This is a genomic window from Secundilactobacillus yichangensis (assembly GCF_016861565.1).
GTDB classification, from domain to species: domain Bacteria; phylum Bacillota; class Bacilli; order Lactobacillales; family Lactobacillaceae; genus Secundilactobacillus; species Secundilactobacillus yichangensis.
This window is the reverse complement of the sequence record NZ_BOLK01000001.1, coordinates 230,686-287,714: the sequence shown is the minus strand read 5'-3', so window position 1 is coordinate 287,714 and position 57,029 is coordinate 230,686. Positions and strand designations below refer to the sequence as shown.

Genomic DNA, 57,029 nt, shown 5'->3' with positions numbered 1-57,029 from the left:
TAGTGGCCGATGATCACGAACAGTTAAGTCATTATTTAAGTGAAAACTTAATTGATTATCTTGGTAAGACCTACCCGTTTTTCTATTATGATGAAGTGAGAAACGGTGAATTTGATATTTACTTTGGTAACTGGTGGGATCGGCGCAAGTTCGGTAAGCTGGACGTTTTAAACGTGGCCTTTGAGTTTGATGATACGGAGTATGCCAAGTTGAAACGTGCTTTTGAGCTGGATGCACTTAACCAGCGTTATAATACTGAAAACATTGCTGAAATCTCCGCTAATAGTGCAGAGTTGCAGAAGCTAATTGATGGTCAAGATGAACGTGATCACCAAAAGGAAGATTTGCGCAAACAGCTTAAAGAAGTGAGTCAAAAGAGCACGTTACCTTGGGATTCCGGTAAGGTTAAAGAAGAACGTCAAGGCATCGTTGATCAACTGTCAAAGCTTGCTGATGATGATGAAGAAGCCATCAATGCTAACAAGAAGATCAAAGAAAATGATGAAAAGATTTTGAGCTTATCAAAAGAAGATACTATTTTGACTTATGAGAAACAAAGCATCCAGCAGAAATTTGAAGACTTTTCACACTTTGAATCGCATAATCAAAGTCTATATACGGATTACCTGACGAATTTAATTGGTAAAGGGCAGGTGAATGCTGATGATTAATGAAAAAGATCCGTCAACGCTAAGTACAAGCGGACGTTTACTGTCTTATAATAACGCGGTTAAAGAGGGATTGAAGACCGGTCAGCACTTCACCGAACTAATGGATCAACTAATTAACACAAAAGTTCCGAAGGAATTAGTTGATGCCGCGCAGGCACTGTCTGTTTTCGTCTTGGATAGCGACTACGTTACTTTCCCGCATCAGTATAATAATGCCGATTACTACCTGATTTTCATGAGCAGACTGCTAGAACTGCATGATCAAGGCGAAGAAATTACACTGGAGTCACACGAAGATAATCAGCATCTCACCCAGCAAATTGCAGCACTGGGAGACTTAGGTGTATTCGCGTTTGTTGCTGCTAACGATTCTACTGGTGGCGTATACTATCGCGATCAGGTGACAGGCGAAACCCTCTTCTATTTGAACCTTAAACGACGGATGATGCGGGTCAACAGCAGTGCCATTACGAAACTGTTTATTGAAACGTATGCTGACAAGCTAGAGAAGGATCATTTATTGTCCGCAACCGACTTGCTAATAGCATTTGGCCAAGCGTTGAAAACCGACTTCGGATTCGATGTTGACTTCAACTTGTTAGATACAAATAATAATGAATTCTACGCTTTTCAGACCAGTAATCTTTCTGGCGAAATTGTGGATAAATTATTTGTGGCTGCGGCAGAAGAAAGTTACATGCTTAAGCATGATAAAGATGGGGCTGTTTTGGAACTCGCTTCTGACCTGAAGCTCAAAATTGCCAGTCATAACGCAACCGGCGGGGCAGCCTGGGGACTTTACATCTCAGATGAAGATCAAAAGGTTTCCTGGTTCAAAGTCTTGCTGGAATTCCCATTCTTACGTAAATGGTATCTTGAAAACATTGACGATCTGCAGATTCGTTCAGACAACTTAGTCTTTTAGTAGGGGTGACATATTGACACTTGATTTAGCAGATTTATTACAGACAGCTATTCAGAGGCGAAATGAGTTTAACTACGAGCACAAAGTTGCAGTGAGTCCAGAAGAGGGCTTAAGAGTTGACTATGTTGCGCTCAACGTTTCCCTAGCTCATTTATCGGATTTAATGGGCTGGTTTAAATTAGGCCAAGAAACGGCGACTGTTTCCAGCGAGGAACTCCTGCAGGCGTACGTTGAAGTACTTAACCACACCTTCCAAGTAGCTGCTCGTCAAACTTGGTCACATTTGATCGTTATGAAACCAGAAGAGTTAGAGAAGTTAAAACAAAAGCGGCCAGCCAAGAGCTTGAGCCAGCAGTATTTGTCAATTTCACATTTCCTGGATCAGTCGTTTATTGAGCGGCAGCAAGTGGCATTTCGCCATGCCTGGCACTTGATCCTGAAGTTGGGACTAGTAGATTTAAATTTCACTGAAGATCAGATTCAAGACGCATTTTTAAAGCTAGATAACTAAAAAAGCCCGTTTATCGAACTGATAAACGGGTTCTTTTTTAGGCTAAAAATGCTTAGCTAATGTGTAGTAATTTGAAAAATAATTGCACGTAAGCGCGCTTCGGTGTTGTAACGAGGTGCTTTGATTGAGCACGCTGACGGCTTGCGCTGAGATACAATTCCCATGCGCCGGCAAATATAAATAAGCCGATAATAAATGAGATGAAAATCATCGCAATCCCCCCATAAAATAAGATTTCAATTACGTTACAACTACATTATGGTTTTGTGACAGTGAATTTGCAAGCTATTTTATTCAAAAAGTTTGGCGATACAGGTAATTAATTGAATGTCGCAGTTAGCTTTAAAAGTAATAGCTGTATATAACAAAAACTGTTATATTAGGAATTAAAGACCAGTATTTTATAAGAGAATAGACGGTTTCAGTATTAAAATTAGTGATAAAAAATAAGTAAAAAAACCAAGTAAACCAAAATAACGTGATTGTTAATCCATTTTTATCACGCTACTTTGATTTACTTGGAAATAAAATTACGATTCAGTTAAAAATGCGGCAAGAGAGATTCGAACCCTCGACCTACGGTTTAGAAGACCGTTGCTCTATCCAGCTGAGCTATTGCCGCATAACAATAAAACAACACGTATAATTATATGTGAATAAAGGGACTAAGTCAATTAGAAATGGCTCTTATTCATTAAAAAAACTAATATTTATTCGACAATAATCGGGGTAAACTTTGGTTGTTTACTTGAAAAATTCAATTACTTTCCCTCTAAACGGGTGAAATCTGGTAAAAATATGCATGGATATTAAAGTTTTTATCCATTTTTCTCACAATTTAATCGAATACAATTGAAATAATGTAGCGCCCCTGATAAAATAAGTTCAAGTCAATCAATTAGAATTAACCGTACCTTTGGAGTGGCATGGTTTAATTTTAATGAGATGTTAACACCGGTTGACTAGGTATATTGTTTGGTTGTAGGTAGGCATTAAAAAATTTTGTGGGGCGACCAATGGAGGGGCGTCGCCTGCACTAAAGGATGGGGAACGCTATGAGTAGAATGATTGAGATGAAAGGCAAGCAATTTGGACGCTTGACGGTGATTCGGCAGAACGGGCAGGATCCTAAAAATGCTGATTTGCTGTGGGAATGCCGTTGCAGCTGTGGCAATATCGTGACGGTGGATGGTTCCAGACTCCGCGGTGGATATGTCAGGTCTTGTGGCTGCTTACGTCGTGAATTAGCCCGTGAACGGTACACTAAAAATAAGGGTTTTACCAAGAATATGGGGAACCCTCAAAACTTACGTAATAGTGACGGCATTATGGTTTCTTCTATTAAAGAGTCGCAACGAAATACATCCGGTGTTGTTGGTGTGTCATACGACAAAGCCACTGAACGCTGGTTAGCGCGTTTAATGTACAAAGGTCGTTATGTATTGCTTAAGAGCTTTGATACTAAGGCGGAAGCAGTTGAGGCCCGTAAACAAGCCGAAAAAATGTACTGGCATAAAACAAAACAGGATCGCCAAACAGTAGGGTAGAATCTTGTAAATAATTGGTTAATTGACAAGTTTTGTCATAAATATTCTATTAAAAGAGTGCTGAACTTTTTTCAGCACTCTTTTATTGTGTCGTTAATTGTTTAGTTAATGAATTTTACAGCTGTTCCATAAGCGGCAACTGATTGCATATCGGTTCCAATGGAACCCGAATCAAAGCGCATCATGACCACGGCATCCGCACCAAGGTCAACGGCGTTCTTTCGCAACCGCTGAATTGCTACGTCCCTTGCTTCAATTAGCATCTTAGTATAATCCTTGATTTCCCCACCAACAATGTTTTTTAAACCTGCACCAATATTGCGTACCACATTTTTGGATTGAGTCGTTAATCCAAAAACCTCGCCAATAATTTCGTACTCTTGACCAGGAATCTTTTCGGTTGTTGTAACGATAATTTCAGACACGTGAATGGCCCCCTTTAGTATGCATTTAGCTTACCATGGCGCCCTGGCAAAAACAATTGCTCAGGAGAAAATTTTGGTGACTTCACCTGCCGGAATCACACGCCGTTCGCTAGTTGCATCATCAAGGATAATTAGCTGACCCAAATCGTTGATATCAACGGCTTTTCCTGTTATTAAGGAACGACCAAGCTGAACTTGAATCCGCCGATTCATTAGAGTGAGACGGCGCTTGTAGTCACTCAGGAATTTTGCATTGGTATATGTCAGGCTAGCATTGTAGAGGTAATCAATCAAAACGATAAAAAAGCGTTGCCGGTCCGCGAGCGAAGGGGCTGATGTCAGCAGATTTCCCGCGATCGTGCTGATTTCTGGGGGAAATGTTTGCTGGAACAGGTTAATCCCCACACCCACGATAATGGAATGATGAGTACCTTGTTCAACCAATATCCCCGCAATTTTACGTTCGTGATGGTAGATGTCGTTGACCCATTTCACATCAACAGTAATATCGAAACAGTCTTTGATTGCTTGAACGATTGCCATAGCAAGGCTGGTTGTAAATAAGCCAACTTGCTGAGACTCGATTTTAAACTGCGGTAAAAGTAAAGTGACATATAAACCTCCACCAGCTGGGGAATAAAAGGCGCGCTCAAATTTACCGACGCCTGCGGTTTGCTGGTCAGCCCAAATTACACATGGATTCTGCAGCACTTGCGTTTGGCTGAGCTGTTTAGCATATTGGTTGGTTGAGCCAATTGCAGCAAAGTGGCTGAAGTTAATTTTAATTCCAATTCGCTGATTTAATTGTTTACTGATATCCGAATTGTTCATGATATACCTCCGCAATGTGATTATTATAGCATACCCAATCGACGCCATAATATAACACGGTAGTTTGATATTCAAAATATTAATAGGTTTAAAAATTCTTAAATAATTGATCTTATATCAGTAGAGAAGTGGTTTATCGGTGGGTTATGCCTTAAAATTACTTGACAGCGGCTCCAATTTTAGAATATGATACGACCATCAAATACTTTGATGTTTGAAATAGTTTTGAAGGAGGTGCTTTGCGACGTATGCAATTAACTTCTCAAGAGATTCAAAAGCTGATTCCTAACCGGTTTCCGATTTTTTACATGGATGGCGTGAAAGAACTTGTTGCTGGTGAATCAATCACGGCTATCAAGAATGTCACTGCCGATGAAAGCTTTGTGAACGGTTTTCGTCCTGGCGAGTATGTCATGCCACCAGCTTTGATTGTTGAATCACTTGCACAGGCAGCTTCGATTCTGATTTTGAAATCACCGGCCTTTGAGCATAAAACAGCTTATCTCGGCGGTATTTCTAAAGCGGAATTTCTGAAAGATGTTCATGCATCTGATCAGCTAGAGCTGAAAGTCAAAATGAAAAAGCAGCGCGACAACATGGGCGTTGTATCATGCGAGGCAGTAGTCGACGAAGAAGTTATTTTGACGGCTGAACTAATGTTTATCGTTGAGCCGGAAGAGACCGTGCGTTGACTGCTGTGATTCTCACTGCTATTATTTTGAGGTTGAAACTATTTGAGAATCAAAATGGGTGGTGAAACACATGGATTTTTCTAAGGCTAAGCGAATCAATCAATTATTAACAACGGTCTATGGCGACATTGTCCGGGTGGAAGAACTAGCACTAAGAAAGAGCCAGTTCAAAGATATTTCCATCAAAGAAGTGCACGCTGTAGATGCCATTTCAATGTATGAGCACAAAACGACTTCAGAGGTTGCTCGAGAGCTGCGCATTACTCCTGGAACCTTAACAACCATGGTGAATCATTTGGTCAGAAAAGATTATGTCCAACGAATCAGAAGTGATGACGATCGGCGGTTTGTCCGTTTGGGATTGACTCGCCGCGGCCGTTTGATCTACCGGGCACATGAATCTTTTCACCGTAAAATGGTTGAAAGCTTCGCTAAGGATATGGATGATGAACAACTTCAAATTATTGAAAAAGCGCTGTTAAATCTGGAAGCGTTTCTTGAATTCGCTTCGCCAACTCCAAATAAGTGAGGGGTTACTTAATGACAGGTATTCAAATTGTCCAAAGCGCTAACACTGTGCCGGAACGGGTCGTTTTAAATGATGAGCTGAATGCCTATATGGAAACTTCAGACGAATGGATCTCAACACGAACTGGTATCAAGCAGCGTCACGTGTCAACTGGACAAACCACCAGTGATTTATGTACTTCAGTTGCACAAAAATTACTGAATCAGGCGGGCTGGCAAGCATCGGACTTAGATTTTATTGTTGTGGCAACCATGTCACCGGACTATCAGACACCGGCGACAGCAGCCATCGTTCAAGGCAGGATAGGTGCCGCAAAAGCGTTTGCCTTTGATTTAAACGCCGCTTGTTCAGGCTTTATCTACGGCTTGAAAGTTGCAGAGGGTTTGCTGCAGGTTGCCGGTAATCGCGGCATGCTGATCGGTGGTGAAGTGTTATCCAAGCTGATTGACTGGCACGAACGATCGACCGCGGTTTTATTCGGCGATGGGGCAGCGGGGGTGCTGCTCGCGAATCGTGCAGAAAGTGGTTCAGCTTTTTTAGCAACTGACCTTCAAACTCTTGGTGACCTTGGTGATCGGCTGACAGCGGGTTATCAGCCCGTTGATTCCGTCTTTACAACGGATGCGACTGATGCCCATCGACGTTACTTTGAAATGGACGGCCGGGCGGTTTATAAGTTTGCCACCCACCAAGTCCCTGAATCAATTGAACGGGCGGTTCAAAAAGCTGGTCTATTAGTTCAGGACGTTGACTATTTTATTTTGCACCAGGCCAACCAGCGAATTATTGATCAAATTGCAAAACGGCTGGATCAGCCAAGCGATAAATTTTTATCGAATGTTGCTCGCTTTGGTAATACTTCAGCAGCCAGCATTCCAATCTTACTGGATGAAGTCATCCAGGACGGAACCCTTCAACGGGGTCAAACGATCGCGTTGAGCGGTTTCGGCGGCGGTTTAACCGTCGGCACACAAATTATTAAATACTAAATTAAATGATAACTAAGGAGCTCAATATTATGACTAACGACGAAATTTTCTCAAAAGTACAGGCAATTATCGTGGACCAAACTGGTGAAGATGCAGACAAGGTGACGATGACCACCAACATCAAACAAGATCTAGACGCTGATAGTTTGGATATTTTTGAAGTGATCAACGAAATTGAAGACGAATTTGATATTAAGATTGAAACTGAAGAGGGCATTGAAACGGTTTCTGATTTAGTTACCTTCGTTGAAAAGCAACTAGCAGCCAAGGATAAGGAGTAGAGATAGCCTTATGCAATTAGATCCATTTATGCAGTCATTAGGATTAAAATATCCGATTTTTCAAGGCGGTATGGCATGGGTCGCAGATGGCCGTTTAGCGGCCGCAGTATCAAACGCTGGCGGATTAGGTATAATTGGTGCCGGTCATGCATCCGGTGAAATTGTGGCGCAGGAAATTCAGCGCGCTAAATCACTGACTGATCGGCCGTTTGGTGTGAACGTGATGCTGTTATCTCCACACGTTGAAGACGTCGTAAAGGTAATCTTAGAAGCCCATGATAGTATTACCGTGGTCACCACCGGTGCTGGGGATCCATCTAAATACCTGCCAGAATTTAAAGCCGCGGATATTAAAGTGATTCCCGTTGTGGCCTCCGTTGCACAAGCAAAGCGGATGACGCGGGTTGGTGCAGATGCCGTAGTTGCTGAGGGTATGGAATCCGGCGGCCACATCGGCAAGCTGACAACCATGGCTTTAGTTCCCCAAGTAGTTGATGCCATTAACATTCCGGTAATCGCTGCCGGAGGGATTGCCGATGGCCGTGGATTAGCAGCAGCCTTCATGCTTGGCGCTGTGGGTGTTCAAATGGGCACCAGGTTCCTGGTAGCTTCCGAATCAAAGGTTCATCCCGACTATAAAAAAGCGGTGCTCAAAGCCAAGGATATCGATACTGTGATCACCGGTGAATATGCCGGTCATCCGGCCCGAGTTTTGAAGAATCCCATGGCCAAGAGATTTATGAGACTTGAAAAAAAGGAAGCTGCTAAAAGCAATCCAGACTTTAGTGAAGTCGAAGAGATTGGCAACGGCAGCCTGAAAACCGCTGTCTTAACCGGAGATCGTGAAAGCGGCGCTTATATGGCTGGCCAGGTAGCTGGTTTGGTTAAGCAATCGCAACCTGCCGCCGAGATTTTAGCTGATGTTTATCATCAAGCAACTGATTTGATGGGTGGTGACTAAACTGAAAGTCGGATTATTATTTAGCGGTCAAGGTGCTCAAAAAACGGGTATGGGTGAAGAGCTTTATCAGCAAAATGCGACTTACAAGGCCACCATTGACCATGCTAGTCAGATTCTGGATATTGATTTACCCAAACTATACTTTGACCCTGCCGCAACGGATCAGTTATCGGAAACGCGGTATACGCAGCCAGCCATCGTTGCTATGAGCTGTGCACTATATCAGGTAGTTAAAAATGAATTGCCAACCGTAACTGCGGGTATTGGCCTTAGTTTAGGTGAGTACAGTGCCCTTGCGACCAGCGGCTTTATGAGCACCGAACAAGCATTGAAACTGGTTCGACTGCGTGGTGAACTGATGCAGCAGGCAAGTGAAACTCAGCCAAGCAAAATGGTTGCTGTCATGAACGCTTCTATCGACTTGATTCAAGAAGCATGTGACTCAGTTAAAAAAACTGGCTTAGTTACGATTGCAAATATCAATACACCCAAGCAAGTCGTTATTGGCGGTGAAGTTGCTGCGGTAGACGCTGCGGTTGCTTACCTTGAGACCAAGGGGGTTAAACGACTAGTGCCACTTAAAGTTAGCGGTGCTTTCCATACCCCTCTGATGCAGCCCGCACAAGCAAAGTTACACGATGCATTAGCGAAGATTGACTGGACGGAAGGTACCTTTCCCGTGATCAGTACGACAACTGGAGAACCGTTTAAGACCGGTGAACTAACCCAGACGTTAACAGAGCAACTGGTGTCCACCACTAGATTCACGGATGCAATTCAACAATTGAATGGTCAAGTCGATACGGTTATTGAGTTAGGACCTGGTAAAACTTTGATGAGCTTTGCAAGAAAAACAGTTAAGGGGATTGACTATTATCATATTGATGATATCAAGACGCTCACTGAAACGCTGACAGCTTTAAGGGGTGAATAAGTTTGGATTTAACTGATAAAACGGTTTTGGTGACTGGCAGTACCCAGGGCATCGGGCTGGCTATCGCACAGGCCTTTGCTAAGCAGGGGGCCAATATTGTGATTAACGGTCGGCACGCTGCTTCACGAGAAGTGATCGAAGCCATTCAAGGAGAAAACGTTACCTGCTGGGATCTTTCAGCTGATATCACTGATCCGGATGCCGTTCAAAAAATGATCGATAGCATTTACGAAAAAACGGACCACTTAGATATCGTGGTTAATAATGCGGGCATCGTCAATGACAAGCTGCTTAACCGGATGAGTGAGACTGATTTCAGTCAGGTCATCAACACAAACTTAACGGGTACTTTTAACGTGATCAAAGCTTGCCTGCGACCAATGTATAAGGCACGCAAGGGTGCGTTTATCAACATGGCCAGCGTAATCGGTTTAACGGGCAATATCGGCCAAGCCAACTACGCCGCTAGCAAAGCTGGCATCATTGGCCTGACTAAATCTGTAGCTAAAGAAGCCGCACTACGCGGCCTGCGATGCAATGCAATTGCACCTGGCATGATTGATACCGCAATGACAGCACAGCTAGCCGATAAAGTGAAAGCAGAAATTTTACAGCAAATTCCGCTAAAACGTCTGGGCTCAACTGATGAAGTGGCTCAAGTCGCAATCTTTTTAGCTGAAAATGACTATATCACGGGTCAGACCATCACCGTTGATGGCGGCCTAACGATGCAATAAGGAGCGAGAGTATGACGAGAGTGGTAATTACAGGAATGGGCGCGTTGACACCAATCGGCAATAGTGTGCCGGAGTTTGAAGCTGGTTTACAGGCTTCAAAGGTTGGCTTTCAACGGATTACACATTTTGATGCTAGTGATACCGGGATTACTTTAGCTGGTGAATTACAGAATTTTGACCCGTTAAAGCGCTTGGGTAAAAAGGATCTGCGTCGGATGGATGCCTTTAGTCAATACGCCATGTACGCGGCCTCAGAAGCCGTTGAACAGGCTGGTATCGACGAAACAAACACTGACCCCGAAAGCATGGGTGTGATTTACGGTTCAGGGATCGGCGGCTTGACCACCATTCAAGAGCAAGTCATCAAGATGCATGACAAAGGGCCGCAGAGAGTTTCACCAATGTTTGTTCCAACCGCAATTTCCAATATGGCCTCCGGTAACATGGCCATTCGCTACCACGCTAAAAACATTTGTACGACCATTGTTACGGCCTGTGCCTCCGGAACTAACGCCATTGGCGAAGCCTTCCGGCAAATCAAAGAAGGCCGGGCGCAAGTGATGCTCACCGGTGGCTCTGAAGCTTCGGTTAACGAAATTGGAATTGCCGGATTTGCGGCCTTATCAACGTTATCTAAGGCAACCGACCCCACAAAAGCATCGCTGCCGTTCGATGCAAATCGGCTGGGTTTCGTCATGGGCGAAGGCGCCGGCACCTTGGTATTGGAATCATTAGAACACGCTCAAAAACGCGGTGCTAAAATTTTAGGCGAAATTGTCGGCTACGGCGCCACCGCTGACGCCTATCACATGACTTCACCGGATCCCGAAGGTACCCAGGCCGCGCGGGCAATGCAGCTGGCGATTGACGAAGCGGGGGTTAAACCCGCTGAAGTTGGTTATATTAACGCCCACGGTACCGCTACGATGGGCAATGATAGCGCTGAATCCAAGGCCATTAATACCGTCTTTGGTCGGGATAGCGATGTGCTGGTGTCCAGCACCAAGTCCATGACGGGTCACCTTCTGGGAGCTGCTGGCGCCATTGAAGCAGTAGCTACAATAGGCGCACTGCAATCGGGTAAGTTGCCGGAAAATGTCGGCCTGATGAACCAAGATCCTGAATGTCAGGTCAACTTGGTGAACGCTGATAATTGTGACCGCCAAACTGACTATGCAATCAGTAATTCATTTGGTTTTGGGGGACATAACGCCGTTTTGGCATTTAGAAAGTGGGCGGAATAATGACACTTGAAGAAATCCAGGCAATTATTCGTCAAATCAATGACAGTGATATTCGGGAAATCAACCTTGATTATCAAGACATCCACCTGTATTTGAATAAAAACGAGAATAGTCATCAAACTGCGGAAACGGTAAGTCAAACGCCCGCACCTGCTAAGAATGAGAAGCCTTCCAGGGAGGCCCAGCCGGCCGAACCAACCGAAAACCAGCCGACTGAACCAGCGAAGGCAGAAGCAACGACCATCAAAGCACCGCTGGTTGGTGTGATTTACCTTCAGCCATCACCTGATAAGCCTGCCTACAAAAAGGTTGGCGACCACGTGAGCGCCGGTGAAGTGGTCTGCGTGATTGAAGCAATGAAAATGATGACTGAAATCAAGAGTAAGGTGGATGGCACCATCTCGAAAATCCTGGTTGAAAATGAAGAAGTGGTTGAATACGATCAGCCATTGTTTGAAGTGACTAAATGAGGTGACAAAATTTGTCAGAAGAAGCAGAAAAACACGAATTAGACGTTGTTGAGATCCAGAAAATTTTACCGCACAGATACCCAATGTTATTGGTTGACCGAGTGCTTGATTATGTGCCAGGCGAAAAGGTGATTGCCAGAAAGAACGTTTCGGTTAACGAAGCCTTCTTCCAAGGTCACTTTCCCGGCAACCCGGTTATGCCCGGTGTCTTAATCGTTGAAGCAATGGCACAAGCTGGTGCAATCGCACTGCTGACCGTTCCAGAATTCAAGGGGAAAACCGCTTATTTTGGCGGCATGAACAAGGTGAAGTTCCGTCAAATGGTTAAACCAGGAGATACTTTAACTTTGGAAGTGACCTTGGAAAAAATCCGTGGGCACGCCGGATTAGGACACGGTGAGGCTTACGTGGACGGTAAAAAAGTTTGCTCAGGAGATCTCACCTTTATGATTGGGTAGGTGAATAATATGTTTAGTAAGGTCTTAATCGCCAATCGCGGCGAAATCGCGGTGCGGATTATTCGCGCTCTGCGAGAATTAAACGTTCAGTCAGTAGCGGTTTATTCAACCGCGGACGCGGATGCTCAGTACGTTAAGTTGGCGGATGAAGCGGTCTGCGTTGGTGGCCCGCAACCCGCTGATTCTTACTTGAATATGCAAAATATTGTGAGTGCTGCTGTTCTCACGGGGGCTGAAGCAATTCATCCGGGATATGGTTTTTTGTCTGAAAATGAGGAATTTGCCGAGCTGTGTGAGACCTGTCATATTACGTTTATCGGTCCTAAACCAGAAACGATTTCTTTGATGGGCAATAAAGCCAATGCCAGAAGTCAAATGCAAGCTGGTAACGTTCCGGTGATTCCGGGCAGCACAGGCTTTTTGAAGGATGAAGCTGACGCCGTTAAGGTTGCTAGTGAGGTCGGTTATCCCGTCATGCTAAAAGCCGCCTCCGGTGGTGGCGGCAAGGGAATTCGCCGGGTTCAAAACGAGGGCGAAATGCGAGCAGCCTACCAGTCAGCAACTAAGGAAGCACAGCTTTCCTTTGGTGACCAGCGGATGTATCTGGAGAAGATCGTTGCACCAGCCAAACATATTGAAGTACAGGTCTTTGCAGATCAATTTGGACACGTGACAGCATTTCCTGAACGGGACTGTTCACTGCAGCGCCGGCAGCAAAAGGTGCTGGAACTGAGTCCGTGTCCGGTAATGACGGAACAGGAGCGACAAGAGCTACAAGCCATTGCAATTCGCGCGACTAAAACCATCAAGTACTTAAACACGGGGACCATTGAATTTTTGATGGATAATGAACACCACTTTTACTTTATGGAAATGAATACCAGAATTCAGGTAGAACACCCAATCACGGAAGCTGTGAGCGGTATCGACTTAGTTAAGGAACAAGTCAGAGTTGCCGCGGGGGAGGCTTTGTCATTTAAACAGTCAGATTTAACGCCTAAGGGCTTTGCGGTTGAAGCGCGGGTCAACGCAGAAGACCCCGCCTTGAACTTCATGCCGCAAGCTGGGGTAGTTAAGCAACTGAAATTACCTGGTGGACCTGGTATTCGTGTTGACAGTGGGATTCAAGCTGGGGATATGATTTCACCGTTCTATGATTCGATGATTGTGAAAATCATTGCCCACGCCGACACGTATCAAGAGGCACTGAAAAAGCTCATTGAGGCACTAGACGAATTTGAATTGGACGGGATTGCTACTAACCAAAGCTTTTTAGCAGCCTTGTTAGCAGATCCGGTTGTGCAGCAGGGAACTGCCACCACGGATTACGTGACTAAACAATTCATGGCAAAATTTACGAAACACGTTGTGCGGGAGGTGTCATAGATGTCTTTTGGGGAACACGTTAAGCGGTTCTCATCACGTTCCGTTTCAATGTTGAAACACTATCAGGCAAAAGTACCTAGTGGCATCTGGCAGGAATGCCCGCATTGCCATGCCAGTTTTTACTTTAAACGGGCGGGACAATACCGGGTCTGTCCCGAGTGCGGATATGGTTTTCGGGTGACGGCCCACCGTCGTTTAAAGATGCTGACAAAACACTTTGAAGAGTGGGATGCTGATCTAGAAACCAAGGATCCAACTGAATTTCCAGACTACGACCGTAAAATTAAAAAAGCCCAGTCGGTGACCCACCTTAAGGATGGTGTACTGACGGGTAAGGCAACCATCGGTAATTATCCGGTTGCTTTAGGGATCATGGATCCCCTATTTATTATGGGCAGTTTGGGGACTGCTAACGGTGAACGAATCACCCGAATGTTTGAGAAAGCCACCGAACAGCAGCTGCCAGTCATTTTACTGACGGCTTCTGGTGGCGCCAGAATGCAGGAAGGCATCTATTCTCTAATGCAGATGGCGAAGATCAGCCAGGCCGTTAATGACCATGCAGCTGCTGGTTTAGCCTACATCTCAGTGATCATGGATCCCACTACTGGTGGGGTAACCGCTAGCTTTGCCAGCCAAGCCGATATTACGCTGGCTGAACCCAAAGCACTGTTTGGCTTTACTGGTAAACGGGTGATTGAACAAACCATCAATAAACAGCTACCGAATGATTTTCAAAGCGTGGAAAATAGCTATAAACGCGGCTTTATTGATGAAATCGTGCCCCGTGAGCGAATGGCTGAACGGCTCAGCCAATTGCTGGGCATTCTAGAAGCTCAAAAGTGGGGTGAGGCGTAATGGCGGATACACAATCAGTGATTGCCGGTGCTAGAAGTGATCGTAAGGCGAATATTTATGAAATTATTGATCAATTATTTACGGACTTTTTTGAAATGCATGGCGATCAAGTATCTGGCGATGACCAGGCAATCGTTGCTGGCCTAGCTAAACTAGCGAATCATCCCGTTGCCGTGATTGCCACTCAAAAGGGTAACAACCTAGAAGACCGAATGGCTACGCATTTTGGCAGCCCGGAACCGTTGGGCTACCGTAAATCCTTACGGGTAATGAAGCTGGCGGAAAAATTAAACTTTCCTATTATTACGTTGATCAACACTCCAGGGGCATATCCAGGAGCGGATGCCGAAGCTTCCGGTCAGGGTCAGATGATTGCCAAAAACATCAGTGAAATGTTAAAGTTAAAGGTGCCAATTTTAACGCTGATTATCGGTGAAGCCGGTTCTGGCGGTGCGTTAGCGCTGGCCTGTTCGGATCAGATTTGGATGTTTGAAAACAGTATGTATTCCGTGCTTTCACCAGAGGGGTTTGCTTCGATTATGTGGAAGGATGCGCACCTTGCGGACAAGGCAGCTAAACTAATGCGGTTAACACCGGATTGGCTGTTAAAACAGCACGCCATTCACCGGGTAATCCCAGAAAATATGCTGACTGACGGCTCGTTAAAAATTGCGATGAGCAGCACGATTCGTGATTTGAGTCATCAAAACGTGAGTGAGTTACTCAAAAAACGAGCAGCTTTCTTTAGAAGATTTTAGCAGTTTGTTGATTCTAAGGGTTGACGGATGCCTTTAAGTTTTGTAAAATACAGTTTGTTGTATTTGTGGGCTTCCACAGCTGCAACCGCACGAGCCAAGTATTAAGTCTGCTCAGCAGCGCTTGTTCTCGGCGAGTCTAAGTGTTAAATAAAAAGGAGGTGCACATACATGTACGCAATTATCGTAACTGGCGGTAAGCAATACCGCGTTCAACAAGGCGAAGCAGTCTACGTTGAAAAGCTTAATGCTAATGCTGGCGACAAGGTTACTTTTGACCAAGTTGTCTTTGTTGGCGGCGATTCAACTAAGATTGGTACACCTTTAGTTTCAGGTGCTTCAGTCACTGGAACCGTTGAAAAACAAGGCCAAGAAAAGAAGGTTGTTACCTTCAAGTACAAGCCTAAGAAGGGTCAACACACGAAGGTTGGTCATCGTCAACCATACACCAAGGTTGTTATTGATGCTATCAACGCTTAATATCTGTGGGTGATCGCTTATGATTCAAGCAGCATTTGACTACGATAATGACGATCGGATCATTGGGTTTAAACTAACGGGTCACGCCGACAGCGGTCCTTACGGTAGCGATATCGTTTGTTCTGCCGTGTCAGCCTTATCTATTAGCACAGTGAACGGTTTGGTAGCCGTGGCTTCTATTAAGCCAGTAGTGGTTGCTAAGCAAGCGGAAGGCGGCTTTTTAAGTCTCCGGATGCCTCCGGTCGATGACTATATTCTGGATCGAATCAGTCAAGCGTTATTGCAAAGTTTTCAAAATGGACTTTTAGATGTCGAAAAACAATATTCGAAGTATATTCGAATCAACTAATCTTTTGTGGAGGTGAAACTCATGCTAGAAATGAACTTACAATTCTTCTCTCACCATAAAGGGGGCGGTTCTACTGCCAACGGTCGTAACTCTGCCGGACGTCGTCTCGGTACGAAGGCTGCTGACGGTTCAACTGTAACCGGTGGCTCAATCCTTTACCGCCAACGTGGTACGCACATTTATCCAGGTGCTAACGTTTTGCGGGGCAATGACGATACTTTGTATTCAAAGATCGACGGTGTCGTTCGCTTCGAACGTAAGGGCCGTGATAAGCGCCAAGTTTCCGTTTATCCTGTAACAGAAGCTGCAGCAAGATAATGAAAAAGGCCCCTAGGGGCCTTTTTTATTTGACTTAATCAGGCTTAGAAAGGCGGCTTATGATGATTAATCGGCTTAAACAGCTTCAAGCACAGTTTAAGGGGCTGCGCATTGATGCATTTTTAGTGACCAACGCGGTTAATAAGGCTTATTTAACTGGTTTTGACGGTGACGGTGTCATTTTAGTGACGGCAAATCAAACTTATGTTATTACTGACTCGAGGTATGAAACTGCTTTGGCAGCAATGCCGCATGATTTTGACGTGATTATCACGCGATACTATTTAGAAGCTGCTGCTCAGCAAGTCAAAAAGCAGCAAATCACCGTTTTAGGTTTCGAAGACAGCATTCCGTTTCACGATTACGATCGAATTGATGAACTTATGAATTCGGATATTGTGCCAATGACGAATTTGATCGAACAAATGCGTGAAGTTAAATCCGAGGATGAGCTTCAGATACTTGAGCATGCCTGCAAGACGACGGTCGAAGGTTTTAACACCCTTTTGCCGCTGATCAAACCCGGTGTAACGGAACGCTACCTTGCCAACCAACTAGATGCCATTATGCGTAATTTGGGTGCTGAAAAGGCTAGCTTTGATACCATAGTGGCTAGCGGCAAACGAGCTGCACTGCCGCACGGTGCCGCAACCTCTAAAGCTATCCAGGCAGGTGAAATGATTACCATTGATTTTGGCTATGAGTTTGATGGCTATACGTCTGATTTAACCCGGACGGTGGCCTTAGGTGATCCTGGCGAGAAACTCAAGTCAGTTTATCGGGTTGTTCAACAAGCACAGCAGGTCATCATTAACGCCGTTAAGCCGGGAGTATCCGGACAACAGTTGGATCAGGTTGGCCGGGAGTTCATTACTTCCGCGGGCTACGGGAAATATTTCAACCACGGTACTGGCCACGGTATTGGGCTGGATATTCATGAAGGACCAGCGCTTTCCATGCGTTCGAATGATCACATGATGACCAATAACGTGATTACCGTTGAGCCCGGTATCTATCTGCCGAACCTGGGCGGTATCCGAATCGAGGACGATATTTTGGTCACGGAAGCCGGTCACCGCATTTTGACTGACGGTTCAAGGGACCTGGTTGTCCTGTAATTGCTAATTATTTGCGGGTGTAGCTTGCAATTGCCTGCACTTAATTGGTATTATTAGTAAGAATTATTTAGGAGGAAACACGATATGGCAATTTCTACAGCAGATTTTAAAAACGGTTTAACAATTGAGGTTGACGGTGCAATTTGGCGGATTGTTGAATTCCAGCACGTTAAGCCTGGTAAGGGTGGCGCTTTCGTTCGTTCAAAGTTAAAGAACTTGCGGACTGGTGCCGTTCAAGAAAAGACTTTCCGTGCGGGCGCCAAGATGGAACAGGCCCCAATCAACACCCGTAAGATGCAGTACCTTTACGAAGACGGCGATTCACGGGTCTTCATGGATACTGACAACTACGAACAAATCGAAGTGCCGGATGATGCTATCAAAGATCAACTGAAGTACTTGCAAGAAAACATGGAAGTTAACGTTATCCAGTACGGCTCAGAAACTTTGGGTATTGAAGTTCCTAACACCGTTGTTTTAACGGTTACAGCTACTGAACCTGGTATCAAGGGTAACACTGCTTCAGGCGGTTCAAAACCAGCTACTATGGATACTGGATTAGTTGTTCAAGTACCATTCTTTGTCAACGAAGGCGACAAGCTTTCAATTAACACGCAAGATGGTACCTACATCTCACGTGCCAACTGATTTTTTGATTTGAAACGGAGGCTTGAAATTGGCTGAAGATACAAATATTGTTTTAAAAGCAACCGAGCCTACTCTGGGTAAAATTGAAGTTGCACCACAAGTGTTAGAGATTGTCGCAGGCATCGCCGCCAGTGATGTCGACGGTGTATCAAGAATGCGTGGCTCTCTAGCTAATAGCGTCAATGAATTGTTTGGGAAAAAGGAACGTGGCAAAGGCGTTAAATTATCTGTATCTGGTGACACACTTAACGTTGATGTGTACGCTTACCTTAACTATGGTGTATCAGTGCCAAAGGTGGCCTTGGCTATTCAAGAACAGGTCAAGCAGCAGCTTTTGTTCATGACTGATTTACACGTCAATGAAGTCAACGTCCACATTCAGGGTGTGATTCCTGAAAAGACGACGCAGGCCGTTGATCCCGACAATCTGTTTGACGATAATGACGAAAGTGAAAATGGTGAGGATAAGTGACAGAAGAATTAAATCGACACCAAATCCGCACTCGCGCTTTTCAAACGTTATTTGCAATGAATGCTAATCCGGAAGCTGATCGACAGGTCATTTACCAACAGCTACTGTCTGATGAAGACGGTGTGAAGGCAGATGTTCCTGCATACTTGGAACAATTGGTCGATGGTGTCCTGGAAAAGCAGGATGAACTGGATGCTCAAATTAAAAAGTATTTAACGACTAGCTGGACTTTACAACGAATTGCAAAAACTGATTTGGTGATCTTGCGCATCGCTTTTTATGAACTGGATTATCAGCCAGATATTCCGAAGCGGGTAGCCGTTAACGAAGCTTTGGAGTTGGCAAAACAATTTAGTGATGACCGGTCACGCCGATTTATTAACGGTGTCTTGTCTCACGAAATTGAACCAGAAAAATAAAATAAAACCGGAAGTAATCATTTGATTATTTTCGGTTTTTTTGTGGTTTTAACCAGCCCTCAAAATAACGACTGAATTTATCCGGTAAAGTGCCGGCGGATAGAGCTTAACAAAGTGAAATGTGATAAAATGATATGCAGTAGATTTGTAAAATTATGATGGGTAACCACCAAATTAACAATGATAGTGAGAGTGAAGCCAATGGCAGAATTAATTGACGGCAAACAGTTAGCAAAAACGATCAATGATCAAACAAAACAGTCTGTAGATGAATTAAAAGCGCAAGGAATCAATCCTAAATTAATCGTTATTATTGTGGGTGGCGATAAAGCTAGTCAGGTCTATGTCCGTAATAAGCAGCGTAAAGCGGTTCAGCTGGGAATCATTTCTGAAACCAAGCAGCTACCAGAGGAAACTACGCAGGCTGAATTGCTGGCGCTGATTGACCTGTATAACCAAGATGATACCGTTCACGGTATTATGGTTCAGTCGCCGTTACCAGCGCAGATCGATGAAGCCGCCATTACCCGTGCAATTTTGCCAACCAAGGATGCAGACGGGTTCAACCCGGAAAACGTTGGTAAACTGTATTCCAATTCAAACCTTAACTTCCCCGTTTCGTGCACGCCAAAGGGAATTATGATGATGTTAAAGGCTTATCAGGTCACAGTTCCTGGTGCCAATGCGGTAATCGTAGGCCGCTCCAATATCGTGGGCCGGCCAATGGCAGCCTTACTGCTGAATGCCAGCGCAACGGTGACGGTGGTACATAGTCATACTCAGGACATGAGTGCGTATACCCGTAAAGCTGACATTTTAATCGTAGCAACTGGGATTGCTAACTTGATCAAGGGTGAAGATATTAAACCTGGTGCAACTGTGATCGATGTTGGTATGGACCGGGATGCTAACGGCAAGCTGACTGGTGATGTTGATTTTGACAGTGCTAAGGCAGTAGCCGGTAAAATTACGCCCGTTCCCGGTGGTGTTGGGCCAATGACCATTGCGTCATTGATGCAGCAAACTGTTGAATTAGCAAAATGGAGTGAATAATTTGGAACCTAGCGAATACTTAACCGTCAGCGCACTGACGAGTTATATTAAACGCAAATTTGACGTTGACCCTTACTTAGGTAAGGTTTATTTGACGGGTGAAATTTCTAACTTCAGGCTGCGTCCCAATGCTCATCAGTACTTTAGCCTTAAAGATGATCACGCTAAAATTAGTGCCATCATGTTTAAATCAGCCTTTTCCAAGGTTAAGTTCACGCCGGAAGAGGGAATGAAAGTCCTCGTTACCGGCCGAATTTCACTGTATGAACCTAGCGGCAGCTACCAGATTTACGTGGATCATATGGAGCCCGATGGTGTCGGTCAGCTTTATCAAGCCTATGAGCAGTTAAAGCGTAAACTGAGTCAGGAAGGCGTCTTTTCGGCACCCAAAAAGCCGTTGCCACGTTTTCCTAAACGCATTGCAGTGGTAACCAGTCCCAGCGGTGCGGTGATCAGAGATATTATCACCACGGCTCGACGCCGTTATCCAATTGCCCAAATCGTGCTTTTTCCAGCACTAGTTCAAGGCAACGAGGCAGCCGGTGACATTGTCCGCCAAATTGAACGCGTTAATCGCTTAGGTAATTTCGATACCTTGATCATCGGCCGGGGCGGCGGCTCCATTGAAGACCTTTGGCCGTTTAATGAAGAATCCGTAGCCCGGGCAATTTTTGAGAGTCAAATTCCGGTGATTTCTTCAGTAGGGCATGAAACCGACACGACCATTGCTGATTTAGTTGCTGATGTTCGGGCTGCTACCCCTACGGCAGCGGCCGAATTAGCAGTCCCGGTTTTAAGCGATGTACTGCTAGAAATCAATCAAGATCGCGTTCGAATTTACCATGCCTTCCACCACCACCTGGCAATGTATCAGGAACAGCTCAAAAAATTACGTGAAGCCTACGTCTTTCAGCAGCCAGAACGGTTATACGAAGGTTATAGTCAAAAGGTCGATCAATTGACCACTCAGCTGCAGCAAACCATGTCACACCGATTAAGTTTGGTTCATGCTTCAATCGATGCTATTGATAAGCGTCTGAAAGTGGCTTCTCCAGCCAGTCAGATCACTCAACTGGAACAGAATCGACGAGATTTAACCGCTCGATTGAACCGTGGAATGCTGCAAGACTTTAACCAGCAAAAGCAACGTCTAGCTGAGCTAGCACAGTCCCTGGACTATTTGAGTCCGCTTAAAATTATGGGACGTGGCTATAGCTACGTTACCAGCAAACAAAAAGTGATTGCTGACGTCAAACAGCTTCACCCAGGTGATGACGTGGTCATGCACTTGACCAACGGACAGGCAAACGCAACGATTAAATCAATTCAGGCAAATAAAAAGGATGGACAATCATGAGTGAAAAACCAGCAAACGAAAAAGCGTCAAAGGACACACCAACCTTTGAAGAAAACTTGAATCATCTTGAAGAAATCGTGACTGCTCTTGAGAAGGGTAATGTGCCACTAGAAGAAGCCTTATCCCAGTTCAAACAGGGCGTGGCACTGAGCCACGATCTGCAAGTCAAATTAACCGAAGCGGAAAAAACTTTGGCGCAGATGATGAACGACGATGATCAGACTGAACCTTTTGAAGTTTCAGAGTCAAAGGATGATAAGAATGAGTGATGCTTCACAAGTTTTAAAGAATTTTGAAACTGAATACGTTCCCCAAATCAATCAAACACTGCAACGACTAAATGATGGCTGGATTGATCAGCCGATTCTTCAGTCTGCAATGACTTATTCAGTTAATGCTGGCGGCAAACGCTTGCGGCCCCTCTTGACATTAGCCGTGCTGCGAACGTATCAGGATCAGCCTAGCAGTGGTCAGTTAATGGCGGCCAGTGCTTTGGAACTGCTGCATACTTATTCACTGATCCATGACGACCTGCCAGCGATGGATAACGACGAACTGCGCCGCGGTGTTGCCACCAATCACATGAAATTCGGTGCGGGAATGGCGACCTTAGCCGGGGACGGTTTGCTGACCTTGGCGTTCGAATGGCTCAGCAAAGCCGACGTTCCAGCTGCGCAGCAACTAGCGTTGGTTCGAGCTTTAAGCCATGCCGCCGGACCAGCCGGAATGGTGGCTGGACAAGCGCAGGATATTTCCAGCGAACATCATCAGTTGAACATTGACCAGCTGGCAAAACTGCACCGTCAAAAAACGGGCGCACTGCTGCACTACGCCGTTGAAGCAGGCTGTATTATGGCTGAGGTAAACGAAGACGAACGGCAGGGCTTATTGAAGTTTGCTGACCAGTTTGGACTCGCTTACCAAATCTATGATGATTTACTGGATGTCACGGCTACGGCTAAAGAACTTGGTAAAAAGACCCATAAGGATGCGGGTGAGGAAAAGAACACCTATCCAGGGTTGTTTGGCGTTGCCGGTACCAAGCAGCGGTTAAAGCAAGTTGTCAAATCCGCTGAGACACAATTAGTTAGTTTAAACCAGTCCACTGGCAGAGATTACAGTTTGTTAAACGCCTTTTGCAGTTATTTCAAGATTAAAGAATAGGGAGTCGTTATGGAAAAACAACGCGTTGATGTATTACTCGTAACCCAAGGATTATTCGAATCCCGTGAACAGGCTAAGCGGGCTGTGATGGCGGGCGAAGTACTTGGCAATAATGAAGAACGGCTGGATAAACCCGGCGTCAAAATTCCGGTGGATACTGACCTGCACATCAAGGGCAAGCCGATACCGTACGTTAGCCGAGGGGGCTTTAAACTAGCTAAAGCCCTCAAAGTCTTTAACATTGACGTGAACGGTCGTATTGTACTGGACATTGGTTCGTCGACTGGCGGTTTTACGGATGTGATGCTGCAAAACGGTGCTAAAATGTCCTACGCTTTGGATGTTGGCAGCAACCAACTGGTTTGGAAACTGCGTCAGGATCCCAGAGTCGTGGTCATGGAACACACTAACTTCCGCTACAGCAAACCAGAAGACTTTACTAAGGGGCAGCCAAGCTTTTCTTCTATTGACGTTTCGTTCATTTCATTGAGCTTGATTCTACCGCCACTAAAACAGATTTTGGTGGAAAATGGCGAGGTAGTTGCCCTAATCAAACCGCAGTTTGAAGCCGGACGTGAACACGTGGGCAAACACGGCATTGTTAAAGATCCGAAAATCCACGAAAGTGTCATTCAAAAAGTGATCCAATTAGCCGTTGATAATGGTTTTAGTCCCATGCACCTTGATTTTTCACCAATCACTGGTGGTGAAGGCAACATTGAATTCCTTATTCACTTGAAATCCGTTGCTGGAACACCTGAAATTGCTTCTAACATTGATGTTGCTGGAACCGTCGAATCAGCGCATCGAATATTAACTGCATAAAATTCGCATTTTACTTTTAAAATGGTCATCTTAGCTGTATGATATAGCTAAATGATTTTTCCCGAAGGAGATGGTGCGACGTGAAGAAACAGGACCGACAGCGTTTAATTCGTCAATTACTAAGTTCACAGGACATTGAACGACAGGAAGATTTTGTTCGCTTGCTTGAAGAGCAAAACATTCACGTGACTCAAGCCACGATTTCACGGGATATCAAAGAAATGCAGTTAGTAAAAGTACCCGCTGCTTCTGGTGGCTATCGTTACAATATGCCAATTCAAAAAACGTTAGACACCAAGAAAAAGTTAACGCGGACACTTCAAGACGCATATGTCAGCATGGGCGTTCAGGATAAGGATGTCATTATTAAGGTTTTACCTGGTAATGGACATGCATTGGCATCGATGATTGAAGAAATGGATTATGAGTTCGTTTTTGGCGTTATTGGCGATGATTCCACTGTTCTGGCAATTTGCAAGAATAACGATGGCGCGTTGCAGCTGGAGTCGAACATTAACGATTTATTAGAATAAGCAACGAGTTAGGCTGGCGCCAAGTGTCTGGTCTAGCTCGTTTTTCAGTTATCGGGTATAATTAGTCTAGACAACTCATAGGGGGTAATGCGGTGCTTCAGGAACTTTCAATTAAAAATTTTGCGATTATTGCCAGTTTGGATGTTGAATTTGAAAATGGCATGACGGTTCTGACGGGTGAAACCGGAGCGGGAAAGTCAATCATTATTGATGCCGTTGGTCTTTTGGCTGGCGGTCGCGGTTCACAGCATTTCGTGCGCACTGGCGCCGATAAAGCCATCATCCAAGGGGCTTTCGTATTCCCCAAAAACGGTCAGACTTATCATCAACTCGATGAATTGGGCATTGATCACGATGACGGAACGGTGATTTTACAGCGGGAAATTTATCGCAGTGGCCGTAACGTTTGCCGTATTAACGGCATGCTGGTAAACACCAGTACGCTGAAACAACTGGGTGAGACCATCGTGGATATTCATGGTCAAAACGAGCATCAGGAACTGATGCAGCCGGATAAGCACTTACGTTTACTGGATGAATTCGGTGGCGATGAACTCTCGGCAATCAAGTCAAAATATCAGACAACTTACCAGGACTACCAGCATTTGCACCATTCAATGATTTCCCGCAATACTCACCAAAAAGAGTGGGCACAGCGGTTAGATATGCTACGTTTTCAGGTGAAGGAAATTGAAGACGCCCAACTACAGCCGGACGAAGAAACCACGTTGAGTCAGCAGCGTGACCGTTTAATGAACTTCCAAAAAATCAATACTGCGCTGCAGGAAGGGTACTTGGCCTTAAACGGCGATGAGGAGTCTACTGGTGCTTTGGATTTAAGCGGTAAGGCTATGGATTCATTATCATCGATTGCGGATCTAGACCCTGATTTTAAACAGCTCTCGGATTCCTTGCAGTCGGCTTACTATGCACTGCAAGATGCCTCCGGCGAGATTTCCAAACAGGTTGATCAGCTAGAGTGGGATGATAATAAACTGGATGAAATCGAAGCCCGGTTAGATGTTATTCACCAGTTAAAGCGGAAGTACGGCGATTCGGAAAAGCAAATCTTGAACTATTTAGCCAAAATCAAAAAAGAGCTGGCCGATATGGAAGCTGCTGAAATTGACGAAAGTGATCTGGATGAACAGCTAGATAAAAAAGAACGGCAGTTAATCAAGTATGGTCAGCAATTAACTGCAGAACGTAAAAAAATTTCAGCCAAACTTGAAAAGGCCATTCAGTCGGAACTGAAGGATTTATATATGTCAAAAACGGTGTTCCAGGTTCGGTTTAAACCAACCAATGATCAGCAGTATTTTGCCACTGGAATGGACGACATTGAGTTTTACATTCAACCTAACCCTGGTGAAGAGATTCGGCCGTTAGCTAAAATCGCATCGGGGGGTGAACTATCACGCCTGATGCTGGCACTGAAGACGATTTTCTCCAAGTCGCAAGGTGTGACATCGATCATTTTTGACGAAGTTGATACCGGTGTTTCAGGCCGGGTCGCACAAGCTATTGCCGAAAAGATCAGCGGTATTGCCAATGATTCGCAGGTACTATGCATCACGCATTTACCGCAAGTGGCTGCGATGAGTGACCACCATTACTTTATTGATAAGCAGGTGAAAGGGAAGCGGACCGTTACCCACATTAAAAAGTTGGATCAAACGGATCGGGTGAAAGAACTTGCCCGGATGCTGGCCGGCACCACGGTCACCGAACTGACTTTGGATCATGCTAAGGAATTATTGGATATGGCGACTGAGGAAAAACAGTCACGTGCTTGATCATTCAAAAATAAAGGCGCGTTAGCAGTTCCTGAATTAGGAAAACTAACACGCCTTTACAATAATCAATTCTGGATATAACGTCTTTTAATGATTAACGGTAATCGTTTCGTTCGACAAACATAATCTGATTTAAATGTGCGACTTGAGTAATATTCTGACTGGCATTCGTGACTAACAAAGTATCTTTTGGCCCCTTAGCGAGGTAACCTGACATTAACACCTGTTCTTCACCAGTATGACGTAGGTGAAGTATGACGTGATAGTGACGGGTCAGTGCCTGAGCCAAAAAGTATTCTCGTTGTTTCTGCGGCATTCCCATAGGTTCGGCGTTATCCATTACTAAAAACTGACGGTAACGATCGTTTAGCTGGGACGAAATCTTTTTAATTGCAGATACTTGATTGGACATTTTAATCACCTCGAACGTTTGTTTGCATTTATTATTATACGAACCTACGTTTGGTTTTGCAAGCCTAAATATCGATTATTTTGAAAAATATTAGCTAAAGCTTGTCAAAGCCCGGTGCCACGTGCGATAATGGTTTCTATTATCACTCTGAAACTATATAAGGGGATCTCAAGTAATGACTAAAAGAGGTATGTTGATTGTGTTATCTGGGCCGTCCGGTGTCGGAAAAGGGACCGTTCGTAAAGCTTTGTTTGACGAACCAGACACTGACTTTCAGTACTCCATTTCCATGACCACCCGAAAACCTCGTGAAGGTGAACGGGATGGTGTCGATTATTTCTTCGTTTCAAAAGAACAGTTCGAAGAGAACATTAAAAATGGCGAAATGCTCGAATATGCCAAGTATGTTGACAACTACTACGGTACGCCATTAAAATATGTAAATGAGACCTTAGATTCAGGTAAGGATGTATTCTTGGAAATCGAAGTCAATGGTGCGATGCAGGTTCGGGCAAACTGTCCAGATGCCGTCTTCGTCTTCTTGACGCCACCTGATTTAATGGAATTAAAGCACCGACTGATCAACCGCGGTACCGAAGAGATGAGCGTGATCAACGCGCGCATCAAAAAGGCGGTTGGCGAAATTAAAATGATGCGTAATTATGATTACGCTGTTGTCAATGACGAAGTTGAAAACGCAGTGGCCCGTATCCGAACCATCATTCGTTCTGAACGATTACGGGTCAATCGCGTGATGCCAGATTATGAACAGATGTTATTAGAGGGAGACGAATAGAATGTTATTATACCCATCAGTAGATAAGTTACTTGAACGTGTTAATTCCCGTTATTCATTGATTATGCTTGCTAGTAAGCGGGCACACGAACTGGAAGCTGGCGCTAAGCCGCTTCTGGACAATTATGAATCACCAAAGACCATTGGCCAAGCACTGGAAGAAATTGCGGCTGGTAAAGTGATCATTGACCCAGACGAAACGGATTCAATTAGCTAATAAATAATTCAAGAACCGCTGTTTTGATTCCCTACTGATGGGCGTTAAAATGGCGGTTTTGTTTATGCAAGGAGCCACTCACTCTGGTACAATGAGAGTTAAATTGACGAGACGTTTGGGGGAATTTAAAATGGCCGAACAACGGCACGTAGCATTATATGTTACTGGCAGTATTGCAGCTTATAAAGCGCTGGTACTGACCCGCCTGTTAGTTAAAGACGGGGTCTCGGTTCGCGTTGTGATGACTAAAGCTGCAGAGGCTTTTGTAACACCGCTAAGTTTTCAAGTCTTATCGAAGAACGCGGTGGCAACGGATATGTTTGCTGGCACCGACGTAAAAGCGGTGGATCATATTGAGCTGGCGGACTGGACTGATTTGGCTGTGGTAGCACCTGCAACTGCTGATATTATTGGCAAGCTAGCTAATGGCATCGCAGATGATATGGCCAGTTTGACGCTAATGGCTACCAGCGCACCTAAATTAGTGGTCCCCACTATGAATCAGCACATGCTGGACAATCCAGCCACAGCACGAAATATTGCAACGTTAAAGCAGGACGGTATCTCTGTCATGACTCCAGCCAGCGGTTTCCTTGCTGAAGGCTATAGTGGCCGCGGCAGGATGCCGGAACCCGAAGAAATCATGCGGGCGATAAAGGACCTTCGTCCGCGGAAGACACCGTTAACCGGTAAAAAAGTGATTGTGACCGCTGGCGGAACCCGTGAGCGAATTGATCCAGTCCGGTTTATTACCAATGATTCTTCCGGTAAAATGGGGTATGCAATCGCCGAAGAGATGCAGCAGCGCGGAGCTGAAGTAACACTTATTTCGGCACCGACTAAGTTAAAAGTCCCAGCAGGTGTTAAGTTTGTGTCCGTGTTAACTACTGAAGACTTGGCTGAAGCTGTTACCACGGCATTCAAACAGACCGACATTTTGGTCATGGCAGCGGCGGTTGCTGATTTTAAACCCGTCAGCAGTGCGGATCAGAAGATCAAGAAATCTGCTGATAACGATCAAATGACCATTAAACTGACTAAAACAGCTGATATCTTAAAGCAGGTTGCAAAACTGAAACAACCCGGTCAAATTACCGTGGGCTTTGCAGCGGAAACTCAAAATCTGCTGGATAATGCCCAGCATAAACTGGTCAGCAAACAGCTGGACTTATTGATTGCAAACGATGTTTCAAAGCCTGGTGTCGGTTTTAATGGTGACACGAACCAAGTCACTATTTTACAGCCCGACCAGGCGCCAATTAAAACCACGTTGGCTGATAAACACACCATTGCCAAGCAAGTAGTTGATCAAATCAGCCAACGTGTCCAAAAAGAGGGATAGTATGACGCAAATCGCTGAGGTCATCGTGGATGTGCCAACGATGCAGACCAATACGCCTTATTCGTATGAAATACCGCCAGCCTTAGTTGATCAGCTTCAGCCCGGTATGCGGGTGGTGGTACCCTTCGGTAACGGCAGCCGTAAGGTTCAGGGGTTTGTGTGGCAAGTCAAGTCGAACGCTGTACCGGATCCGGAAGTGACACTCAAAGCAATTGATACCGTCATGGATCCGGCACCAGTGGTCAATACTGAGCTGATGCAGCTCTCAGATTGGCTGGCAAACAGGACGTATGCCTTTACGATTACCTGTCTGCAAACCATGCTGCCAAATGCACTCAAGGCAAAATATCAAAAGTGGGTAAGCCCCACTGACCAATTGCCTGCTGACATCCGAACAAGTCTATTTGGCGACCGGCCAAAACTATTATGGGATGATTCACTGCCAGCGGAAACGGTGAAGCAATTGCTGGCACTTAACCGTCAGCATCTGGTCAACGTGCGCTACGAAGTTAGCAGCAAGTCCCAGGTCAAAAAAGTCGTGATGGTGAAACCAGCTATGAGTGCGTCAGAATTAACCGCTGCACGGGATGGCCTGAGAAAAACGGCGGTTAAACAGGCCAAGTTAATTGATTATTTAACGCGTCATCCAGAACCCATTAGTCAAACGGAACTGGAACATAAAATGGCGATTTCAAGCAGTATTTTAAAAACGGGAGAAGCTAATGGCTGGCTTAAACGCAAAGCCGTTGAAGTCTATCGCGATCCTTTTCAGACCGCGGTTGTTAAAACCAAGCCACTGCAGTTAAATCCGGATCAAACTAAGGCAGTCAGCGCTATTTGTGCAGCTACCGATCAGGAAAAACCCGAGACGTTCCTATTAGAAGGGGTCACTGGCAGCGGTAAAACGGAAGTGTATTTACAGGCGATTGCTAACGCGCTGTTACGTGGTAAGCAAGCCTTAATGCTGGTGCCGGAAATTTCGCTGACACCGCAGATCGTTGGCCGGGTCCGTGGCCGTTTTGGTCAAAAAGTAGCCGTTTTACATAGCGGTTTATCTGGTGGTGAACGGTTTGACGAATGGCGACGGATTCAGCGCGGTGAAGCCCAAGTTGTCGTTGGCGCTCGTTCCGCAGTATTTGCACCGCTGACAAATTTAGGCGTCATCGTGGTGGATGAAGAACATGAAAGCAGCTACAAACAAGACGACAATCCAAGGTATCACGCCAGGGACGTGGCGTTATGGCGTTCACGCTATCACCATTGCCCAGTTGTATTAGGCAGTGCAACACCTTCGCTAGAAAGTCGAGCACGGGCTGAAAAGAACGTGTATACTAGATTATTATTGCCTAGCCGAATCAATCACCAGCAATTACCGCAAGTTACCATCGTTGACATGACTGAAGAATTACGTCACCACAAGGAAAGTAATTTTTCTGGTGTTCTGCTGCAGGCACTTAAAGAGCGACTGTCACGCGGTGAACAGTCACTGTTAATGCTGAACCGACGGGGCTTTTCTTCATTTGTGATGTGTCGGGACTGCGGCTTTGTGCTGCAATGCCCTAACTGTGATATTTCACTGACACTGCACATGGATACCAAAACGATGAAATGCCATTATTGCGGGCACGAAGAACCGATTCCTCACGTCTGTCCAAATTGTCACGGCCGCCATATTCGATATTACGGTACCGGAACACAGAAGGTTCAACAAGAATTAACTGAGCTGTTACCTGATGCCCGGGTGATCCGAATGGATGTGGATACCACCCGTCGCAAGGGCGCCCATGAACGGCTCTTAAAGCAGTTCGGTGATCAGAAGGCCGATATTTTATTAGGCACACAAATGATTGCAAAGGGGCTGGATTTTCCTAACGTAACGTTGGTGGGCGTACTGAACGCTGACACCGCGTTAGGGTTGCCGGATTTTCGTGCCAGCGAACGAACCTTCCAGCTGCTGACTCAGGTCAGCGGTCGGGCAGGTCGTGCTGAGAAGGCCGGGCAGGTTTACATTCAAACCTATAACCCCGACCATTACGCGATTCAACTAGCGAAAACGCAAAACTACGAGCAGTTCTTTGTCCGGGAGATGCAGCTGAGACACCGGGGCAATTACCCGCCGTATTATTTTGCAATCAAAGTATCTGCCAGTGACGTGGACGAACGTAAAGCTGCCGAGGCAATGGTTAAAATTGTTCGGCAGTTAAAGGCCGTTTTAAGCCCGCAGGCCATTATTCTGGGGCCAACCCCTGGAGCAATTGCTAGAGTGAATAAACGCTACTATTATCAATTGGTAATCAAATACAAACGCGAACCTCAGTTAGATGATGCCCTGTTCAGTATTTTGGGACAGGCACAAAAACAGAGCCGAGGCGGATTGCAGATTGCCATTGACCGAAACCCAATGAGTTTTATGTAACGATGAAGGAGAAATTAAAAAACATGACATCAATCGTATTCATGGGAACACCTGAATTTTCAGCGCCAATTTTAGAAGCACTGATTCAAAATCACTACGATGTGAAAGCCGTTGTTACCCAACCGGATCGACCAGTTGGACGCAAGCATGTCCTAACGGCTTCACCAGTAAAAAAGGTCGCTGTTGCACACAACATCGAAGTCTTACAGCCAGAAAAAATCGGTGGCAGCGAAGAGATGGCACGGGCCATTGAATTGGCACCCGATTTTATTGTGACCGCAGCTTTTGGGCAATTTCTACCAACCAAACTGTTGAAGTCAGCCAAAATAGCAGCTATCAACGTTCACGCGTCACTGTTACCAAAGTACCGCGGCGGTGCTCCCGTCCACTATGCGGTGATGAATAATGATGCCAAGACCGGTGTTTCAATTATTTACATGGTCAAGAAAATGGATGCTGGCGATATTATCAGCCAGCGGGAGATCCCAATTGAAAAGACCGATGACGTGGGCAGTATGTTTGATAAATTAAGCCTGCTGGGACGTGATCTGCTACTTGAAACCTTGCCAAAGCTGATTACCGGTGACGTTCATCCGGTGCCGCAGGACGAATCAAAAGTTACTTTTTCGCCAACCATTAAACCGGATGAAGAAGAAGTTGACTTTAACATGTCCGCCGAAATGATTGACGCTAAGATTCGCGGGCTGCGGCCATTTCCAACGTCATACATCATTTTGTCGGGGACCCGTACTAAGCTTTGGGACGTCACGGTATTACCCGATAAAACTGACTTGACTCCCGGCAAAGTGGTCCTGCACGAAAAGCACCGGCTGGTATTATCCACCGGTAACCACGGGACGCTGCAGATCAATGAACTGCAACCGGCCGGCAAGCCAAAACAAAGTATCACTGATTTTTTGAACGGAACTGAGGATGCCCTAACAGAGGGCGAACAGGTGGTTAAACTATGAGTAAACTTGATAACAACCCACGGTCATTAGCAGTTACAGCACTGACCCGTGTCAAAAACGGCGCGTATTCTAATCTGCAGTTGAACCAGATGATCGACCAGGCCAACATGTCGCAACGGGATGCTGGTTTAATGACCACCATTGTTTACGGCGTCATTCAGCATCGGCTGACCATTGATTATCAGCTGGCACCATTTATCAAAAACCCGAAGAAAGTTGCTGACTGGGTCATGATTTTATTGGAGACCGCGGTTTATCAAATGCAGTATCTAGAACGGGTACCAAAACGGGCAATCTTCGATGAGTCAATTCAAATCGCTAAAACCCGTGGCCATGAAGGTATCCGGCGTTTTGTTACCGGCGTACTGCACCAAATGGACCGGGTTGGGATCAATGATCCGGCCGATATTGACGACCCAATCAAGCGTCAAAGTTTGATCTACTCCGTACCGGAATGGCTGATCAAAGAGTTAAACGATCAACTGGGCGCTGAAAAAACGACCAGTGTGCTGGAAAGCATCAACCACCCCGCCAACCAGTCAATTCGGGTGGCCACGGATCAAATTACCATGACTGATGCCAAATCTGCGTTGGAAGAAGAGGGATACAAAGTCACCGACAGTCAAGTTTCAGCCGATGGCCTGGTACTCAGCGGCAAGCCGGCTAATCAGGCGAAATTATTTCATGACGGCCAGGTCACAATCCAAGACGAAAGTGCCATGCTGCCAGCTGAAGCAATGCACATTAAACCTAATATGATGATTTTGGATGCCTGTTCTGCCCCTGGCGGCAAAACGGTCCAGATTGCTGGTCAGCTGTCTGCAGACGATCGCGGTCAGGTAGTTGCCTTGGACATCCACGAGCATAAGGTTCGCTTAGTGAAGCAAAATGCGAAGCGGATGCACGTGGATGACCGAGTAGTAACACAAGCCAGTGATGCCCGGAAAATTCAAAACGTCTTTGAAGATCAGACTTTTGATGAAATTCTGGTGGACGCACCCTGTTCCGGAATTGGTCTGGTACGCCGTAAACCTGAGATCCGGTATGAAAAACAGCTTAAAGACGTGCAGTCATTAGCTAAAATTCAACTGGATATTTTGGAAGCAGTCGCTCAAAAAGTGAAAATTAACGGTATAATAACTTACAGTACTTGTACGATACTTAATCAGGAAAACCGGGACGTGGTAACTGCCTTCTTGGCCAACCATCCAGAGTTTGAATCGCAGCGGGTTGAAACTGCTCGTGATTTGAAGCCGGACCGGGCAACTGATTATCTCGAAATTTACCCAGATGATTATGATTCCGATGGTTTCTTCATCGCTCAGTTCAAACGGGTACGTTAGTGGAGGATACAGATGCAGATTGCTTATCGAACAGCAATAGGAAAGCGCCGCAAGGATAACGAAGACAGTGTTGGCGTCTTTACGAACCAGCAGGGCGTTAAACTCGCCATCATTGCCGATGGCATCGGTGGTAATCAAGGTGGGGACGTGGCTTCTGAAATGGCCGTGACACACATTGGCCACTCGTTTAGCGCGACTAATGCCAAGACCATTGATGAAACTAAAAATTGGCTGCAAAAGCAGATCTCTTCTGAAAATCAGGATATTCGCAACCGTTCAGAGCAGTTCCTTGATCTTAAGGGCATGGGAACCACCGTGGTCTTAGCTGTGATTTTTAATCAGACGGTTCTGATTGGTAATATCGGTGATAGCCGTGGCTACCTGCTGCGTGATCACATTTTTTCTCAAGTGACGGAAGACCATTCACTGGTCAACGAATTGGTTAAGCGCGGTGAACTGTCCAAACAGGCAGCTCGCGTGCACCCTAAGAAAAACGTTATTACGCGGTCGTTAGGCATCGAAAAGGCAGTTCAGATCGACATGCATTATCTGGAGTTAACTGACGATGATATGCTGTTGCTCTGTTCAGATGGTTTAAGCGACATGGTTGATGACGACCAGATTCAAGCGGTTCTGGAAAACGATTCATCAGTGCAGGAAAAATGCGATGAATTGGTTAAATTAGCCAATGACGCTGGCGGACTGGACAACATCAGTGTGATCTTGATCGACGACCGATCGGAGGTGGCTGACTAATGCGACCCAATTACGTTCTAGGCGGTCGATACCGCATTACGAAAGCGTTAGGCGAAGGCGGAATGGCTAACGTCTATTTAGCTCACGATTTAATTTTAGACCGGGACGTTTCCGTTAAGTTATTAAGACTTGACCTTCGCGATGACCCGCATACGATCAAACGTTTCCAGCGTGAAGGGCTAGCGGCCACTGAACTTGTCCATCCAAACATCGTCAGCGTGTACGATGTGGGTGAAGAAAACGGCATGCAGTATATGGTCATGGAATACGTGAAGGGTATGGACTTAAAGGCCTACATCAAGCAGCATTTTCCGATTCCGTACCAGGAAGTTATCAACATTATGGAACAGGTGCTGTCAGCGGTGGCAGTTGCTCATGCGCATAACATCATTCACCGTGATTTAAAACCGCAGAATATTTTGATCGATGACAAGGGCGTTGCTAAGATCACTGATTTTGGGATCGCTGTGGCCATGTCTGAAAATGCGCTAACGCAAACCAATACGGTATTGGGTTCAGTTCATTATTTGTCTCCTGAACAGGCTCGTGGCGGTATGGCGACTAAGAAGTCCGACATCTACTCGTTAGGAATTATCCTCTACGAACTATTAACGGGGACGGTGCCGTTCAAGGGCGAAACTGCCATTTCCATTGCTATCAAGCATTTTCAGTCGGAAATTCCATCGGTGCGCGAATTTGATCCACGAATTCCGCAGGCTCTCGAAAACGTGGTCCTAAAAGCCACTTCAAAAAAACCTGCGGACCGTTACGAAACGGTTACTGATATGGCAAATGATCTGGAAACCTCACTTTCACCGCGACGGGCATCGGAACCTAAATTTGTGCCAATGCCTGATGAAGACGACGGTGAAACCAAGGTACTGGATAAATCAGCGTTACACTCCGAAGTCGCTCGTGAGGAGCCGGACACGGATAAAACAGCTGCACCGAAACCGAAAAAGCGGCGTCGACGTCGGCGCTGGCTTTACATGCTGCTGGGACTAGGCGCTGTCTTAATTGCAATGGTTGGGCTAGCCTTTTGGCTGGGTCGACCGCAAACTGTGACGGTACCGGATGTTAGTGGTCTGACCGTTAACGAGGCCCAGGAGAAACTGTCTGATAATAATCTGGATACCGGTGCCATTGAACGGCAGTCCAGCGCGGACATTAAGAAAAACCTTGTCATCAAAACGTCGCCTAAAGCCGATCAAGCTGCTAAAAGGGATGCTAAGATCAAACTATACGTCAGTACCGGGCCACGGATGGTGACGATTGGTAATTACGTTGGCCGCTCTTACACCCGCGCAGCAGCTGTCCTGAAGGCTAAGGGCGTCACCGTTAGGCGGCAAAATGAGTCCTCTAACGAAGTCCCAGTTGGCAGTGTCATGCAGCAGAGCGTCGAGAATGGTCAGCGAATCAATCCTAAGGAAACCACGGTTACTCTGACAGTTTCCGCGGGTCAGCGTCAGCTGCAGCTGGCTGATTTGATTGGCAAGAAGAAAGCACAGATTCAACAGTATGCGACACGCGAATCGCTAAATATTTCCTTTAGGTATAAATACGACGAGCAAGCCAAGGACACGGCCATTGACCAGACTCCCGGTGCCGGCAGTACGGTCAGAGAGGGCTCAACGGTAGTTGTTACGCTATCTCGAGGCAAGAAACCAGCTTCTAATTCTGGCCCCAAAGTCGAGGATTTTAACGTTACGGTTACCATTCCTTTCGAAGCAACTAACTCTAGTTCCAACGGTTCAGGTAAAAACAGTATCTCCTCAACTTCAGGGGTAAATACCGTTCAGATTTACATTCGTGACCATGATCATGGTTATGGAACCGTTTATAAGCAGTTAACGATTGCTCAGGATACTGAGGTCACAATCCCGTTTGCCGTTGCCTCAAACAAGAGTGGCGGTTACAAGATCATTCGTGACGGAAAGGTTATTTTATCCGATAATAACGTCACCAAAAACTCACACTAATGCATAAAAGTTACCGCTCAGGCATGAAGTTTTACATGTTTGAGCGGTTTTTTGCGCGAAAACAACCTAAAAAGTTTGCTCAAATGATTACATTTGGTATCACATGTATTATGATATAAGTATGGCAAGAGAAGGGGAGAAAATAAAGAAAGAGGCCATCATCATGACAATCACATTCAATCAAGTAGGTAAAGCCGAAGTTAAAGTTGAAAAAGACGCAAAAGCATACGGCACTTTGAAGTTTGATGCAGGACAGCATGCTTGGATTTTTTGGCCAGTAGCTGGTGGCGTCAAAGTCACTTTTAGCGATGACTTGAAAAAAGCTGAACAAATGATCACTGATGAGAACAGCGTGTACGGAGACGAAGACGATGAGGACTTCTATCAATATGATGACTAGGTTATACTCAAACCATAAAAATTAAAAACGACAACAAACAGCTGCTCAATCTGAATGGATTGGGCTTTTTTATTACAATAGACCAAAATAAAACCTATTTTTAAATATTTTTACCAAACGCCGTTAAATCAATGGACTTAACCCCAACACTTCTTTTATAATGAAAAAGGACTGGTTTTTAATTATTCAGAACTATGAAAGGTGGCGTTGATGTGGCGGAAGGCCAAATTCGACAATCATTAAGCGGTTTTTACGATGTCATGACGGATTCAGGAACACTGGTGCGCACACGTGCACGGGGCAATTTTCGTAACCGAAAAATTACCCCGCTAGTTGGTGACCGGGTCGTGATCGATGCTCCGAACGATCATGAAGGCTATATTTTGGAAGTTAAACCAAGGCATAATTCGTTGGTTCGGCCACCGGTTGCCAATGTTGATCAAGCAATCGTGGCCACTGCTGTTCGCGAACCGGTCTTTTCGACTAACTTGCTGGACCGGCAACTGCTAGCGCTGGAGATTGCGGACATTGAACCGGTCATTTACTTGACAAAGACGGACCTACTGACTGCAGTTGAGCAGGATGAATTTGCTAAATGGGCAGCTGACTATCGCAAAATCGGGTATCATGTTGTCTATACGGCGGAACCATTTTCAGCAGCTGCCATTCAGGAAGTTGACGATTTGCTGACGGGTAAGGTGAGTGTCATCATGGGCCAGACTGGTGCCGGCAAATCAACACTGCTGAACCACGTGGCACCTGATTTAAAACTTGAAACCGGCGAAATTTCGGCTAGTCTGCACCGTGGTAAACATACCACGCGAAGGGTACAGCTACTGGAAGTTGCCGGAGGCTTAATTGCCGACACGCCAGGGTTCTCGTCATACGACACGTTTTCACTGGATGCCCGTGATTTAGGCAAGTACTTCCGTGAATTTCGTCGGGCGTCCGTTAACTGCCGCTTCCGAGGCTGTGTTCACGTCAATGAACCAGGCTGTGCTGTTAAGGCACTAGTCGATTCAGGTGATATCTTGCAAAGCCGTTATGATAATTACCTGCTGCTGTATCAGGCTCTGAAGAATCAAAAACCAAATTATCGCAAATCTGAGAAATGAGGGACTTATGTATGAAAATCGCACCATCAATTTTAAGTGCTGATTATGTTAATCTTCAAAAGGATATCGAAATCGTAGACAAGGCTGGAGCTGAATACCTCCATATCGATGTTATGGACGGTCAATTTGTACCCGCCATTTCTTACGGTCCGGGTTGGTTAAAGGCTATTCGCCCTATTACTAATATGACTCTCGATGTTCACCTTATGGTGCAAAACCCAGAGCGCTTCGTTGAACAGTTTGCTGAAAACGGCGCTGATATCATCGGTGTTCACGTTGAATCAACACCACATATTCACCGAGCACTTCAATTGATTAAGAACGCCGGTGCTAAAGCCGAAGTTGTAATCAACCCCGGTACTCCGGTTGAAGCTATCAAACCACTGCTTTACATGGTTGATCAAGTCTTAGTGATGACGGTTAACCCTGGTTTTGGTGGTCAAAAGTTCCTGCCTGAAGCCCTAAAAAAGATCAAGCAATTAGACCAACTGAAGCAAACTGAAGGTTACGATTTTGATATTGAAGTCGATGGCGGTGTTAAGAACAACACCATTGTTGATTGCCAAAAGGCCGGTGCAACGGTTGCTGTTGCCGGTTCATACGTCTTTGACGGTGTTGATCCTGCTGCTAAAGTCAAAGCTTTAAAGGATGCGACGAAGTAAAATGACACATTTAAACTTGCTGGTGGGTGGTCCTACCAGTGAATGGCCCGACCAGTTAACTGCCGGCAAGGTGTCTGGCGACTGGATCGGTGTTGACCGCGGTACGTTACGGCTATTGAAAATGGGGATTACCCCGTTAGTCGCTATCGGTGATTTTGATTCGTTAACTGCCGACGAGCTCAAACGCGTTAAGGGTGCGGTTTCTGACATTCGTCAGGCGGTGCCGGAAAAGGATGAAACGGACACGCAACTGGCAGTTACGGTAGCTTTGCATGAATACCAGTACGATCGGTTAGATATTTATGGCGCCACTGGTGGACGATTAGACCATTTTCTGGCTAATTTCTGGATCGTTTTGGAACCGCGTTACCAACAGTATGCGCCCAAGATTCGCTTTATTGACAAACACAACACCATTACGTTTTTTGCCCCTGGTTCATATGAGATCAAAAAGGAACCTGATAAAAAATACCTGGCTTTTGTCACGCTTGAAAAGGTGGACAATCTCACGCTGCCGGATGAGAAATATAACTTGCAGAATGAAAACGTGACCCGACCAATTTCTTACGCAAGTAATGAATTTGTCGGCGACACAGGTCATTTTTCATTCGATAGCGGTATGGTTGCAGTTATCCAAAGCAAAGATTAATCGTTTTGAAACGGCTGTACAATTTTAATTCAGTGAAAATTTTTTGAATAATCTTACTTGAGTTCTCGTCATAGTCCGATATGACGGGAACTTTTACTTTGTTAAAACTCCAGTTCTAAATTCAAACTTGCTCTAGAAGTGCTTAACCAGCGTTTCACTTCGTCTTTACTGTAAGCTATAATATTAAATATCATTCCAGTTTCATTAAAAATCAACGAAAGTGAGCGACTAATGTGGCATTTCAAACACACTATAACTTTGGTGGTGCTAAAACCCATAATGGCGGTAGTAAATCTGCTGCAAAAAAAGAGCTCAAACGGCTTTGGCAGTTTATTCAAAGCCAGGGAGCTCAACTAAGCGACCCAGTCATGATTGATCAAGTTGCGTCACTGCAACACGATCTGTTGGCGTATGGCACCCGCATGGTTAACAGTTACCGGGTTTCCGGTGGTACTTATGACGCGGTGTTAAAGCAGTACGTGAGTGATTGCGGTGCATACTTGAATCAATTTTTAACGGCTGACGTTCCGTTTGAAACTAGTCGGCAAACGTTTATGATTCAATTTGAACACCGAGTGAACCAGCTGATTCGCCATTATGAAACGGTCATTACCAAAGGATGATCAGTTTAAACACAAAAAAACCACTGCCGACGAAATTAATCGTTAACAGTGGTTCTTTTGGTTGAAAGAAAAATTTTAAAAATTCACAAAAAAAGCTTGGCTACCGCGCCAAACTTTCTTAATTAAACCCGAGTCACTTTACCTGACTTCAAAGTTCGTGCAGAAATCCAAACCTTCTTAGGCTTGCCATCTACTAAGATACGAACCTTTTGCAAGTTTGGCTTCCATGAACGCTTTGATGAATTCAAGGCGTGAGAGCGCTTGTTACCGAAACGGGTGCGCTTGCCGTTAATGAAATCTTTTGCCATTGGTAACTACCTCCTTTTAGACTTATCTAAAAAACGTTGCTTTTTAGCTCACTAAAATAATTTATCATAGACCCCAAAGGAATGCAATAGTTTTCTTTCAAGTAATTTTACTTGACAGCTATAAAGACGATTAATTATCATAACAGTAATGCGCGATTTGTGGTAAGATAAATTACCGTGAAGACTAGTATGCAAGGAGGCTGCTTTAGATGGCCGTTAAAATTAAAACAAAACATGGCTTAATCGATATAGATAATGATGTCATTGCTACAGTCGTTGGTGGTGCCGCCACCGATTCATATGGTGTTGTAGGAATGGCAAGTAAGAACCAGCTTCGGGATAACGTCAACGTTATTTTGAAACGGGATAATTATGCCAAGGGTGTCGTTGTTCGTCAAGAGGATAACGGCGTTGCAGTTGACGTTAATATTATTGTCAGCTACGGGACAAAGATTTCTGAAGTTTCCCGTACCGTTCAATCGAAAGTGAAATATAATTTAGAAACGATGCTTGGAATTACTGCCAATGCGGTTAACATAATCGTGCAAGGCGTTCAAGTACTGAGTGAGTAAGAAGCGGAGGATAAAGTTGTTGCAAACGAAAGAAATAACGAATCATGAGTTCATCAAGATGATTGAGGCTGCTTCGGCATTCCTTGATCAGAATGCCGAATTCATCAATTCATTAAATGTGTTTCCGGTGCCCGACGGTGATACTGGGACCAACATGAGTTTGTCGTTGGATAGCGGCTTAAAGTACGTTAATGAATCAAGTAGCACCAAAGTCGGTGAATTAGCCCAGGCTCTCGCAAAGGGACTGTTAATGGGTGCCCGGGGAAACTCTGGTGTTATTTTATCGCAAATTTTTAGGGGATTCTCAAAGGACGTTGCTGATAAAGAAACGTTATCAGCTACCGATTTAGCAGACGCATTTGCTGCTGGTGCTCAGACGGCGTATAAGGCCGTTATGAAGCCTACTGAAGGGACAGTCCTCACCGTTGTCCGGGAAGCTGCCAAGGCTGCCCGTAAGACTGCTGCTCGCGAAGATGACATCGTTGCTGTTATGGATGCCACCTATAAAGCTGCCGATGCAGCCTTACAGACGACACCCGATTTGTTACCCGTTTTGAAGCAGGTCGGTGTTGTGGATTCCGGCGGACAAGGTTTAACTTTTGTGTTCCAAGCCTTTGATGATGTCCTCAATGGCCGTGAAGTGGCTAAAAAGGGCGCTCATCAGCCTAATCCCACCGAGATGGATGAAATGGTCGATGCAGAACACCATCGCAGTGTACAGGGTAAATTAAACCCTGACGACATTGTTTACGGTTACTGCACGGAGATCATGGTCAGAATTGGCCGTGGCAAGCAGGTCGACAAAAAGTTTGACTACGATACGTTCTATAACTACCTTGCTAAACTTGGCGATTCATTATTAGTGGTCAACGACGATGAAATCGTGAAGGTCCACGTTCATACTGAACACCCAGGTAAGGTCATGGCTTGGGGTCAGGAATTTGGTGATCTAGCCAAGGTTAAGGTGGACAACATGCGCCTGCAGCAGGAAACCATCATCGAAAAAGACGACGAGACTGCAGAAAAGCAAGCACCAGTTGCCACTGCTGAGGCACCAGCCGAAGCACCTGAAACGGCCATCATTACGATTGCCGCTGGTGAAGGGATGCAGACCCTGTTTAAGAGTTTGGGTGCTACCACCGTTATTTCTGGCGGTCAGACCATGAATCCAAGCACGCAAGATATTGCTGATGCTATCAATGACAGTCATGCCAAGCAGGCAATTATTGTACCTAACAACGGCAATATTTTCTTAGCTGCTGAACAGGCAGTTAAGGTCGTTGATATTCCTGCAGTGATCGTTCACAGCAAGACCATTTCTCAAGGAATGACCGCAATGCTGGGATTTGAACCTGATCATACGCTGGCAGAGAACCAGTCAGCGATGGAAGATAATTTGACTACGGTTAAGAGTGGTGAAGTCACACACGCCGTTCGCGACACCCAAATTGACGGCTTTGATATTAAGAAGGATAACTTCATGGGTATCATTGACGGAAAAATTGGGGTTGTTACCGACAACGTTGAAGACGCCGCTATTCAGATGGTGACGAAGATGATCGATGATGACAGCGAGATCATCACGATTATTTATGGTGCCGATACTGATCAAGAAACTGCTGACCACGTGGAAGCAGCGGTTGAGAAACTGGATGATGAACTAGAAGTTGAAGTTCATGAGGGGGACCAACCGGTCTATCCATTTGTTATCTCAGTCGAATAGAAAAATTAGGATACATTAAGCATAAAGTAAAATGGCGAAACCTTTTTGGGGCTTCGCCATTTTAAATTTTGACGAATTAAATTTCTAACACATTTATAAACTGATCGATTAAGCATGCTTGGTCTTAGGCTAACCCCACGCTGGTTTTTTCAAATTATTTCGATTATAATGTATGACGTTGTAAATATAGACGATTAATTGAGATTTTAAACCTCGTTCAGTAACACTGATGCTCTGTTAATTAAATTCATCAAGCTTTCAAAAGTGGCGGTTCCCTTGAACCGGCACTTTGTTTATCAATTGTATCGGTTAGGAGGGAGTCACGTGGCGTTATCAGATTCCGTGACAGTATTACCTGGTGTTGGACCCAAAAGAGTCGCAGCACTGGCTGATCTTGGAATTACGACAATTGAATCGTTACTGACTTACTATCCGTTTCGTTATGAAGATTTGCGGGTAAAGGCACTTAACGAGATTGGCGACCAGGAACAAGTTACTCTAAAAGGAATTGTTGCGGCACCGCCAACCTTAAGTCGTTTTGGCCGCAAAAAGAGCCGGTTGAATTTTCGGCTGCTTATTGGCCAGGATGTTGTGCCGGTTACCTTTTTCAACCAGCCGTGGCTGAAAAATCAGATCGAAGTTGAATCGCCAATCATGGTGTACGGCCGTTTTGATGCCAACCGTAAGCAGTTAAACGGAATGAAAATCCTCAGCAGCGGTAAAAATGATCCTATGGCGTCCGTTTATCCGTCCAATTCGGGGATTCGCCAAAAAACAATTCAGCAGTTGGTCGTGGCCGCGTGGGATAAATACCACACGGAAATTGTTGATTTGATTCCCAACAGTATTAAAACTCATTATCGGTTACTTGACCGCGCTCAAATGATTCATGACATGCATTTTCCTAAAGACTTGGCTGCGGCCAAAGCAGCCCGGCGTTCGGCGAAGTTTGAAGAATTCTTTCGGTTTCAAATGCAGCTGCAAATGCTCAAACGGCGTGACCAGACGCAAGCTGGTATCGCCATGGAGTACGATAAGGACCGTCTGCAGCGCTTCGTCCATACGTTACCTTATGAGTTAACCGACGCGCAAAAGCGAGTGGTTAATGAAATCTGCGCTGATATGAAACGGCCAATTCACATGAATCGGCTCCTGCAGGGGGATGTTGGCAGCGGTAAAACGGTGGTTGCAGCGATTTGTATGTACGCCGCAATTACCGGTGGTTATCAGGCAGCACTGATGGCACCAACGGAAATTCTGGCAGAACAGCATGCAAATAATCTACAGGCCCTTTTTGAGGGATTGCCGGTAAACATTGTGCTGCTGACCGGTTCCACTAAACCAGCCGTTCGGAAGGAAATTCTGCCACGGTTGGCTTCTGGAGAGATTAATCTGATTATTGGCACTCACGCGTTGATTCAAGACGGTGTGGATTATCATCGGCTGGGTCTAGTTGTCATCGATGAGCAGCACCGTTTTGGTGTGGCACAGCGGCAAGCTTTGCGGCAGAAGGGTGATAACCCGGACGTGCTGGCAATGACTGCCACACCGATTCCACGGACGTTAGCGATCACCAGTTATGGTGAGATGGATATCTCAGTGATTGATGAACTGCCGGCTGGCCGTAAACCGGTCACCACGCGGTGGATTAAAAACGCGCAGATTGATTCAGCGGTTCAATTCGTGTTACGGGAGTTGGCTGCTGGGCACCAAGCCTACGTCGTGACACCGTTGATTGAAGAGTCCGAAGCGGTGGATATGAAAAACGCCCAAGCCATTTACGAACGCTTTTCAGCGTATTTCTCACCGCACCATTACCAGGTTGGTTTGCTGCACGGTCGGATGAAAAACGATGAAAAAGACGCGGTCATGCAGGCGTTTAAGAATAACCAGTATCAGGTCCTAGTGGCCACCACCGTGATTGAAGTCGGGGTGGACGTCAAAAACGCTACCGTGATGATGATTTACGATGCTGATCACTTTGGTTTAGCCCAGCTCCACCAGCTCAGAGGACGGGTTGGCCGATCCGACCAGCAGTCTTACTGTATCTTAGTAGCTGACCCCAAGAATAAAAATGGGGTTGACCGGATGCATGTAATGACAGAAACTAATGATGGCTTCGTGGTTTCGCAAAAAGATCTGGAGTTACGCGGTTCCGGTGATGTGCTGGGGAAAAAACAGTCTGGGTTACCCGATTTCAAAGTTGGCGATCCGGTTGCTGATCTGACCATGCTAAGTGTTGCACAAGATGAAGCAAAAAAATTAACCAGTACTCCCAACTGGCAGAGTCAGCCGGAAAATGCGGCTCTGGCCAGTTATCTAAAACAAGCTGAAGAACACGCTTATATGTTTGATTAAGAGAGGATGAAATAAATTGAGAATCGCTGTTGATGCAATGGGCGGAGATTACGCCCCTAAAGAAGTTGTCGCAGGCGTTGAAATGGCCCGTGACCGTTACCCAGAAATTGAATTTGACCTGTACGGACAAAAGGATAAAGTTAAGCCGCTTTTGAATAATATGGATCGTATTACTTTGGTTCAAGCCGATGAGGTGATTGCCATGGAAGACGAGCCCGTTAGAGCCATTCGCCGTAAAAAACAATCTAGTATTGTTTTGGCTGCCCAGGCGGTTCGCGATGGTAAAGACGATGCCTTCTTTTCGGCCGGTAATACCGGTGCACTATTAGCTGCAGGCTTACTGATCATCGGTCGGATCAAGGGGATTGACCGTCCTGGTTTGACTACGACACTGCCGGTATTGGATAATCCTGACCAGAAACAGTTCTTGATGCTGGATGTGGGGGCCAACGCCGATTCGAAACCATTTAACCTTTACCAGTACGCTATTTTAGGTAAGTACTATGCACAAACCGTAATGGGCGTTAAGAACCCACGAATCGGCCTGTTAAATAACGGTACTGAAGCAGATAAGGGTGATATGGTCCATAAAGCAGTTCACGAATATTTGGCTAACGCGAAGGATCTGAACTTCGTTGGCAACGTTGAATCCCGTGAATTATTAAACGGGGTGGCCGATGTCGTTGTTACCGATGGCTTCACCGGTAACGCCGTCCTTAAAAATACGGAAGGTACCGCGTTGTCGATGCTGAAATTAATCAAGCACAGTATTATGAATGGCGGTGTTTCCAGTAAGCTTGGCGCCCTCATGCTGAAATCAACCTTCAAAGAGATTCAGACACAAATGGATTATTCCAAGTACGGCGGCGCAGTTTTGCTGGGTGTCAAAGCACCGGTTATTAAAACCCATGGATCAGCGAAAGCTGGCACCATCGCTAATACGATTGGTCAAATTAAAACCATGTTAGAAAACCATTCCGTTGGTAACGTGGTCAGCTACTTTGATGAACACAATGAAGAAATGGCGGCAGCCAAAGCTGAAATGCAGAAGTAAACAGGTAGTTCTACCGTTTCGAAACAGTTTGTGCTAAACTGATTGATGAACTAAATAGGGTGAGGTAAGTTATGTCAAAAGATGAAATTTTTAATAAAATTGCTGACATCATTGCAGACCGTTTTGAAGTGAAGCGTGATAAGATCACGCTGGATTTAAACTTTAAAACCGACCTTGATGCTGATTCCATTGATTTTGTGGAATTTATTTTAGAGCTAGAAGATACCTTTGGTGCTGAAATTTCGGACGATGTTGCTGAAAAATTAAACACGGTGGGTGAAGCTGTTGATTACATTGCTGCTAACAGTGATAAAAAATAGCAGTGTCAATTAATAAACGGGAAGGTTGCGGTGAAACGATTTTGTTTTGTCACAGCCTTTTTCCTTGTATATTTTAAGACTGAAAAGGAGCGTTATTGATCTTGATAAAGGGATTAGACGATTTACTCAAAAAGAATTTTGATATTGTGATCAAAGATAAAAGTTTGCTAGACGAAGCATTTACACAGGCCTCTTACGTTAACGAACACCCAAATGAAAATTTGAAGTTTTACGAACGAATTGAATTCTTAGGTGATGCTGTGATGCAGCTGGTAGTGTCAGACTACATTTATAAGCGCTACACAAAGATGCCGCAAGGGCGCTTGACCCGCCTACGGGCAGCAATGGTCAACGAAGAAAGCTTCGCCAGTTTCGCCCGGGAATGCCACTTCGACCAGTACATTCGCTTAGGCAAGGGTGAAGAGAAGGCGCACGCTCGGGAACGGGACTCATTGCTTTGCGATATCTTTGAATCCTTTATTGGCGCTTTATACCTTGATCAAGGGGTGGAACCAGTAAGAAAATTTGCTGACCAGGTTATTTTTCCAAAACTTGATGAGGGTCGTTTTGACGAATTCTTCGATCACAAGACCGAACTGCAGGAAGTTGCACAAAAGAACGGTCCTGTCTCGATTGATTATGAACTGCTGGATGAAAACGGGCCGGATAACGACCGCGCGTTCAAAGTGGCAGTTAAAATTGATGGTAAACAACTTGGCGTGGGTGAAGGTCATTCCAAGAAAAACGCGGAACAAGGGGCTGCTAGACAGGCTTTGCTTAAGCTTGAACCAGATCAGGCCTAATTTGAAAGTAAGTGGGGAGCAATTATGAAACTAAAATCGCTAGAGATTAGTGGTTTCAAGTCGTTTGCGGACGATACCAAAATCGAATTTGAAGATGGCGTCACTGGCATCGTTGGCCCCAATGGAAGTGGCAAAAGCAATATCAGTGAAGCTATCCGATGGGTGCTTGGGGAGCAATCAGCCAAGAACCTTCGGGGAAGCCGGATGCCCGACGTGATCTTCAGCGGTTCTTCCAAGCGCAAGCCGCTGAACCGAGCACGGGTAACCATGATTTTGGACAATTCGGATCACTATTTAAAAACTGAATACTCTGAGATTAACGTGACCCGAAAACTGTTCAGAAACGGCGAAAGCAGCTATCAGCTGAATGGTCAGGACTGCCGGTTAAAGGATATTTTGAACCTATTTATGGACTCCGGCATTGGCGATAATGCCTTTTCCATGATTTCACAAGGGCGAGTTGAATCAATTTTCAACAGTAAACCAGAGGACCGACGTTTTATCGTCGAAGAACTGATCGGTGTTTCAAAGTACCGGCTCGGTAAGGAAAAAGCTAAGCGTGAACTGGATCAGACTGCTGGCTACCTTGATCGGGTCAACGATTTAATGTCAGAACTTGGCAGTCAAATTGAACCCTTGGCACAGCAAAGCAGTTTAGCCAAGGAATACGTGACGCAAAAAAAGCAGTTTGACGAACTTGACCAAACCCGCTTAGTACTTGAAATTGAATCGTTACAAATTAAATTAAAGAATCAGCAAAAACAGCTCAAAGAAAAGCAGTCACGCGTTGATGATACCAAGAAACAACTGGCCAATAATTCAGCTGAATTAGATGCCGCTCGTAAAAAGACCACCAAATTAACCAGTCAGAAGGATGATACGAACCAGCAGTTGCTGGACGTAACTTCTCGCAAGCAGCAAGTGGCTGGAGCACAAGCATTAGACTCAGAACGTCAGAAGCATCAAAAGCAAACGTTAAGTGAGCTGACAACACGGGTCAACGATACGCGAGCGAGTTTAAAGCAGGCACAAACAACTTTAGCAACTACCCAAGAACAGCTAAAAAAGCTCAAAGCGGCTTTAAAACAAGACCGCAGGAGCGCCAACCAGTTAAAGGGTCAATTAGCTGACTTGGATGAAGCCAAAATGGCTGGTGAAGAAGACCGGCTGCAAAACGACTACATTGATCAGCTACAGGCCATTACGACACTGCATAATCAAAAACAGTATTTAGAGAAGAATCAGCAGCGGGCAAATTCCGAAAATCAGCAAGCGGATCAACGCTTGCAGAACCTGCAAAATGACCTTTCGGAGCAAAATGATAAGCTAAAAACGGCCAATGAAAAGCTCCAGGTTCAGCAGCAGCAGTATGATCAGTTGCAGAAAAATTGTAAGAAACTGACCGCTGAGCATCAGCAACGTCAAAAACAGATTGAAACGTTAAATAATCAGTGGCTGTCAGCCCTTGAGGTGAGTCAGCAGGCTAAGGCCCGTTTGAAGAGTCTGCAGGAACTTGCTCAAAATTACACCGGTTTCTATCAAGGCACTAAAGCCGTTTTAAAGGCCAAGAATCAGCTAACGGGTATTATTGGACCAGTCGCTGAAATTCTTGAGGTGCCGGAGAAGTATACCAAAGCCGTAGAAGCTGCCATTGGCGCCCAGCAGCAACACGTGGTTGTTACCGATGAAACTGCTGGGAAAGCCGCTATTCGGTACTTAACGACTAATCAGCTAGGACGCAGTACCTTTTTGCCATTAAACAAAATTAGAATTTCACACGTTTCTGCCGACGCTTTATCAAGGTGCCGCCAAGCAACTGGTTTTCTGGGCGTCGCTGCTGATTTGGTTCAAGTCAGTGATAACCGGTTAAAACCTGTGGTAGAACACTTATTAGGTAATTTAATTTTTGCTGACGATTTAAACCACGCTGTTGAACTCGCTAACCTGATTCATCACCGTTACCGCATCATTACTCTCGCTGGCGAAGTTATTTCTACCAGCGGGGCAATGTCTGGCGGTAAAGATAAGCACGAACGCCGCGGCATTTTAAGTCAAAAACAGGAACTGACCAAGTTACAGTCCAGTGTTGAGCAAATGGCCAGTCAGCTTGCGGCTAAGCAGACTGAGTTGAAGCAACTGAAAGCAGCACAGGAAAACGATAATCAAACTGATTTTCAAAATCAGTTGAACGCGTTAAGTGTTACCCGTCAGCAAGCAGAAAACCAAGTTAAGCTGCTGTCTGACCACGTGACCTCAATCAAGAAACAGATTGCTGTTCACCAAGCGCAGTGGGGCTTAAATCAGGAAAGTGAAGACTTTGCTACGCAGTTGAAGCGTAACCAAATGGACACGGCCGATGCCGAACAAAAACTAGCCACGTTGAAAGAACGGATGACTGCGCTTAAAGAACAGCAGGCTAAGCGCAGCGAATCCGTCCAGAAAATTAGTGCTCAGTATCAAGATCAGCGTGCCGTGGTGACCACCAAATCCGTTCAAGTTAAGCAGTTGGACAAGGAAGCTACCGAACAGGCGCAGCGGGTTGCGAGTTTACAAGACACCAGCAAAACGCTGCAAGATAGAATTGACGCATTAAACGCTCAGCAGTCTGAAACCGGGGAATCCACACAGGATCATCAGGCCCGCTTGAAGCGGTTAGCTGATAAAGAGCAACAGCTTCAAGCTACCTTGAAACAGTTGAACCTTGATTTAGGGACAGCTAACGATCAGCAAGCCGATTTAGAGCGTTCAAACCAGCTGGCAACGGAAACGCTTAATAACGAACAGCTGGGCGTTCAAAAGCTAGACGTTGCCTGCTCGAAACTGAGTTCACAGCTCGATCAGCGTCAAAATGCGCTTTCCGAAACGTACCACGTGAGCCTCGCATTCGCCAAACAGCACCAAGTCGACCTGCCAATCGATCAGGTTCGAGAAAAGCTGAAACTGCTCAAACGCGGCCTTGACGATTTAGGTGAAGTCAACGTTTCAAGTATTGATGAATATGACCGGGTCAAATCCCGTTATGACTTTTTGACGCAGCAAAAAGAGGATTTGAGCGCGTCGAAAAACAATCTGCTGGAGACCATGAACGAAATGGACCAGCAAGTGATCGCACGCTTTGACACAACGTTCAAGACGTTAAACCAAAAGTTTCAAGAAACCTTTGTTAAGATGTTTGGCGGGGGCCAGGCTAAGTTAGTTCTAACTGACCCAGACCACCTATTAACGACCGGAATTGAAATTATGGCTGAACCGCCTGGAAAATGGCTGCAGAGTATGCGATTATTATCTGGTGGGGAGCGGGCGTTGACTGCCATCACACTTCTGTTTGCGGTTTTGCGCGTCCAGCCGGCACCATTCTGTGTCCTAGATGAGGCCGAAGCTGCGTTAGATCCAGCTAATACTGGCCGTTTTGCCAGTTACTTAAACCATTTTGATGATGATACCCAATTTATCGTAATTACCCATCGTAAAGAAACCATGGTTCAAGCTGACCGGCTATACGGCATCACGATGCAGGAATCCGGCGTATCAAAGCTGGTTTCTGTCGATTTAGATAAAGTACCTGCACAAAGATAACGAGATAAGGATGTGATTTTGTGGGACTATTTGATTTTTTCAAACGACGCGCCAAACAAGACGAGTCTAAAAAGCCTGCTGAACAAAAACCCGAAACTGATACCACACAGACTGAAGCACCAGCTCCTAAAGCCGATGAGCCGGCTTCTGAGATAAAAGCAACTAAAACTCCGGATGAAGCCACTGAAACCAAAACGACTGATACGAATACTGCTGAAGCTGCGAAACCAACCGAAGAAGCAAAGCAACCGGAAACAGAAGAAACTGACGCTCCAGTGGAGGCTGTTCAAAGTGAGACTGAAGCCGACGAACAGGCTACGGCGTCGTCAGAGCCGAAAGCTGAAGAACAGTCAGGATCAGCTGAAGGTGCCGAAAAACAGACACTAGTTGAGCCGGAATCTCAAGATACACCCTCGGATGAAACGACTGAACAAACGGAGCCAACCGAAGCTGAACGCTATGACAAGGGCCTTGAAAAATCACGGTTAACCTTTGGCCAGCGTTTGAACCATTTATTGGCAAACTTCCGTTCCGTTGATGAAGGCTTTTTCGATGATTTGGAAGAAACGCTGATTGGCGCCGACGTTGGGTTTGACATGGCCATGAAAATCAGCGATGAACTGCGGGAAGAAGTTAAGCTTAAAAACGTCAAGAAACCCAAAGACGTTCAAAACGTCGTGGTTGAAAAACTGATTGAACTTTACGACCAAGCAGGAACAAACGAGAAAAACGGGTTGACCTTTGCTAAAGAAGGTCCCACTGTCATCTTGTTTGTTGGGGTCAACGGGGTTGGTAAAACCACCACCATCGGTAAAATGGCCAACCTCTTTAAACAGCAGGGCAAGAAAGTCCTTTTAGCTGCGGCTGATACCTTCCGTGCCGGGGCCATTGAACAGCTGAACGTTTGGGCTCAGCGCGATGGCGTAGACATTGTTAAGAAGCCAGAACAAAGTGATCCGTCAGCTGTGGTCTATGACGCACTGAAAAAAGCCAAATCAGAAAATTACGATATTTTATTCGTTGATACTGCTGGTCGGCTGCAGAACAAGACCAACCTAATGAACGAATTGGCTAAAATGAAGCGGATCATCACCCGTGAGATCCCTGACGCGCCGCACGAAGTTCTTCTGGTACTGGATGCTACTACCGGACAAAACGCTTTAAACCAAGCAAAAATGTTTAAGGAAGCTACGGATGTCACCGGTATTGTGCTCACCAAACTTGACGGAACCGCTCGTGGTGGGATTGTGCTGGCAATTCGTAACGAACTGCATTTGCCAGTCAAATACGTTGGTCTTGGTGAACAAGTGGATGACTTACGGCCATTTGAACCAAGTGAATTCGTTTACGGCCTGTTTAAGGGTCTGATCGACGTTAAATAAAATCGAAGAGTCGTTAGTCTATACGGACTCAACGACTTTTTGACTTTTTAAAGGGAAAACCTATCGCTATTGTTAGGATTTGGTATAATGGATAAGCTAGGTTAAACTAGTTTGCGGATTAAGGGAGGATAACAACGTGGAGATTGAAAAAAATAACCGGATCAACTCGCTGTTTGCCTTTTATCAGCCGCTGTTGACCAAAAAACAAAATGATTACATGCAGCTTTATTACGGTGACGATTATTCATTAGGCGAAATCTCGGAAGATTTTGATGTTAGCCGTCAAGCGGTTTATGACAACATTCGGCGAACCGAAAAAATCCTTGAAACCTATGAAAAAAAACTGCATCTTCTCGAAGAGTTCACCAAGCGAAATCAATTGGCGGATGAAATTCAGAGCTACGTTGCAAAACAATATCCAAATGATCAACAACTTAACCAGCTGGTTAACCGATTAGAATCAGCTGAAGAAGAATGAAAGTTAGGTGCATAACAAATGGCATTTGAAGGACTAACAGAGCGTTTACAAAACGCCATGAAAAAACTCCGTGGTAAGGGGAAGATTTCTGAAGCCGACTTACGTGATACCATGCGTGAGATTCGGCTTGCATTACTGGAAGCCGACGTTAACTTCGACGTCGTTAAAGACTTCGTTAAAACCGTCCGTGAACGGGCAGTCGGCTCCAAAGTGCTGGAAGGGTTAAATCCCGCTCAGCAAATCGTTAAAATTGTTGACGAAGAATTAACCAAGACAATGGGTGAAACGGAAGTACCGTTGAACAAAGCCCCGAAGATTCCAACCATTATTATGATGGTCGGTCTTCAAGGTGCTGGTAAAACAACCACTGCCGGTAAATTAGCCAACCGTCTTAAAACTGAAGAAAACGCCCGACCATTGATGATTGCAGCCGATGTTTACCGGCCAGCCGCCATCGATCAATTGGTTACGGTGGGTAAGCAGATCGACGTCCCCGTCTTTGAAATGGGTACGGATACTGATCCAGTTGAAATCGTGCGTCAAGGACTGGCAAAGGCTAAAGCGGACCATAACGATTACGTCTTTATTGATACTGCTGGTCGGTTGCAGATCGATGAACAGCTGATGGATGAACTGGCCCGGATCAAAGATCTGGCTCATCCAAACGAAATCATGCTGGTAGTCGATGCCATGACTGGTCAAAACGCCGTGGCAACTGCCCAAGGCTTTGACGATAAGTTGGATGTGACTGGTGTGATTCTCACCAAACTAGACGGTGACACCCGTGGTGGTGCCGCACTGTCAATTCGGGCAGTTACCGGCAAGCCAATTAAGTTCGTCGGTGAAGGTGAAAAGATGTCTGATTTAGACGTCTTTCACCCTGATCGCATGGCTTCTCGAATCCTGGGTATGGGGGATATGTTATCCCTGATTGAAAAGACCCAAAAGGAATACGACGAGAAGCAAGCGCAAGAATTAACCGAAAAAATGCGTGAGAATTCGTTTGATTTCAACGATTTCTTGGATCAGCTGCAGCAGATTCAAAAGATGGGTCCCATGGATCAAATTATGAAGATGATTCCTGGAATGGCCAATAATCCAGCGCTAGCTAACGCTAAGATGGATCCAAAAGATATGGATCACATCAAGGCCGTTATTTACTCAATGACGGAACAGGAACGGACCGAACCCGATGTCTTAAACCCTTCGCGTCGTCGCCGGATTGCTGCTGGTTCTGGCCGACCAGTTCAAGAAGTCAACCGCATGATCAAGCAGTTTAATCAAATGAAAAAGATGATGAATCAAGTTTCTAAGGGGAACTTCTCCGGCATGCAAGGTATGATGAACAATGCCGGTATGGGGAATGCTCTTGGCGGTAAAATGGGGCAGATGGCTATGAAGTCCATGTCCCGTCGCATCAAAAAAAATAAAAAACGCCGTAACAGTTTAAGACGCCGGCGTAAATAATGAGTAAACCATTGAGTCGGGGGTGTAAACCCTGGACTCTTTTTTGAAAAATGCAAAGAGGGCGGATAGATGTTATCTTTTCAAGAATTAGTGACAGCAATTCCAGTTGTAATCAAGGCCGGCAATGTTCCCGCAATCGTGGGTGAAGCCGGAATCGGTAAATCGGCATTAGTTCAAACAGTGGCAGAAAAGATGAACGCCAAGCTGTTTACGACGGTAGTCAGCTTATCAGAAAAGGGCGATTTAGCCATTCCCGTGCCGCCGATGACCGAGAATGCTTTCGTCAAAACATCCAAGTATGGCGAATTAGCAGACGTTAAGTTTGGCTATACCCACACCTTAATTGAGATTATTCAGTGGGCGGAGGCTCATCCCAAACAACCGATCATCTGGTTTCTCGATGAATTTAACCGCGGTACTCAGGCTGTCCAAAGTGAACTGATGAATCTGGTGCTGCAGCGGCAAATTAATAGTCTGCGGCTGCCTGATCAAGTGCATCTGGTACTGGCTGAGAATCCCGATGCCACCATGGCTGGCTTCGAATCCAGCGACTACGGTGTCACGGTAGGTGATGCCGCTATTAATGACCGAACCGTGCGACTGGTCATGCGAGCCGATGCAGCTGACTGGCTGCAGTGGGCAAAAACGAAGGGCAACATCATCGAAAGCGTCCGGCGGTTTATTGAAGAAAATCCGCAGCAATTAGCGCCTGCAGAACATGACGATGACCTGTACCCAACACCACGAGCATGGCAGCGGGTATCACGCAATTTGCAGGCATTGAGTGACCTGCCAGCTGACGATCAGCAGCGGTTGCGGCTGGACTTGCTGGAAGGTGATCTAGGAATCACCGTGGGTCAAAGTTTTGAACAGTTTCTTCGCCAGCAAAAAGCGGGACTTAGTGCTCGGGAAATTTACGATGGTGATTCATTAAACCCAATCGCATCGCGAATTTTTAATGAAGCTGGCACTGACCAGCAGCAGTCCATCATGAATAGTCTGATTCAGCAAACAAATGATTATCCGCTGACTAATGAATCTCATGCCAGCCGGTTTACGACCTTACTAAATCTCATGCCAGTCGACGCGCAGTTTGCTGTAGCTCTAAAGGTTGCTGAGGTGCCTGACCTGTTGGAACAGCTTTACGAAGCCGCTCAGAAGTATCCATTGGTCAAACAGCTTTACGATCAGTTAACTGCCATTGGCTTGAAAAACAACGTCAACTGAAAGAAGATCTAGATGATGTTTCTAACACAGCTGAACCAAATTGCAAACCAGCATAATCCAAAATGCAGGCAGCAGCAAACACAGGCTCTGTTTCAGCAGGTCACCGGCCAACTGCTTAACAGTCAGCGCTTTTATGGTGAGTTGCTGCTGCGGTTAGACAAACAAGCTGATATGCAGTTATCCTCGTCAATCGCCCTCAAGACAGCCGAACGACCCGTACTGTTAATCAATCCCAAACGGTTAAGTGAAATCGTTCATTCGGATGAAGACCTGTTAAGTTTGGTTCAGCACGTCGTTAGCCATTTAGCATGGCAGCACCCAGTGCGCTACGCTAATCGGGGCAATGATCCGCTGGTACAATTAGCAACCGACATGGCGGTTAATGACCACCTTGAACCGCTGTATCCGGGGGCAATTACCCGACAGCACGTAAATTTCAAGCTGGGACTGCATTTACCAGCTGACCTTGGTTCAGCCGAGTACTTAGCCGAATTAAAACAAGTGCTGCTTAAAGATCAAACTGGTACCAAGGCAAAACAAGTCAAACGAATATTAGGTCAGTCGCCCGAAAACCACCTTGGTTGGCAGCAACTGGATCGAGAAACTGCCTTGCAGCTAAATCAATTGGTGGCCCAATCTTGGGAAGAAACGCCTACCAAGCAGCGCGGACTGCTACCAAACCGGCTGCAGCATCAGCTGAACCGGCGACCGGCAAAGTTGGAACTGGACTGGCGTAAATTGGTCATGGTGGGCTTAAACGGCCCGCAAAAGCTGCCAGAACCCGCTTTTAACCGGTTTAACCGCCGACAGCCTTACCGCTTGGATCTTCCGGGGCAAACCAGGACATCTACGCGGCAGCTCTATTTATTTGTTGATCAGTCCGGTTCCATGTCTGACACTGAGGTTCAAAATATTCTGGCACAAATTGTCCAGCTTTTAAAACGATATCGTGATAAAATTACGGTAATTCCGTTTGACGCAGTTGTGCATGATGACCAGCTGCAAACTATTTTGCACGGCAATCAAGTCACATTTCAACGGGTTGCCGGCGGGGGCACTGCCTATCAGCCGATTTTTGATTGGCTGTTCAAGCAGGGGGCCAATGATTTAAACGCGCTAGCACTGATTTTAACCGATGGACATGGTGAAAGCACGGTCACGACCCATGGCTTGACGAATCTGGTCTGGGGGTTAACCACTACCAAAGCTGATTTGTCCGTAACAAAGCCCGTGGGTACCGTCACCGTGATTCGTGAAAGGAAGTAGCTTATGCTGACAGCTCAGCAATTACGTGCCGTTATCCAGCAAAATATGCCCTTTAAACGGGCACTGAGTATTCTGAAGGATGACTGGCAGACAATTAATGATAACAATCCCTTGGCAAGGCAGCTGATGACGGTCGATGATTTGCAATTCGCGTTAGCGTTACAGTCGTTACAAACCGAGCACCAATTCGCCGATACCAATGACTATGCCAGCGTCATGGCATTCGTTCATTCACACCAAACTGATTTTGCATCGGGCGGCCGGGAATTTTTGCTGAGAAGATTTAAGTGAATTTCTTTGTGGTCACAGGTTTTAAAAAAGTTATTCGGGCTTACAGCCACTTTGTTTTCAGGTGTAAAGAAAAAAACCTTTACAACCTCTTAGATAACTGGTATATTATTTATCGTTGAAAGAATTAACAGGAGGTGTCATGCATGTCAGTAAAGATTCGTTTAAAGCGAATGGGTTCTAAGAAGCGCCCATTCTACCGTATCGTTGTTGCGAACTCACGGAGTCCTCGTGACGGTCGTTTCATCGAAAAAGTTGGGACTTATAACCCACTTGTTGAACCAGCCCAAGTTGAACTTGATGAAGAAAGTATCATGAACTGGTTAAACAACGGTGCCCAACCTTCAGATACTGTTCGGACATTACTTTCCCAAGCAGGTATCATGAAGAAGTATCACGAAGCTAAGTTTTCAAAAAAGTAGTGATCAGTCATGACTGACTTTAAAAAATTAATTACCACGATTGTAACGCCCCTAGTTGAACACCCTGAAGCCATTGAGATCGAACGTGTTGAAACTGATCGGTTTTACGAGTATCACTTGACGGTTGCCGGTGACGATGTGGGTCGTGTAATTGGCAAGCGGGGGCATGTTGCTTCCGCAATTCGCACAATCGTATATAGCGTACGGATCAATGATCCCAAGCGTGTGCGACTTGTCATTAACGATGAGTCTAAAGCTCCCAAATGAGACTCGTTCTCGGGAGCTTTTTTGTTACTATAAATAAATTACTCAGTGAAAGGCAGGTGCCTAAATGTACTATAAAGTTGGAACCATTGTGAACACCCACG

Annotated in this window: 64 protein-coding genes, 1 tRNA gene and 1 other annotated feature (2 of these 66 only partly in view); of the genes, 60 read left to right on the top strand and 5 right to left on the bottom strand. The window is 45.5% G+C overall.

The features are described 5' to 3' along the window. The 3 genes in view from JUE95_RS01365 to JUE95_RS01355 are tightly spaced (at most 13 nt apart) and all read left to right on the top strand, a layout consistent with a single transcriptional unit that may run on beyond the window. Positions 1 to 671: the 3' portion of an exonuclease SbcC gene (locus JUE95_RS01365; protein ID WP_203648645.1), read on the top strand. Its footprint begins 217 nt before the window's first position; the window shows 671 of its 888 coding nt (coding positions 218–888); its start codon lies off the left edge, out of view; it ends in the stop codon at positions 669 to 671. After that, a complete protein-coding gene (locus tag JUE95_RS01360) occupies positions 664 to 1,596 on the top strand; it encodes a hypothetical protein (RefSeq protein WP_203648643.1) in 933 nt (310 codons plus the stop codon). Before JUE95_RS01365 ends, JUE95_RS01360 begins: the two co-directional genes overlap by 8 nt. A 13-nt stretch (positions 1,597 to 1,609) precedes the next feature. Further along, positions 1,610 to 2,107 carry a hypothetical protein gene (locus JUE95_RS01355; protein WP_203648641.1) on the top strand — a complete coding sequence of 166 codons (498 nt, stop codon included), beginning with the start codon at positions 1,610 to 1,612 and terminating at the stop codon, positions 2,105 to 2,107. Between the two features lie 548 nt (positions 2,108 to 2,655). Here the strand turns inward: JUE95_RS01355 and JUE95_RS01350 are convergent. Next, positions 2,656 to 2,729, bottom strand: a tRNA-Arg gene (locus tag JUE95_RS01350). Between the two features lie 433 nt (positions 2,730 to 3,162). Between JUE95_RS01350 and JUE95_RS01345 the strand changes: the two genes are divergently transcribed. Beyond that, complete coding sequence (locus JUE95_RS01345) at positions 3,163 to 3,654, top strand: AP2 domain-containing protein (protein WP_203648639.1); 492 nt, start codon at positions 3,163 to 3,165, stop codon at positions 3,652 to 3,654. Between the two features lie 101 nt (positions 3,655 to 3,755). On the opposite strand, the gene JUE95_RS01340 is transcribed toward JUE95_RS01345, so the two are convergent. Beyond that, positions 3,756 to 4,079, bottom strand: coding sequence for a heavy metal-binding domain-containing protein (locus JUE95_RS01340; protein ID WP_203648637.1), 324 nt, complete (start codon positions 4,077 to 4,079; stop codon positions 3,756 to 3,758). A gap of 60 nt (positions 4,080 to 4,139) precedes the next feature. Beyond that, on the bottom strand, positions 4,140 to 4,910 hold the full coding sequence (locus JUE95_RS01335) for a biotin--[acetyl-CoA-carboxylase] ligase (protein WP_203648635.1): 771 nt from the start codon (positions 4,908 to 4,910) through the stop codon (positions 4,140 to 4,142). Between the two features lie 248 nt (positions 4,911 to 5,158). On the opposite strand from JUE95_RS01335, the gene fabZ (JUE95_RS01330) reads away from it, so the two are divergent. The 27 genes from fabZ (JUE95_RS01330) (at position 5,159) to recN (ending at position 25,736) form a co-directional block, all read left to right on the top strand. Then, positions 5,159 to 5,602 carry a 3-hydroxyacyl-ACP dehydratase FabZ gene (gene fabZ / locus JUE95_RS01330; protein ID WP_203648633.1) on the top strand — a complete coding sequence of 148 codons (444 nt, stop codon included), beginning with the start codon at positions 5,159 to 5,161 and terminating at the stop codon, positions 5,600 to 5,602. Between the two features lie 70 nt (positions 5,603 to 5,672). Beyond that, positions 5,673 to 6,131: a MarR family winged helix-turn-helix transcriptional regulator gene (locus tag JUE95_RS01325; RefSeq protein ID WP_203648631.1), complete on the top strand. Its 459-nt coding sequence runs from the start codon at positions 5,673 to 5,675 to the stop codon at positions 6,129 to 6,131. Positions 6,132 to 6,142: 11 nt separating this feature from the next. Continuing rightward, positions 6,143 to 7,120, top strand: coding sequence for a beta-ketoacyl-ACP synthase III (locus JUE95_RS01320; RefSeq protein WP_203648629.1), 978 nt, complete (start codon positions 6,143 to 6,145; stop codon positions 7,118 to 7,120). A 29-nt stretch (positions 7,121 to 7,149) separates the two neighbouring features. Beyond that, positions 7,150 to 7,401 (top strand): acyl carrier protein, encoded by a 252-nt coding sequence (locus JUE95_RS01315; RefSeq protein WP_203648627.1) that lies wholly within the window; start codon positions 7,150 to 7,152, stop codon positions 7,399 to 7,401. 10 nt (positions 7,402 to 7,411) lie between these two features. After that, the gene (fabK, locus tag JUE95_RS01310; protein ID WP_203648625.1) at positions 7,412 to 8,362 is read left to right on the top strand and encodes an enoyl-[acyl-carrier-protein] reductase FabK; all 951 of its coding nucleotides are present in this window, start codon (positions 7,412 to 7,414) and stop codon (positions 8,360 to 8,362) included. Next, on the top strand, positions 8,355 to 9,296 hold the full coding sequence (gene fabD, locus JUE95_RS01305; protein WP_203648622.1) for an ACP S-malonyltransferase: 942 nt from the start codon (positions 8,355 to 8,357) through the stop codon (positions 9,294 to 9,296). The genes fabK and fabD overlap by 8 nt, the downstream gene beginning before the upstream one ends. A 2-nt stretch (positions 9,297 to 9,298) precedes the next feature. Further along, positions 9,299 to 10,033 carry a 3-oxoacyl-[acyl-carrier-protein] reductase gene (gene fabG / locus JUE95_RS01300; protein ID WP_203648621.1) on the top strand — a complete coding sequence of 245 codons (735 nt, stop codon included), beginning with the start codon at positions 9,299 to 9,301 and terminating at the stop codon, positions 10,031 to 10,033. 11 nt (positions 10,034 to 10,044) lie between these two features. Then, positions 10,045 to 11,277, top strand: coding sequence for a beta-ketoacyl-ACP synthase II (gene fabF, locus JUE95_RS01295; RefSeq protein WP_203648619.1), 1,233 nt, complete (start codon positions 10,045 to 10,047; stop codon positions 11,275 to 11,277). Continuing rightward, entirely contained in the window at positions 11,277 to 11,747 is a 471-nt protein-coding gene (accB, locus tag JUE95_RS01290) for an acetyl-CoA carboxylase biotin carboxyl carrier protein (RefSeq protein ID WP_203648617.1), read from the top strand. The genes fabF and accB overlap by 1 nt, the downstream gene beginning before the upstream one ends. Positions 11,748 to 11,758: 11 nt before the next feature. After that, entirely contained in the window at positions 11,759 to 12,205 is a 447-nt protein-coding gene (fabZ, locus tag JUE95_RS01285; protein ID WP_268920898.1) for a 3-hydroxyacyl-ACP dehydratase FabZ, read from the top strand. 9 nt (positions 12,206 to 12,214) lie between these two features. Further along, positions 12,215 to 13,591: an acetyl-CoA carboxylase biotin carboxylase subunit gene (locus tag JUE95_RS01280; RefSeq protein WP_203648615.1), complete on the top strand. Its 1,377-nt coding sequence runs from the start codon at positions 12,215 to 12,217 to the stop codon at positions 13,589 to 13,591. After that, complete coding sequence (locus tag JUE95_RS01275; RefSeq protein WP_203648613.1) at positions 13,592 to 14,449, top strand: acetyl-CoA carboxylase carboxyltransferase subunit beta; 858 nt, start codon at positions 13,592 to 13,594, stop codon at positions 14,447 to 14,449. It abuts the gene before it with no gap. Next, entirely contained in the window at positions 14,449 to 15,207 is a 759-nt protein-coding gene (locus tag JUE95_RS01270; RefSeq protein ID WP_203648612.1) for an acetyl-CoA carboxylase carboxyltransferase subunit alpha, read from the top strand. Before JUE95_RS01275 ends, JUE95_RS01270 begins: the two co-directional genes overlap by 1 nt. A gap of 73 nt (positions 15,208 to 15,280) precedes the next feature. Next, positions 15,281 to 15,355, top strand: a sequence feature (ribosomal protein L21 leader region). Between the two features lie 20 nt (positions 15,356 to 15,375). After that, positions 15,376 to 15,684: a 50S ribosomal protein L21 gene (gene rplU / locus JUE95_RS01265; protein WP_203648611.1), complete on the top strand. Its 309-nt coding sequence runs from the start codon at positions 15,376 to 15,378 to the stop codon at positions 15,682 to 15,684. A 19-nt stretch (positions 15,685 to 15,703) separates the two neighbouring features. Continuing rightward, a complete protein-coding gene (locus tag JUE95_RS01260; RefSeq protein WP_203648610.1) occupies positions 15,704 to 16,033 on the top strand; it encodes a ribosomal-processing cysteine protease Prp in 330 nt (109 codons plus the stop codon). Positions 16,034 to 16,054: 21 nt separating this feature from the next. Continuing rightward, the gene (gene rpmA, locus JUE95_RS01255) at positions 16,055 to 16,351 is read left to right on the top strand and encodes a 50S ribosomal protein L27 (RefSeq protein WP_089087702.1); all 297 of its coding nucleotides are present in this window, start codon (positions 16,055 to 16,057) and stop codon (positions 16,349 to 16,351) included. 59 nt (positions 16,352 to 16,410) lie between these two features. Further along, positions 16,411 to 17,469: a M24 family metallopeptidase gene (locus JUE95_RS01250; RefSeq protein WP_203648609.1), complete on the top strand. Its 1,059-nt coding sequence runs from the start codon at positions 16,411 to 16,413 to the stop codon at positions 17,467 to 17,469. Between the two features lie 84 nt (positions 17,470 to 17,553). Beyond that, positions 17,554 to 18,117 carry an elongation factor P gene (efp, locus tag JUE95_RS01245; protein ID WP_168925816.1) on the top strand — a complete coding sequence of 188 codons (564 nt, stop codon included), beginning with the start codon at positions 17,554 to 17,556 and terminating at the stop codon, positions 18,115 to 18,117. A 28-nt stretch (positions 18,118 to 18,145) separates the two neighbouring features. After that, complete coding sequence (locus tag JUE95_RS01240; RefSeq protein ID WP_203648608.1) at positions 18,146 to 18,589, top strand: Asp23/Gls24 family envelope stress response protein; 444 nt, start codon at positions 18,146 to 18,148, stop codon at positions 18,587 to 18,589. After that, a complete protein-coding gene (nusB, locus tag JUE95_RS01235; protein WP_203648607.1) occupies positions 18,586 to 19,008 on the top strand; it encodes a transcription antitermination factor NusB in 423 nt (140 codons plus the stop codon). The genes JUE95_RS01240 and nusB overlap by 4 nt, the downstream gene beginning before the upstream one ends. A 201-nt stretch (positions 19,009 to 19,209) precedes the next feature. After that, complete coding sequence (locus tag JUE95_RS01230) at positions 19,210 to 20,061, top strand: bifunctional 5,10-methylenetetrahydrofolate dehydrogenase/5,10-methenyltetrahydrofolate cyclohydrolase (RefSeq protein ID WP_203648606.1); 852 nt, start codon at positions 19,210 to 19,212, stop codon at positions 20,059 to 20,061. A 1-nt stretch (position 20,062) separates the two neighbouring features. Continuing rightward, entirely contained in the window at positions 20,063 to 21,418 is a 1,356-nt protein-coding gene (gene xseA, locus JUE95_RS01225; protein WP_203648605.1) for an exodeoxyribonuclease VII large subunit, read from the top strand. After that, a complete protein-coding gene (locus JUE95_RS01220) occupies positions 21,415 to 21,687 on the top strand; it encodes an exodeoxyribonuclease VII small subunit (protein WP_203648603.1) in 273 nt (90 codons plus the stop codon). Before xseA ends, JUE95_RS01220 begins: the two co-directional genes overlap by 4 nt. After that, complete coding sequence (locus JUE95_RS01215; RefSeq protein ID WP_203648601.1) at positions 21,680 to 22,582, top strand: polyprenyl synthetase family protein; 903 nt, start codon at positions 21,680 to 21,682, stop codon at positions 22,580 to 22,582. Before JUE95_RS01220 ends, JUE95_RS01215 begins: the two co-directional genes overlap by 8 nt. A gap of 9 nt (positions 22,583 to 22,591) precedes the next feature. Next, positions 22,592 to 23,407, top strand: a complete 816-nt coding sequence (locus JUE95_RS01210) for a TlyA family RNA methyltransferase (protein ID WP_203648599.1) — start codon at positions 22,592 to 22,594, stop codon at positions 23,405 to 23,407. Positions 23,408 to 23,487: 80 nt separating this feature from the next. After that, positions 23,488 to 23,940 carry an arginine repressor gene (locus JUE95_RS01205; RefSeq protein ID WP_203648597.1) on the top strand — a complete coding sequence of 151 codons (453 nt, stop codon included), beginning with the start codon at positions 23,488 to 23,490 and terminating at the stop codon, positions 23,938 to 23,940. Between the two features lie 92 nt (positions 23,941 to 24,032). Beyond that, positions 24,033 to 25,736, top strand: coding sequence for a DNA repair protein RecN (gene recN, locus JUE95_RS01200; RefSeq protein ID WP_203648595.1), 1,704 nt, complete (start codon positions 24,033 to 24,035; stop codon positions 25,734 to 25,736). A gap of 94 nt (positions 25,737 to 25,830) precedes the next feature. On the opposite strand, the gene JUE95_RS01195 is transcribed toward recN, so the two are convergent. Further along, positions 25,831 to 26,148 carry a hypothetical protein gene (locus JUE95_RS01195; RefSeq protein ID WP_203648593.1) on the bottom strand — a complete coding sequence of 106 codons (318 nt, stop codon included), beginning with the start codon at positions 26,146 to 26,148 and terminating at the stop codon, positions 25,831 to 25,833. Positions 26,149 to 26,323: 175 nt separating this feature from the next. Between JUE95_RS01195 and gmk the strand changes: the two genes are divergently transcribed. From gmk to JUE95_RS01130, 13 genes are all read left to right on the top strand, one after another. Continuing rightward, the gene (gene gmk, locus JUE95_RS01190; RefSeq protein WP_203648591.1) at positions 26,324 to 26,944 is read left to right on the top strand and encodes a guanylate kinase; all 621 of its coding nucleotides are present in this window, start codon (positions 26,324 to 26,326) and stop codon (positions 26,942 to 26,944) included. Position 26,945: 1 nt separating this feature from the next. Next, positions 26,946 to 27,161, top strand: coding sequence for a DNA-directed RNA polymerase subunit omega (rpoZ, locus tag JUE95_RS01185; protein WP_203648589.1), 216 nt, complete (start codon positions 26,946 to 26,948; stop codon positions 27,159 to 27,161). Between the two features lie 130 nt (positions 27,162 to 27,291). Beyond that, entirely contained in the window at positions 27,292 to 28,503 is a 1,212-nt protein-coding gene (gene coaBC, locus JUE95_RS01180; RefSeq protein WP_203648587.1) for a bifunctional phosphopantothenoylcysteine decarboxylase/phosphopantothenate--cysteine ligase CoaBC, read from the top strand. 1 nt (position 28,504) lies between these two features. Next, the gene (gene priA / locus JUE95_RS01175) at positions 28,505 to 30,919 is read left to right on the top strand and encodes a primosomal protein N' (protein ID WP_203648585.1); all 2,415 of its coding nucleotides are present in this window, start codon (positions 28,505 to 28,507) and stop codon (positions 30,917 to 30,919) included. Positions 30,920 to 30,942: 23 nt separating this feature from the next. After that, complete coding sequence (fmt, locus tag JUE95_RS01170; protein ID WP_203648583.1) at positions 30,943 to 31,890, top strand: methionyl-tRNA formyltransferase; 948 nt, start codon at positions 30,943 to 30,945, stop codon at positions 31,888 to 31,890. Beyond that, the gene (rsmB, locus tag JUE95_RS01165; RefSeq protein WP_203648581.1) at positions 31,887 to 33,233 is read left to right on the top strand and encodes a 16S rRNA (cytosine(967)-C(5))-methyltransferase RsmB; all 1,347 of its coding nucleotides are present in this window, start codon (positions 31,887 to 31,889) and stop codon (positions 33,231 to 33,233) included. Before fmt ends, rsmB begins: the two co-directional genes overlap by 4 nt. Before the next feature lie 12 nt (positions 33,234 to 33,245). Further along, positions 33,246 to 33,989: a Stp1/IreP family PP2C-type Ser/Thr phosphatase gene (locus JUE95_RS01160; RefSeq protein WP_203648579.1), complete on the top strand. Its 744-nt coding sequence runs from the start codon at positions 33,246 to 33,248 to the stop codon at positions 33,987 to 33,989. Next, a complete protein-coding gene (pknB, locus tag JUE95_RS01155) occupies positions 33,989 to 35,968 on the top strand; it encodes a Stk1 family PASTA domain-containing Ser/Thr kinase (RefSeq protein WP_203648577.1) in 1,980 nt (659 codons plus the stop codon). Before JUE95_RS01160 ends, pknB begins: the two co-directional genes overlap by 1 nt. Positions 35,969 to 36,131: 163 nt before the next feature. Beyond that, positions 36,132 to 36,368, top strand: coding sequence for a hypothetical protein (locus JUE95_RS01150; protein WP_203648575.1), 237 nt, complete (start codon positions 36,132 to 36,134; stop codon positions 36,366 to 36,368). Positions 36,369 to 36,580: 212 nt separating this feature from the next. Further along, the gene (rsgA, locus tag JUE95_RS01145; protein ID WP_203648573.1) at positions 36,581 to 37,483 is read left to right on the top strand and encodes a ribosome small subunit-dependent GTPase A; all 903 of its coding nucleotides are present in this window, start codon (positions 36,581 to 36,583) and stop codon (positions 37,481 to 37,483) included. Positions 37,484 to 37,494: 11 nt separating this feature from the next. Beyond that, the gene (gene rpe / locus JUE95_RS01140) at positions 37,495 to 38,145 is read left to right on the top strand and encodes a ribulose-phosphate 3-epimerase (protein ID WP_235995056.1); all 651 of its coding nucleotides are present in this window, start codon (positions 37,495 to 37,497) and stop codon (positions 38,143 to 38,145) included. Between the two features lies 1 nt (position 38,146). Then, on the top strand, positions 38,147 to 38,794 hold the full coding sequence (locus JUE95_RS01135) for a thiamine diphosphokinase (RefSeq protein ID WP_203648571.1): 648 nt from the start codon (positions 38,147 to 38,149) through the stop codon (positions 38,792 to 38,794). 233 nt (positions 38,795 to 39,027) lie between these two features. Next, entirely contained in the window at positions 39,028 to 39,417 is a 390-nt protein-coding gene (locus JUE95_RS01130) for a hypothetical protein (protein ID WP_203648570.1), read from the top strand. Positions 39,418 to 39,539: 122 nt separating this feature from the next. On the opposite strand, the gene rpmB is transcribed toward JUE95_RS01130, so the two are convergent. After that, the gene (rpmB, locus tag JUE95_RS01125) at positions 39,540 to 39,725 is read right to left on the bottom strand and encodes a 50S ribosomal protein L28 (RefSeq protein WP_089087725.1); all 186 of its coding nucleotides are present in this window, start codon (positions 39,723 to 39,725) and stop codon (positions 39,540 to 39,542) included. Positions 39,726 to 39,934: 209 nt separating this feature from the next. Here rpmB and JUE95_RS01120 point away from each other — a divergent pair, with 209 nt between their 5' ends. The 16 genes from JUE95_RS01120 to rimM form a co-directional block, all read left to right on the top strand. Next, positions 39,935 to 40,297 (top strand): Asp23/Gls24 family envelope stress response protein, encoded by a 363-nt coding sequence (locus JUE95_RS01120; protein WP_203648569.1) that lies wholly within the window; start codon positions 39,935 to 39,937, stop codon positions 40,295 to 40,297. Between the two features lie 19 nt (positions 40,298 to 40,316). Continuing rightward, positions 40,317 to 42,020: a DAK2 domain-containing protein gene (fakA, locus tag JUE95_RS01115; RefSeq protein WP_203648568.1), complete on the top strand. Its 1,704-nt coding sequence runs from the start codon at positions 40,317 to 40,319 to the stop codon at positions 42,018 to 42,020. Positions 42,021 to 42,344: 324 nt separating this feature from the next. Further along, positions 42,345 to 44,378 carry an ATP-dependent DNA helicase RecG gene (recG, locus tag JUE95_RS01110; RefSeq protein WP_203648567.1) on the top strand — a complete coding sequence of 678 codons (2,034 nt, stop codon included), beginning with the start codon at positions 42,345 to 42,347 and terminating at the stop codon, positions 44,376 to 44,378. Between the two features lie 16 nt (positions 44,379 to 44,394). Continuing rightward, positions 44,395 to 45,432: a phosphate acyltransferase PlsX gene (plsX, locus tag JUE95_RS01105; RefSeq protein WP_203648565.1), complete on the top strand. Its 1,038-nt coding sequence runs from the start codon at positions 44,395 to 44,397 to the stop codon at positions 45,430 to 45,432. Between the two features lie 71 nt (positions 45,433 to 45,503). Then, on the top strand, positions 45,504 to 45,752 hold the full coding sequence (gene acpP, locus JUE95_RS01100) for an acyl carrier protein (RefSeq protein ID WP_203648563.1): 249 nt from the start codon (positions 45,504 to 45,506) through the stop codon (positions 45,750 to 45,752). A gap of 101 nt (positions 45,753 to 45,853) precedes the next feature. After that, positions 45,854 to 46,555, top strand: a complete 702-nt coding sequence (rnc, locus tag JUE95_RS01095; RefSeq protein WP_203648561.1) for a ribonuclease III — start codon at positions 45,854 to 45,856, stop codon at positions 46,553 to 46,555. A 24-nt stretch (positions 46,556 to 46,579) separates the two neighbouring features. After that, the gene (gene smc, locus JUE95_RS01090; protein WP_203648559.1) at positions 46,580 to 50,131 is read left to right on the top strand and encodes a chromosome segregation protein SMC; all 3,552 of its coding nucleotides are present in this window, start codon (positions 46,580 to 46,582) and stop codon (positions 50,129 to 50,131) included. A 20-nt stretch (positions 50,132 to 50,151) separates the two neighbouring features. Continuing rightward, entirely contained in the window at positions 50,152 to 51,513 is a 1,362-nt protein-coding gene (gene ftsY, locus JUE95_RS01085; RefSeq protein ID WP_203648557.1) for a signal recognition particle-docking protein FtsY, read from the top strand. A 136-nt stretch (positions 51,514 to 51,649) separates the two neighbouring features. Next, positions 51,650 to 51,991, top strand: coding sequence for a putative DNA-binding protein (locus JUE95_RS01080; protein WP_203648555.1), 342 nt, complete (start codon positions 51,650 to 51,652; stop codon positions 51,989 to 51,991). 18 nt (positions 51,992 to 52,009) lie between these two features. Continuing rightward, entirely contained in the window at positions 52,010 to 53,458 is a 1,449-nt protein-coding gene (gene ffh / locus JUE95_RS01075; RefSeq protein ID WP_203648554.1) for a signal recognition particle protein, read from the top strand. Positions 53,459 to 53,527: 69 nt separating this feature from the next. Further along, positions 53,528 to 54,685 carry an ATP-binding protein gene (locus JUE95_RS01070; protein ID WP_203648553.1) on the top strand — a complete coding sequence of 386 codons (1,158 nt, stop codon included), beginning with the start codon at positions 53,528 to 53,530 and terminating at the stop codon, positions 54,683 to 54,685. A 12-nt stretch (positions 54,686 to 54,697) separates the two neighbouring features. Further along, positions 54,698 to 55,951, top strand: a complete 1,254-nt coding sequence (locus JUE95_RS01065) for a vWA domain-containing protein (protein ID WP_203648552.1) — start codon at positions 54,698 to 54,700, stop codon at positions 55,949 to 55,951. 3 nt (positions 55,952 to 55,954) lie between these two features. Next, positions 55,955 to 56,242, top strand: coding sequence for a hypothetical protein (locus JUE95_RS01060; protein WP_203648551.1), 288 nt, complete (start codon positions 55,955 to 55,957; stop codon positions 56,240 to 56,242). 143 nt (positions 56,243 to 56,385) lie between these two features. Further along, on the top strand, positions 56,386 to 56,661 hold the full coding sequence (gene rpsP, locus JUE95_RS01055) for a 30S ribosomal protein S16 (RefSeq protein WP_089087738.1): 276 nt from the start codon (positions 56,386 to 56,388) through the stop codon (positions 56,659 to 56,661). Between the two features lie 9 nt (positions 56,662 to 56,670). After that, complete coding sequence (locus JUE95_RS01050) at positions 56,671 to 56,928, top strand: KH domain-containing protein (protein ID WP_089109470.1); 258 nt, start codon at positions 56,671 to 56,673, stop codon at positions 56,926 to 56,928. A gap of 64 nt (positions 56,929 to 56,992) precedes the next feature. Beyond that, positions 56,993 to 57,029: the 5' end (the start) of a ribosome maturation factor RimM gene (rimM, locus tag JUE95_RS01045; RefSeq protein WP_203648550.1), read on the top strand. Its footprint extends 485 nt past the window's final position; the window shows 37 of its 522 coding nt (coding positions 1–37); it begins with the start codon at positions 56,993 to 56,995; the stop codon falls past the right edge of the window.

What these genes read in the sequence shown, in the direction of transcription:
- JUE95_RS01360 (WP_203648643.1), top strand. Translation starts at nt 664, where the DNA reads ATGATTAATGAAAAAGATCCGTCAACGCTAAGTACAAGCGGACGTTTA.
- JUE95_RS01345 (WP_203648639.1), top strand. Translation starts at nt 3,163, where the DNA reads ATGAGTAGAATGATTGAGATGAAAGGCAAGCAATTTGGACGCTTGACG.
- JUE95_RS01335 (WP_203648635.1), bottom strand. Translation starts at nt 4,910, where the DNA reads ATGAACAATTCGGATATCAGTAAACAATTAAATCAGCGAATTGGAATT.
- fabZ (WP_203648633.1), top strand. Translation starts at nt 5,159, where the DNA reads ATGCAATTAACTTCTCAAGAGATTCAAAAGCTGATTCCTAACCGGTTT.
- JUE95_RS01325 (WP_203648631.1), top strand. Translation starts at nt 5,673, where the DNA reads ATGGATTTTTCTAAGGCTAAGCGAATCAATCAATTATTAACAACGGTC.
- JUE95_RS01320 (WP_203648629.1), top strand. Translation starts at nt 6,143, where the DNA reads ATGACAGGTATTCAAATTGTCCAAAGCGCTAACACTGTGCCGGAACGG.
- JUE95_RS01315 (WP_203648627.1), top strand. Translation starts at nt 7,150, where the DNA reads ATGACTAACGACGAAATTTTCTCAAAAGTACAGGCAATTATCGTGGAC.
- fabK (WP_203648625.1), top strand. Translation starts at nt 7,412, where the DNA reads ATGCAATTAGATCCATTTATGCAGTCATTAGGATTAAAATATCCGATT.
- fabF (WP_203648619.1), top strand. Translation starts at nt 10,045, where the DNA reads ATGACGAGAGTGGTAATTACAGGAATGGGCGCGTTGACACCAATCGGC.
- accB (WP_203648617.1), top strand. Translation starts at nt 11,277, where the DNA reads ATGACACTTGAAGAAATCCAGGCAATTATTCGTCAAATCAATGACAGT.
- JUE95_RS01280 (WP_203648615.1), top strand. Translation starts at nt 12,215, where the DNA reads ATGTTTAGTAAGGTCTTAATCGCCAATCGCGGCGAAATCGCGGTGCGG.
- JUE95_RS01275 (WP_203648613.1), top strand. Translation starts at nt 13,592, where the DNA reads ATGTCTTTTGGGGAACACGTTAAGCGGTTCTCATCACGTTCCGTTTCA.
- JUE95_RS01270 (WP_203648612.1), top strand. Translation starts at nt 14,449, where the DNA reads ATGGCGGATACACAATCAGTGATTGCCGGTGCTAGAAGTGATCGTAAG.
- rplU (WP_203648611.1), top strand. Translation starts at nt 15,376, where the DNA reads ATGTACGCAATTATCGTAACTGGCGGTAAGCAATACCGCGTTCAACAA.
- JUE95_RS01260 (WP_203648610.1), top strand. Translation starts at nt 15,704, where the DNA reads ATGATTCAAGCAGCATTTGACTACGATAATGACGATCGGATCATTGGG.
- rpmA (WP_089087702.1), top strand. Translation starts at nt 16,055, where the DNA reads ATGCTAGAAATGAACTTACAATTCTTCTCTCACCATAAAGGGGGCGGT.
- JUE95_RS01250 (WP_203648609.1), top strand. Translation starts at nt 16,411, where the DNA reads ATGATGATTAATCGGCTTAAACAGCTTCAAGCACAGTTTAAGGGGCTG.
- efp (WP_168925816.1), top strand. Translation starts at nt 17,554, where the DNA reads ATGGCAATTTCTACAGCAGATTTTAAAAACGGTTTAACAATTGAGGTT.
- JUE95_RS01230 (WP_203648606.1), top strand. Translation starts at nt 19,210, where the DNA reads ATGGCAGAATTAATTGACGGCAAACAGTTAGCAAAAACGATCAATGAT.
- JUE95_RS01220 (WP_203648603.1), top strand. Translation starts at nt 21,415, where the DNA reads ATGAGTGAAAAACCAGCAAACGAAAAAGCGTCAAAGGACACACCAACC.
- JUE95_RS01215 (WP_203648601.1), top strand. Translation starts at nt 21,680, where the DNA reads ATGAGTGATGCTTCACAAGTTTTAAAGAATTTTGAAACTGAATACGTT.
- JUE95_RS01210 (WP_203648599.1), top strand. Translation starts at nt 22,592, where the DNA reads ATGGAAAAACAACGCGTTGATGTATTACTCGTAACCCAAGGATTATTC.
- JUE95_RS01195 (WP_203648593.1), bottom strand. Translation starts at nt 26,148, where the DNA reads ATGTCCAATCAAGTATCTGCAATTAAAAAGATTTCGTCCCAGCTAAAC.
- gmk (WP_203648591.1), top strand. Translation starts at nt 26,324, where the DNA reads ATGACTAAAAGAGGTATGTTGATTGTGTTATCTGGGCCGTCCGGTGTC.
- rpoZ (WP_203648589.1), top strand. Translation starts at nt 26,946, where the DNA reads ATGTTATTATACCCATCAGTAGATAAGTTACTTGAACGTGTTAATTCC.
- coaBC (WP_203648587.1), top strand. Translation starts at nt 27,292, where the DNA reads ATGGCCGAACAACGGCACGTAGCATTATATGTTACTGGCAGTATTGCA.
- priA (WP_203648585.1), top strand. Translation starts at nt 28,505, where the DNA reads ATGACGCAAATCGCTGAGGTCATCGTGGATGTGCCAACGATGCAGACC.
- fmt (WP_203648583.1), top strand. Translation starts at nt 30,943, where the DNA reads ATGACATCAATCGTATTCATGGGAACACCTGAATTTTCAGCGCCAATT.
- rsmB (WP_203648581.1), top strand. Translation starts at nt 31,887, where the DNA reads ATGAGTAAACTTGATAACAACCCACGGTCATTAGCAGTTACAGCACTG.
- JUE95_RS01160 (WP_203648579.1), top strand. Translation starts at nt 33,246, where the DNA reads ATGCAGATTGCTTATCGAACAGCAATAGGAAAGCGCCGCAAGGATAAC.
- pknB (WP_203648577.1), top strand. Translation starts at nt 33,989, where the DNA reads ATGCGACCCAATTACGTTCTAGGCGGTCGATACCGCATTACGAAAGCG.
- JUE95_RS01150 (WP_203648575.1), top strand. Translation starts at nt 36,132, where the DNA reads ATGACAATCACATTCAATCAAGTAGGTAAAGCCGAAGTTAAAGTTGAA.
- rpe (WP_235995056.1), top strand. Translation starts at nt 37,495, where the DNA reads ATGAAAATCGCACCATCAATTTTAAGTGCTGATTATGTTAATCTTCAA.
- JUE95_RS01135 (WP_203648571.1), top strand. Translation starts at nt 38,147, where the DNA reads ATGACACATTTAAACTTGCTGGTGGGTGGTCCTACCAGTGAATGGCCC.
- rpmB (WP_089087725.1), bottom strand. Translation starts at nt 39,725, where the DNA reads ATGGCAAAAGATTTCATTAACGGCAAGCGCACCCGTTTCGGTAACAAG.
- JUE95_RS01120 (WP_203648569.1), top strand. Translation starts at nt 39,935, where the DNA reads ATGGCCGTTAAAATTAAAACAAAACATGGCTTAATCGATATAGATAAT.
- acpP (WP_203648563.1), top strand. Translation starts at nt 45,504, where the DNA reads ATGTCAAAAGATGAAATTTTTAATAAAATTGCTGACATCATTGCAGAC.
- smc (WP_203648559.1), top strand. Translation starts at nt 46,580, where the DNA reads ATGAAACTAAAATCGCTAGAGATTAGTGGTTTCAAGTCGTTTGCGGAC.
- ffh (WP_203648554.1), top strand. Translation starts at nt 52,010, where the DNA reads ATGGCATTTGAAGGACTAACAGAGCGTTTACAAAACGCCATGAAAAAA.
- JUE95_RS01070 (WP_203648553.1), top strand. Translation starts at nt 53,528, where the DNA reads ATGTTATCTTTTCAAGAATTAGTGACAGCAATTCCAGTTGTAATCAAG.
- JUE95_RS01065 (WP_203648552.1), top strand. Translation starts at nt 54,698, where the DNA reads ATGATGTTTCTAACACAGCTGAACCAAATTGCAAACCAGCATAATCCA.
- JUE95_RS01060 (WP_203648551.1), top strand. Translation starts at nt 55,955, where the DNA reads ATGCTGACAGCTCAGCAATTACGTGCCGTTATCCAGCAAAATATGCCC.
- rpsP (WP_089087738.1), top strand. Translation starts at nt 56,386, where the DNA reads ATGTCAGTAAAGATTCGTTTAAAGCGAATGGGTTCTAAGAAGCGCCCA.
- JUE95_RS01050 (WP_089109470.1), top strand. Translation starts at nt 56,671, where the DNA reads ATGACTGACTTTAAAAAATTAATTACCACGATTGTAACGCCCCTAGTT.